Genomic DNA, 57,671 nt, shown 5'->3' on the forward strand with positions numbered 1-57,671 from the left:
GGTTTATGTTTGTAAACTGTTATTTTAATTGAAATGGTTAATGAGACGATTTATTTAATTGTATCAATGAAAACAACATCTTAATAAATGCCGTTCGTTATATAAGTGATTTTTTTGTTAATAGAATTTATCTCAAATTTTAGGCGGTAAATATCTCTGTTAGTGAGATCTTAAACTCATTTAATTGATTTTGTGAATGATCTTATATGAGTTGCATTTTATCTTTTGTTCGCTTTGTAAGCACATAATTAAATAGGATGTAACAGAATGAAAAACGGATATAAGCTTTCCGCACTTGCTGTCGCTATCATGGCTTCAGCATCGGTTTCAGCCAGCGTCAGTGTTGAACCAGTTCCAGCAAACTCACCTTTTATCAAAGATGTAAAAGGCAATATTGTTGAAGATTACTCGCCCAAGCCAGTTAAACCTATCGCGCCATTTTCAATGCGCATGATGAGCAACCCGTCCGCCGAACGTGGAGACTGGTTCAATGCTTCAGCGAATTACTCAAGTCTTCAAGGTGTGGGTGCTGACTATGTTTATGAGTCTCTATTACCCCCTCTAAAACCGCAGCCTGTGATTGTTGCGGTGCTTGATTCTGGTGTTGATATTGACCATGAAGATTTAAAAAACAAACTTTGGACCAATGAAGACGAAATCCCGGGTAATGGTATCGATGATGATGGCAACGGCTACATCGATGATGTTCATGGATGGAATTTCCTTGGTAACTCGCTGGGTGTGAATGTTGATCAAGACACGCTAGAAGTCACTCGTGAGTACAAAAAATACTTAGAGCTTAAAGAAGGGGGTCATTGGATCCCTCGTAAAAAGCGTGAATACTACGAGGCCGTTGAAGCAGATTACTTAGAATCGGTGGAGTATAACCAGAGTTCACTGGATCTAGTCAATTCCGCTACTGAACAAGCCAATCAGTACAAAGATCAAATTACTCAATTGACTGACCACAAAGACTTCACTGTAGATGGCTTACAAGTTTTGTTAACGCACTCTAACCCTGAAGTTGTTGAAGCGGCACAAGGTTTACTCAATGTCTTTGATTCTTGGTACTCATTCGATTACCTAGAGTCACGCAGAAGCCGTTACCAAGAATCCCTCGATTACCACTACAACCTTGATTTCGATACGCGTCGTGACATCGTAATGGATGACATCAATAACCCGTGGGAGAAGGGCTATGGTAATAATGATGTTAAAGGGCCAGTCGGTGCGCACGGTACCCACGTAGCGGGTATTATTGCCGCAGAACGTCGTAATGGTATTGGTATTGATGGTCTTGCCGATCACGCGCAAATCATGGCGGTACGCATGGTACCAAATGGTGATGAAAGGGATAAGGACATCGCGAACGCGGTTCGTTATGCTGTTGATAATGGAGCTAAAATTATCAACATGAGTTTTGGTAAGAGCTACTCACCACGTAAGTTCATTGTTGACCATGCTTTCCGTTATGCTGCGCGTAAAGGTGTGCTAATTGTACACTCAGCAGGTAATAGTCGTAATGATAACGATATTAAACCAAGTTTCCCGAACCGTTTTGCTAAGCATTCATGGTCTAAGCCAATTTCAACTTGGATGGATATCGGTGCTTCAGCGAAATATGCTGATGATTCATTAGTTGCAAGCTTCAGTAACTTTGGTCAGGAAACCGTGGATGTATTCGCGCCAGGTTACCGAGTCCTTTCTTCAACACCAGACAACAATTATGCTGCGTACAGTGGGACAAGTATGGCTGCACCAGTCGTTTCTGGTGTAGCGGCAATGGTATGGTCTCATTACCCAGACCTTTCGGCAGTCGAGCTTAAAGAACTACTGATGAGCAAAGCACGTACTTATCCTGAGTTGCTGGTTAAGAAGCCGTCTTCTCCTGAGGATCTTGTGCCATTCAGCACGTTATCTATTTCTGGTGGTGTCGTTGATGCAGAAGCGATTTTCGAAGAGCTAGAAAGCCGTTAATAGATAAAACTTTATCTAACTGGTTAAGTAGGACGCCCGATGAGTTTCATCGGGCGTTTTTCATTGGCCTTAGTAGGATCGCGACAAGCCGATATGCTGAGCGATAATGCTTTGTGCAGTTTGGTGACGGTTCAATTTAATCCATTTCGTTTGAAGCTATCTGTATAGGCTTTATCTTCCCTCATAATATGATGGCTTAACCAGTTTTTGAGAAAGCTCATCAACTCTTCACCAATGTCTTCCCCACGTTCAACCCGTTTCTGAAACGCTAGCACCTCATTGACAAGTTGGGCGTGCTTATCAATATGCTCCTGCGTTTGTTCATAGCCAATTTGAGAAAAAAGTGTTTCTTCGTACTTGAAGTGATTAGCCGTGTAGTCGATAAGGCCTTGAACGACACGCTTGATTGAAGGCAGCCCATAATTGTGTCTGAGTAAATGGTACAGCTCATTAATCAAATGAAGTAGAGTCTGATGCTGGCGGTTGATCTCATCCAACCCAATATCCAATTGATCATTCCACTCCATCAGTTTGTCGCGCTTGGCTTCTTCTTGTTGGATTTGTTTGTGATCCGTTTCGAATCTATGAAGTAAAGAGTTAATCTCACCAGATAAGTTACGAACAGTAATACTGGCACGTAATGTTTCGCGAGTAGATTGTACGTTATTGTCTGACTCTTGGGTTATTTGCTGAAGACAATGATCAAGATCTTGAGTTTGATTCAGCTGAGCTTCTGAAGAGCTAGCAATCTGCTGGCCATATGAGCGCACTTCATCAATTTGAAGGTTGAGCTCTCTGAATGTCTCCTCTGCTGTAGAAGCTAGAGCGAGAGACTTGTCCATACTAGATTTGTTTTCCTTCATTGTTTCAAGTACATCGTCAGTTTTTGCTTGAAGGTTACTGATCTTCTCATGGATTTCTTCAGTAGCTTCCTGAGTTCGCATCGCCAAAGTGCGGACTTCATCGGCGACCACAGCAAAACCACGTCCTTGCTCGCCTGCTCGTGCACTTTCAATGGCGGCATTGAGTGCCAGTAAGTTGGTTTGATCAGCAATACTGCTTATGGTCTCCATAACTTGGCTGATTTGTGTGGTTTCTTCCATTAAAGACTGAAAATGCTCATTAGAATTCTCGATGTGTTGGTTGGCGCTGTTGAGTGCTTCTTCCAGTGCCACCATGTCGCGTGAACCTTGATCGGCTTTGTATTTAGCTTCATTGGCTAACTTAGCGGTCGACTCACAATGTTCAGAGACTTGTTGGGTAATGTCTGAAAGCTGGCTGGTAATAGATTTCGCGCTGTCGACGTCTTGTTTCTGTCCGATAGCCCCAGCTTGTGATATTTCAGAATCTTCTTGAACGGTATTTGCAACATCGAGCAATCGATCGGTCGATTTTCCAAGTGCGTGAACGGTGCGAGAAATATCTTCACCAATTCGATTGACGGTACGATATAGAGAGTGTGAGTCGGGATCGTCAACTGGGATACGAATCGTGAGATCACCCTCTGAGAGTTGTCTCGCAGCACTTCGTACTTGATTAAGCATCTGACTTAAAGCATAAAACATCGCCAGCATCACGCTATGGTAAAGAATAAGAAGTAGTAGCCCAAGCCAAGCTTGAGCATGAAATAAGTATATCGCGGCGGGTAAGGCAAGAAGAGAGAAGAGCACAACCCATTGGATAGGATTGTACTGACTGAACTTTTCGGCAACACTGTTAAACATGCACCAACTCCTTGGTGGTATATTCACTGTTCTACCTAATAAACTTAGGCGAAATATTGGGATATCCCTACCTAGTAGGTGCGTATTCTTATTATTTTTTGTAAAAGCCGTCTGAATTTCTCAGACTGCCTGATGAATTTTTAGTTTTGAACCACGATCTCAGGAGCAAGATCGTCCCGTTTGTTTAACTGTTTCATCATCAGCACAGCCCCAATCATGGTGACCGCAGCCAGCATGAAGCCATATTGTGTGAGGCCGTAATGGCTTAAGAATGCGATCACCGTATAACTTATGCTTTGTGCCATGGTCGCAAACATTTGTAGACCACCATCGGCTCGACCTCTCTGCTCGACCCTAATTGTGTGGTGCATCCAGTTAGTTCGGGCAATGCGATTGAGTGCGTTAAATGAACCGAAAAACAGTGTGAATATCAATAAGTATGCTGGGTGGGCAGAGAAGCTCATACCAATCAGCATTACGGACGCTATGGCCATTGAGTAAAGCATGGTGGACTGGTGAGATGCCAGCTTGAGCAATTTGGTGACAAACAAACCTGTCATCAATGATCCTAAACCAAAGGCAATGTTGTAGCCCGCATACCAGTCTCCCGAGATCCCGATTTCTGAAAACCAGATCGGCACCAGCTTACCCAAAAAGGTCAGGATAGGATAACTCAATGCTGATAGTAATAAGAATGCGTAAAAGCGAGGCTGAGCGGTGAATATATCCTTACTCTCTTTCATTTGGCCAATAAAGGATGCGGTTTTGCTCTGACGCAATTTCTGACGATATGGCGTCACTAGATAGCTTAACGTTGATAAGCCAGACGCTGCCGCGGCAAACGCCGCGAATTCAAGCATGCCCCAGATTTGCAGTAAAACAACCCCTAATGCGCCAGCTCCCAACGTAGTGCCCTGTAGAATGATTTCCTGTTTGCCTGAAATCGCCGCGTACTCATGTGGGTCATAGTTTTCCTGCGTAAAAGCATTGTTTGTTGTCCAAGCGAGGTTACTGGAAACCCAGAACACAAGCTGTGCAGCGGCAAGTAGCCAGTTAGAATCAAAGCCGAGCCAATAGGCGATAAGAACGAATAAAGCGGTTAATGACTGCACAAGCTGAACGATAACCAAAAGCGACTTTCTTGAATGCCTGTCGATAAGAGTGGAAAACAAAGGGGTCAGGAAAAAAGAAATTGCTGTACACGCTAAGGCGACCATAGCCACAAAAGGGCCCATGCCTGGCGTTTCCAGCATGACCCAAGGTAAAGCCATCATAAATAAACCGGAAGAAATTCCATCAAAGAAACGGCCACTCAAGTAGGGCATGGTTCTATTTTTCATAATTAATTGCATTGTTATTCTCCACTGCAAGCCAACTTGGTGTTACTCTAAAACCTCAGGTTAACTTAAGGTAAAGCGCTTTTTTGTGTTTATTTAACTGAGATAGCCAGAAAGAAAGGAAGGAGAGGTATATGGAAATGACCGTCGGAGAGGTGGCAAAGCGTGCTGGGGTTAAAGTCTCTGCATTGCATTTTTACGAGCAGAAGGGGCTTATTTTCAGTTGGCGGAATCAAGGCAACCAACGTCGCTATCACCGCAGTGTGTTACGTCGAATCGCAGTAATAAAAGCGGCGCAGGAAGTCGGACTGACACTGGAAGAGATTGCCCAGTCTCTGTCTCATTTACCTAAACATCAAGCACCCAATCGTCAGCAATGGGAGCGCATGGCCTCAGGTTGGCATGATTTGCTGGATCACCGAATTCAACAGCTTAAAGCATTACAGGATGACCTTGGAGGCTGCATAGGCTGTGGCTGCTTATCGATGGAATCTTGTGCCATTTATAACCCACAGGACATCCGATCTGAAACATTCAAAGGGAAAACAATGCTCACTAATCCTGAAGAATGGTCAACCGAGGGACAAAGCGAAAGTCAGTAACAATGGTAGTGTCAGGATACTGAAGAAGTTGCCAAATAGTACCATGGATGCCACACGATTCGGCTCGATGTTAAATCGTTCTGCAAACATATAATTCATGACGGCGGGTGGTAGCATAGTAAACAGCACCATCATTTGTAACTGCATGACTGGCAGAGGGATAAAGGTATAAATTACCCAGAAAGCGGCCGCACCCGTTGCCAGAGACTGAAGAGTGCAGAAAATCCCCACTCTAAGCCCGCTCAGTCGCATATGACACATTTGCGCGCCCAGTGAGAGTAGCATTACTGGCACTGCCGCTTGGCCAAGCAACGCCGTCGCTTCATAAAGTGGTTCCCACACACCGCTCCCGCTTAGGTTAAGCACCATGGCGGCAAATGCAGCGAGAAAGACCGGCATACGAATGACTTGCTTAAAAGGGTTTCCTTCACTTAGCAGCGCGAGTCCAAGACTCACGTGGATACAGGCTGAAACAACGAACAATAGCACTGCGGATGCCAAGGCTGTATCACCGAAGGTATAGGTGAAGAGTGGAATCGCCAGATTACCACTGTTACGAAACATGTGAGGGGGAGCCCATGCTTTATAACGCAGGCCTGCAAGTTTACAGATGGGGATCATTAAAACCCCAGGCAAGAGTACCGCGATTAATGAAGCGCTGAGCAACGGGACTTGTTCGGCGTCCAACGGCATTGAGACTAATGACGAAAACACTAATGCTGGCGTAAACGCATCCATATTGATGCGGTTGATTGGGCGAAAGTCAGGCTTGAGCCAGCGTCCAACAGAAAAACCGACTAAAACCAACGCGAAGACCGGGAATAGAATCCCGATAACCTGCTCCAACATATTCGTCCTTGAATCCGATTGAGTACTTTAAGCAAAGTACCTGATAAATGGATAATTTAACGCGATGAGATTAACAAAAGCTTTGTTGCGTTCAGATGCCTTACTTCTGAGTGTGTATGTCGGTTGAGATTCAATGCCTGAACGAAGAGTTGCTCAGGCATTGAGGGATAATTACAGAGAAGGGTTTAGGATTGCTTGAGTGCGCTCAAAGACATCAAGGCCTTGTTGTTTCAGCCAGTATGGAAGATCAATCAAGACCCAGTTTTCAGACAGTTTGTCACCGTCACGGTAGTACACGTCAACCACCTGCATGTCAGCACGGATTTCACCACCTGTCATTCCAAGGAAGCCTCCAATTGGCGTATTGGAAAGATTTGGCCAACCGAAGAAGCAAGAGAAGTTACCTTCTGCGAATCGACAAACGTGACCGTTGAACTTCTTGTCTTTCAAGTTATTGCGGAATGGCAGCTGATGCTGTTGTTGGTAACGCGGAATTGTGTAAGAAGCGCCGATACCACACGGACCATACCAAATCATGTCTTTTGACCAACTTTTTTCGAGAACTTCTGGTGGGCACCCCATAGCGCCGCTATCGTTCAGTGAAGATAGGTCATCGACCATTTTGTTAACCAAGTCGAGAGTTGCTTGGCCTTCTTCCGGTTGGGCATCTTCAAATAGCAGGCCGTCATGATTACGTGGCCCAGGATAAACAAAATGCTGACCAGTTGAAGGAGGAAGTGGGTAACAGCCAGCTTGCTCCATCATGCCAAGCAGATCGAGGAACAAACCTGTTTTTGTGATCTTACCGTTTTCTACGCAGTTAAACTCAGCGTAGCGAACGTTCATGATCTTCCCTGTTGGGCGCATCCCGAGGTACTCTGCATCGAATAGGCCCATAAAGTGCCCCATGCTCATTACCCAAATTTCATCAGGATTGATTTCGTTGTTACCGCCAATAAAAATATCCTGACGGCGCTGCATGCGTGTTATTGATTTCATTAACGGTGTCCAGAAAACCTCAGCGGCAGCTTGAGCTCCTTCTTGCTCGCGAAAAGGGTAGACTCCGCGCCATAAGTAATCTTCTGAGGTATATGCTTTTAGTACTTCTGCAACATTCTCATGAGTCGCGTTTTCCATTGCGTCGAAATAATCACGCACGACGCGTTTTGCTTCTTGATATTTAGCCATAATTTGCTCTCTTGATACGTCGAGCCAGATGTTGGAACAGGACTCGAAAAGTTTTTGGAACCGGCCCAGTGTTCAGGCCGGAAAATCTGATTCAGTTATGCTTGAGCGGTTTGCGCTCGTTTCTTCTTGTCGAATAAGCCACCTTTCAAGGTTTCTGGCAGTGATAGCCAGAGCAAGCCTGCGACAATCCATACAATCGGTGAGCCCCACATAGCAGTTTGTAGGTCGGTACGTTCCTGAATAAAGATCAATACCATTGGCGCCCACATGCCGATGATTCGACCACCATGGAACAGAGCAGCGCCATAGCTGCGAAGGTGTGCAGGGAATAGCTCAGAGAAATAGCCACCCCATACTGCTGACGAAGATAAGCCGAAATTGTAAATTAAACCGAGGATAGCCAGCATGTTCAGGCTTCCGATCATGACATCACTTGGAGCGATGAAGAACACTGACGCCATCACACCTGCAAGGATGAAACCAAACGCGTTCACTTTTCGTCCATATTTGTCGGCGATTGCTCCCCAAACCCAGGCTCCAAATAGAGACCCAAAAGCAGAAATGGAGAAGATGACTCCGATAGTGGCTCCATCAAACTGACGAACTTCTTTCAGGTAAGTGGTTACGAAGCCGCTGAAGAATTGGAAGCCATAGAAGTTAAGGCCTGCCAATAAAAGACAGGTGACGGTCAAGGTGCGATAGGGCTTGCTGAGCATTTCTCCCCAAGAACCTTGTTTAGCTGGAGTGGATGTGCCTGATTCAGAAATCTGCTCCTCTTCACCATAGGCGATGACCTTTTTGTCACTTGGTAGGACAAAAATCATCGCTACTGCGGCGACTAATGGAGGGATACCGCCGACCCACATCAAGCTTTCCCATGGAGCATCAATGCTGGAAATGAACGCTGCATAAGCCCCCATCACCATCAGAGCGACTGAGAACATCGATGAAGCAAATGCCGTTAGCTTACCTCGGACCGTTGGGGTAAATAGGCCAATCATTAAGCTGACTGCCACCGTAAAGTAGCCACCCAACGATAATCCAATAATGAATCGCATCGCTGCCCAGGTTGTGTAGTCGGTAAACATCATATTGATGATGGTGGCACCGCCGTTTAGAGCTGTGATGGTAATCAAAGTTGATTTTTTACCAAACTTGGTCGCAAACCAGGCACAACTCAACGCCCCGATCAGCGCGCCTACTGACTGCCAGGTGTAGAATTGAGCAGTATCAGACAGGCTAATGCCGTCATAGGCTTCAACAATGTATGGGCGTACGTAGTCAATAATTACAAAGTTATAACAATAGAAAAAGTATCCGACTAGTATCGCTAGATAGGCGGTGACCCTTTGAATTATAGGAACTTCGCTCATGTGTTTTTTCGAATTCATGACCGATAAACCTCTATTTTACTCGGTTTTTTAGTTTTGTAAGTCAGAATTAAAACGATCGTTCTCGGATCTGACCACTCTGTATTTCGCTGTGGATCATAGTTTTTTTGCTGTGATTGGATCCGTGATCAAAATCAACTTTAAAATGAGTGCGTACCCATTTTGTTATTTTTGGTGATCAAGATCGACATTTTGAGTGTTATAACAGTTACTGTGCGAAAAGCAATCAAATCAAGTGACAGTAATCACAGTAATGGTGAAGAAATGCCTAGTGTCAGATCCTTTTAAGTATGATGAGTATGTGATTTACGGCATTATGCTATCAGGTGAAATTTTAAAATGGTTACGTACTCAAGCTTTGCAATTATTGCTGTTTATATATTTATAACCATACTGATCAGCTACTTAGTTAATAAACGTGGCCGTGCTGGTGGGGATTTTTCTACTGGAGATAAGCAGTTTGGTTGGTTTACTGCTGGGGTTTCGATTCTCGCGACTTACATTAGCGCAATGACGTTTGTAGGAATGCCAGGTTGGGTGTACAGCTCGGGTATGGAAGCGATGAGTATCCACCTCAACTATCCCATCGTAATTTTCTTTGCGGTTATTTTCTTTGTTCCTGTGTTCTATAAGCTCGGTCTGACCTCAATTTATGAGTATCTAGAGCTGCGCTTCGGTGTTTATGCCAGAACGATCAACTCAATGGTGTTTCTGATTGTTCAGTGTATTTCTGCTGGCGTGATCCTGTATGCCGTCGCCCTGATTCTTGTCCAGGTCCTGCCCGTTTCTATTTCCGAAGCTATTATCTATATCAGTCTTTTTACTGCTTGCTACACCTATGCGGGTGGTATATCAACAGTCATCTGGACAGACATGCTTCAATCTGTGGTGTTAGTAATGGGAAGTATTGCCATACTGGTTATCTTACTGATGGATATCAATACCGCAGAGCACCTTTCGAAGCAGTACCTCAATATTATCAATGCAGACTTTGATCTGGGTATTGATACAACGTTATGGGCAGGGGTGGTTGCTGTGAGCTTTCTACATTTAAGTGTTTATGGCACCAATCAGCTCATTATTCAAAGAACATTGGCAACCAAAAATGAACACACTGCGCAGAAGTCGATGCTGCTGTGTGGGTATGGCGCCTTTTTCATTTATCTCTTTTTTGCCTTGATCGGCGTATTGCTCAGTGTGTTTTATCAAGATCAAAGCTTTGATAATAGTAATGAAGTGATTCTAGATTTCGTTTTTAACCATACAAATCCAGTCGTTGTAGGTTTGATTATTTCGGCATTGGCTGCCGCTGCGATGTCGACGTTGGACTCTACTTACAACTCAATGGCAACAGTGGCTACATTCGATATCTATAAACGTTTTATTCAACGCGACGCAACAGCTCAGCACTACCAGTCAGTTGCGCGTAAGACGAGCCTTCTTTCTGCGGCGATGGTCGTCGTGCCTGCGTTACTGGCAGTATCCAATGAATCTGTTTTGAAAACTATTGCCAGCCTCACGTCCATTTTTGTCGGCATTCGACTAGGCTCATTTGTGCTTGGTTTGTTTTGGTCTAGGTCGAACGAGATAGGGGTGATTGTAGGCAGTATTACCAGTGTATTTGCCGTGTTTGCAGCGAGGTATGCAGAGGTGGCTTGGCCTTGGTTTGCCCCCATTGGCACTATAGTTTTTCTAGCGTTTGGTATTGTTTCGAGCCGCTTTTGGGGCCGAAATTCTTCCGAACAAGTCACCTTTATTCAAAATCAAAAGCATCTTTTTGCAACGCCTAACATCAGCCATTACGGTTTGCTGCTGTTTGCCATCATTACTGTCTCTGCCAGTTTCATTCTTCCAGACTGGTTGTATACAGCTCTTCAATAGTATTCGTTATCGATTAATAGAATTTCTAGAGCATTAGTGAAGTTACTTACTGGGTTACCTACCATCTCGTCGTAGGCACTGGTATGCCGCATGAATTGCTTAGTGACATTTAACTTTGAACATTTCTTTTGCATTTCAACCACTGATAAGGCTTTCAGTATTTGCCCCTGCTCATCCGCTACATAATATTCTTCCTCATCTATCACAACAGATGCCTGATACAACGACAAATCCAGAGAGTGAATAATCAACTTATCAATAAAGAAGAACTTTTCTAGCTTACTCAAACTCATTTTCACTGCGCTCACCATTTGTGTCTAATTAACTGATGGGTTATATCGATTGTTCGTACCAGCTTTGATACGAAGAATACGGTGAAAAAGATTAACCTCATCTCGCTAACGCGACCAATGGTTCACAGTTCAATACAGCCGCAAACACGCGTGTGTAAGGGACCAATGATCTGATGGAATACGTGAGCCGTAGAAAGAGTTCGAATTATGAATTTTGGAGAGTACATTATGCTGAAGCCAACCTTGGTAGTGACTGCGATATTGTTTCTGCTTCTTTCCTATTTAGCGGCTTAACTATGTGCTATTAACTGATGTCGTAGAGGATTCAAATGATAAATAATGAAAGATAAAAATTTTACCAAGTCTCAACTCTCTGCCATGGATGAACGAAAGAGAGCTAGGCTAATAAACAGTTTGTCTGGCTTTAAAAGCGCTAATTTAATTGGAACCCAAGATGAACAGGCCAACAACAACCTTGCGATTGTTAGTTCGGTTGTCCATATTGGTTCTTCGCCTCCCCTTCTTGGTTTTGTCAGTAGGCCAAATACCGTTGACAGGCACACTCTTGAGAACGTCTTGCAATCTGGTTTTTTCTCTATCAACTCGGTGGGATCAGACATTGCAAGAGCAGCACATCAAACATCAGCACGGTACTCAAGGACGCAGTCAGAGTTTGATGAGACAGGGCTAACACCGTACTTTTCTGAGTATTTTCCCGCTCCATATGTGTTGGAGAGCAACTTAAAAATCGGTTTAAAGCTCAGTGAATACATTGATATCACTTCAAACGGTACGTGCTTAATTATTGGAGAAGTTGAGGAAATCCTGATACCGGATCAGTTTATCCAACCAGATGGATACGTCGACATCGAATCGATGGAGTCGGTCACTATATCTGGGCTAGATAGTTACCATGTAACTCAAAGGTTGTATCGACTTAGCTATGCAAAGCCCGGTTTACCATTACACCCACTGACGTTAGAAGGGGATCCTTCTTCTTGGTTAGCTTTGAAATCTGAAACGGATTTATAGAATTCAATGATATTATTAATACATCTCTCAGAATAACGCCTAAGTTTTATTCACCTTGTCAACTAATTAGTTAATAAGTATTAGATTGCTCCCATAAATGACTTTTATATAAGTTGTTAATATGTATAATCACCGCGTTTTATAACTAAATTGTCAGTTGTTGGAGTAACAATGTTTAGAAGCTCTATAGTTAGTGCTTTAGTACTAGTCGCACTAACTGGTTGTCAGAGCACAAACACGTCTGTACAAAAGGATGCGAATAACCTAAATAAACAGTTCGAGATTGATGTCAATAATACTACTTATAATATGGCGTTCGATCAGTCTCAATCTATGGTGACATCTGTTGAGTATATTTCTCGTGAGCAATCAAAAGGGATATACACTAAAAAGGCGAAAAGTGGTCTGTGGTCGCAAGAGAAAGTTGAGCATCAAACTCAGCTATTAAATTCTCTTTATTCGAATGGTGCATTTATTGTACGAGTATACGGTGAAACAATTAACTCGGTTAGCCGCGATTTGTACAAAGTTAAATTAGTGCAAGATGGAAAAGTCGTACAGCGCGGTGTATTTGATGCTGTTGGTGACGTACCGAATATGGATTACCCATCACGCCTGTGGCGTAACGATTCCAAACTTGCGACCAATGGTTTAGATACCAGTGAGCCTTTTGAAATCCAGGTAATTACTGGTGAAAACATCGAAAGGTATCATTATCAGCCGAATGTTAAAGGCTGATAAATAGCTTAAATTCTTGAGCACGGTTGAATGTGCTCAAGAATGTTTCACTTCTTTTTACATTCCATACTGAAATGGCTTTCCTGCCTCCACCATATCCCGATGTATTGGCTTTAGTGCATGCGCATAAGCGGATAATAGCTTCATCGTATACTCACTACGACCATGAAAGTTCACATCATTTACGCTCCCATCTGGATTGAACAGACTTTCCACGTTGCGAAAGATTAAGTGATCCGGAATAAAGCACACGTGATTATTCTTACTGCCGGTTAAACGAAGCTCACTAATAGGATAAACCCCATTAACACTGGCCGAGATACTGACGGCTAAAGCAGGTTTGTGTGCCATCTCTTTAGCAGTCGATAGCATTAAAAAGTTCTTTAGAGCTGGTGTTGCCATGCCGTGCCACTCTGGGGTGATGAAAACAAACGCATCACTGTCTTGTAGCTGGGTGGCAATCTTTCGCCAAGGAGCCCATTCCTCACTACCCGTCCATACACCTTCATTCCATAACGGTAAATTGAGCTGGTGGAGATCGAGAATATCGATATTCGTAAAATCAGCTTCTGCTAGTGTCGATAAATAATGAGCTGCTTTTAGGCTTTGTGAGTCAGCACGTTGGCTGCCTGAGACAATAGTAAGTTTCATGCGAGTTCCTCTCGATTAAATGAAGTATTGGTTTTTTCTGTTGAATGTGATGGTGAAGATGTAGCCAGTAGAATCGAAATTAATACGCTTAACGCTCCGATAAGCTGTAGCCAAGTCAGTGTTTGGTCGAGAAATAGGTAGCCGAGCGTCACAGCTGAAACGCTACTGAGAAAACCAAGGAATGAGACCGAAACTGTACTGAGCTTTTCAATTCCACGGAACCAAAGTGAGTAGGCGAGCATGGCGCCAACAATCGCTAAATAGCTGTAACCGATAACATTTGTAAGTGTAATTTGTTGGGGGAGCCCCTCGGCACTGATGGCGACAGGGAGTAGCATCAGCCCGCCAAACAACAATTGCCATCCAGTGAAGCTCAGTAAGGACATATTTTCAGGTCGTCCCCACTTTTTTGTTAACACTACGCCTAGTGCCATGCTAATGGTACCGAGCAGCCCCATAACAACTCCCGAGGTATTGAGTTGACCAGGGTTATTGACGACGAGCATTGCGATGCCACCTATCCCTAAACCGCTGGCTATCAACTGAATCGCTGTTAGCTTGTTTCTTAGTAGTACCACACTCAGCCCCATGACCAATATAGGTTGTATGGACATGATCAATGCTGCCATTCCACCGGGTAAGTAAGTGGCGGCATAGAATAAGCAGTAGAAGAAGAACCCGATATTGAGCAAGCCAAGTAGAGCCAATTTGGACCACCAACTTCCCCTCGGAACAGTGCGAGAAAATAACACTAATAATATTCCGGCAGGCAAAGCACGTAGCATTGAGGCCAGTAAAGGGCTGTTTTTAGGTAACAGTTCGGTTGTAACGATGTAAGTGCTACCCCAAACAATTGGAGCGAGGGCCGTCATCGCTAATGTAATGAATAATTGAGTACGCCTCATGTGTGCCTCCATCCGAGCATTTGTCTTTATAAAAAGTATCTCTTGTGAAAGATACTTTTTATAAAGTAATGGAGTTTTATCTTTTTATCAAGTATCTTTTTGAAAAGATAAAATTGGAGAGGTAAAAAATGCAAGATCCTGTTGATCGTATATTGAGTCAGTGGAGTGATGTTAAACCTGAATTGGATTGTTCTGACATGGGGATTGTTGGGCGCTTAATGCGTGTTCACGGACTGTGGCATAACCGGTTGGAACAGGTGTTTAAAAACCACCAATTAAGTATGCTGGAGTTTGATATTCTTGCGACATTGATGAGAAATCAGCAACCACTGACACCAACAGAAATGTACAAAACCTTGATGGTCTCATCAGGAGCGATGAGTACTCGGATTGAAAAGTTGGTCCAACGAGGCTTGGTTGAGCGATTAGCAAGCGGCGATGACAGACGCAGTTGTAAAGTAGCGCTTACCGAGCAGGGTGCTCAATTAGTCGATGATGCCTTGGCGTCGCACTTATCAAATATGAACGGAATGTTGAACATGTTTGATGAACAAGAAAAAGAGCAGCTCGCCAGTATGTTGCGAAAAATCTTACTCGCCAATCAATAAACATCACATCAAATGAGAGCGGCTCGTAAGGGAGTCACTTTGTTACTCGTGAGCTATGGTCACATAAACTCGACTTATTCTTGTTGAGCAGGGTGGAGTTTGTGTGAAAGATCCTATTTCTCAACATTGAATCGGCTTGTTGTAATCCTACAGTTACCGTTGATACCGTCACTACAAAGTGTCAGATTTCTCACTGATTGCACTTATTCTCAGTAATTTTTCGATCTTTTTATCGGCTGTAACTGTGAGCCCGATTCTAAATTATTTTCTCCTCCCCTTCTTCTACGCCTACCCAATCAGTTTTATAGGATGAGGAAATTAACTATTTTAAAAATATAACGTTAGCTTGAAGTGATTTAACCAAACAGAAAAGTTTATCGCTCGTGGAACGTGAATATAAATGGATATAAAAATGAACATCAAGCTAACAAAACTGAGCCTAGCTATGGCATCACTTGGGCTTTTGGCAGGTTGTAATGACCCGCTAGAAGTCAACGTGATGGATGGCTACATCGAAAAGGCATCTGTCTGGCTGGACGTCAACGGAAATGGTCGACAAGACCGTTATGAGCCGTCAGCCGTCACTGATAAAGACGGATATGCTGCCATTGATCTTGAAGGTCTGAACATCGAAGATGAAGAGGTTTATCTTGTCGCTAAAACCCAACGAGGCGTATCGATTGACGCTGATATTCCGGGTGTCACTGTGACAAGAGACTATACTTTGATGGCACCGAGTCATTACTCTCTGGTGACGCCATTCTCGACTTACATTGCTGCGCAAATGCAGCAAGGTGTCAGCGAGCGTAAAGCACTGCGCAAACTGCGTCGACAACTCAAACAGCCACATCTTGACGTTGAAAGCGATTATGTTGATCAGCAAGAGGTGGTCGTCGCAAGAAGCGCGAAGGCGTTAACGCAATTACTGCCTGAAACCATTGAAGAGCAGGATATGGAAGCGCTGGCGGATACGTTGGAGCTGGGCAGTAAAGCATTAGGAAAAGAGCTTAAACGTGGCCGTAATGAACTGCTTAACAAGACGTTAATGCTGGATGAGCAAGGTGTGCCGGTTATCGCGCAAGATAGCGATGGTGACGGCGTAGCCGATGCGATTGATCTGTTCCCAACCGATATTAAAGAGTCGGCCGATGCTGATAATGACGGAATTGGCGATCATGTGGATACCGACGATGATAATGATGGTTTCAGCGATGTTGTCGAGTTAGAACTCGCTAGCGACCCTTACTCATCGGCGAGCTTCCCCGCCGATCTTGATGGCGACAAAATTCCAGATGCGCATGATTCGGATATCGACGGTGACGGTTGGAGTAATGAAGAAGAAACTCGTTTAGGAACCGACCCTTACTCAGCATCCAGTCAACCTGCCGATCGTGATGGTGATGGCATTACTGACAGCGAAGACAGTGATATCGACGGTGATGGTGCTGATAATGGCGTGGACGCGTTCCCGGAAGATCGATTTGAAAGTAAAGACACCAATGGCGATGGGCTAGGAGACTTTGCCTCTAGCGACGATGATGGAGATGGGATTCCAGACAGCATCGATCCAAACCCAACCAGCCCAGATAACAGTTCATCCGAGCCTGCGCCTGTTTATTCTGAATCGGTCATTTACTACAAACGAGATGACGGTAATTACGCGGACTGGGGGCTTCATCTGTGGAATAACGCATCTTGTGACGCAGTGTCGCCTGACGTCTTAAACGGCGTAGATTGGGGCAACCCATACACTTGGGGAGAAATTGACCCGCAATATGGTGCTAAGTATGTTGTACCGCTGAAATCCGATCACGGTGCATGTATGAATTTCATCGTGCACAAAGGTGACGAAAAAGCGCTGGGCGGTGATGATCTGAAGGCTGAGTTTGCTAAAGGTAATACACTTTATACGACACACGGTAGCTCAGTCGTTAAATACTCACCAGATGAGCAAATTGTGGTGAAACTTGATGGTGCAGCGGCTCACTGGCTCGATGTTAATTCCATTGCTTGGTTTGATCATAGTGAAGCAGCCAGTTATCAAATCTGGAGTCGTGCTGCGGGTAATGGTGATATCAACCAGCCAGAACAGTTTATCAAATATGACATTTCATTTGCTGGCAACATTGATAACCCTGACTTCCCCCATCTGAAAGATCGTGTCGGATTCTATCTGGATGTCGATTCTGAAACGGCTAAAGCGCTGTTGAAAACACAGCTAATTGCAGTGGCACTTGATGATGAAGGTAAGCCGCTGGTCGCAACTCGTGTCCAGATTCCGGGCGTTGTCGACACGCTTTACACCGCAGGACCAAATGATGCGGATGAAGCAAAACTGGGTAGCTGGATGGAAGGCGATAGTGCGAACTTTGCACTTTGGGCGCCAACAGCTCAAGATGTTGAACTGTATTTGTACGATCAGGATAAAGCGCTAATTACCCAGTCGCCATTCAGTTTGACTCTCGACTCAGCAACTGGCATCTGGCGTTACCAAGGCGATGCTTCACTGAAGAATGTGTTCTATCGTTACCGTGTGAAGGCTTACCATCCGAAAACCGACCACGTTGAGTGGATGATGACCACTGACCCTTATTCTCTCTCTCTGAGCACGTCCAGTCTGTACTCTCAACTGGTTGATCTCACTGATGATGAAACCAAGCCGGCAGGTTGGGACAGTCAATCGATTCCAGAGCTGGAAAATCCGGAAGATCATATCATCTACGAGCTCCATGTACGTGACTTTAGTGTCAGCGACACACAGGGTACGAAAGCGAACAACGGTAAGTATCTGGCCTTCTTAGAAGATGAGCGTGACAGTGTTAAGCAGTTGAAATCGTTAAAAGAAGCGGGCCTGACAACGATCCATCTTCTACCGACTTACGATTTGGCTTCCATCCCTGAAGATCCAGCGAAGACGGTGAACCTGACCGATACCGTAGAAAAACTTTGCGGTATTAATCCTGATGCCAAGCTGTGTAGCGATGGTACTTCACGCGGTGCAACCATTCTGTCTTTGCTAGAACAAACGGACCCTAACAGCGGCGAAGCACAGGCATTGCTCGCAGATGTTCGTCCACTGGATGGATTCAACTGGGGTTATGACCCATTCCACTACAACGCACCAGAAGGCAGCTATGCTGTTGCAACAGATGGCATTTCGCGTATTCGTGAGTATCGTCAGATGGTGCAGAAGCTTCACGATATGGGCTTCAGAGTGGTACAGGATGTTGTCTACAACCACACCTATTCGTCAGGCTTGTATGATAAATCTGTGCTCGATAAAGCGGTGCCAGGTTACTACCATCGCCTGAATCCGATCACGGGTGCTGTCGAGAACTCAACCTGTTGTGATAACACTGCGTCTGAGAACCGCATGTTCGAGAAACTGGTGGCAGACAGTGTAGTGATGTGGGCTCAGGACTATAAGATCGATGGCTTCCGCTTCGATTTGATGGGACACCTGATGAAGTCGAGCATGCTGCACGTGTATGAGAAAACCAAGTTAGTAGATGAAGATACTTGGTTCTATGGCGAAGGTTGGAACTTTGGAGAAGTTGCTGATGGTCAACGTGGTGAAAACGCAACCCAATGGCCGATGGCGGGTACAGGCATAGGGACTTACAACGATCGTCTACGTGATGGTGTACGCGGTGGTGGTCCATTCGATAGTGGTGATGCCTTGCTTGAAAATCCGGGTTTTGCTAATGCGGGTAGCCGATTCAATGATGATCTGAAATCGAAGATGGATCTTATCCGTTACGGTATGACAGGTAATCTGCAAAACTACCCGTTAGAAACGTATAGCGGTGCCACTGTGTACGGTCGTGACTTCCAGTACGGAGGGCAAGGTGCGGCTTATACGCTCGATCCTCAGGAATCCATTAACTACGTTTCAAAGCATGACAACCAAACGTTGTGGGATTTCAACCAGTACAAAGCCGATGCCAGCGCTACGCCAGCAGACCGTGCACGGATGCAGATCGTAGGTCTATCAACTGTAATGCTCGGACAAGGTGTACCATTCTTGCACATGGGGTCTGAATTACTGCGCTCTAAATCCATGGAGCGCGATAGCTACGACAGTGGTGATTGGTACAACAAAGTCGATTTCAGCAAGCAGACGAATAACTGGAACATTGGTCTGCCACGTGCTGACAAAGATCAGGCTAACTGGAGTGCTATCCAATCAATCATTAGCAACCCGAATACCGTGGCAACTCCGGAGCATATTGCTTGGACAGACAAGGTCTTCAAGGAACTGCTGAAGATTCGTTCCGGCACGCCATTGCTTCGTTTAGTGAGTGAAGAGCAAGTCTTGAAGCGTGTACGTTTCCATAATACTGGGCCGTCGACATTACTGGGCATGATTGTGATGTCGGTGAATGATGGGGTGAGTGTAGGCGCAGACCTTGATAGCAACTTCGACTCAATTGTTGTTGTGATTAATGCCAATACTTCAGCACAAACCATTCAGATTGCTGGAGCACAAAGCTTTGAGTTGCATCCTGTGTTGAAAGCCTCGTCTGATTCAGTCGTTAAGCAGGCGAAGTTTGAAGACGGCGCTTTCACTATTCCACCATTAACTGCGGCTGTCTTTGTCCAGACACAAAATGGTGCGCAAGGAGAAGGGCTGAATATTGATAGTAAGCCAGTTGATGTTGCGCCTTACGGTTCTACAAAAGTATACGTTCGTGGCTCAATGAATGGCTGGAGTACCAGTGATGAAATGGCCTATCAGGGTGACGGTGTGTACGCCTTTGAAGGCTACCTCACTCCGGGAGAGTATGAGTTCAAACTGGCTTCTTCTGACTGGAGTACGATCAATCTTGGTTTTGGTGGCTTCTCAACTGGCAACGGTTCCGTAACACTTGAGGATGCAGGTAATGGCAATATCAAGGTGACAGTGACCGAGCAAGGCGTGTACAAATTTACGTTAGACGCTTCAGACCAATCCGCGTTGGTAGTATCTGTCGTAGATACAAATCTTGACTATGCCTGCTATCAGGATGACAGCAAAGCTTGTGATCTGAGGATCTATCAGGTGATGGTGGAGTCATTTGTCGATGGAGACCCAGACCATAACTATGGTGTGGGCTACGGCAATTCGCACCACAATGGAGACCTTCAGGGTGTCATTGACAGTCTTGATTACATTGCAAGCTTAAACGTGAATGCGTTGTGGTTAACACCTGTGTTTGATTCTTGTGCGGGCCAGGCTGGTGATGATCGCCTTGACGCCACAGGCTATTTTGCTTGTGACTACTTCAATGTCGATCCTAAATTTGGCACGAATGAGAAGCTGAAAGAACTGGTTGATGCTGCTCACGCTAAAGGTCTATACGTGCTTTTAGATGGGGTGTTCGGTCATACTAACCTTACTGGTGTGAAACCTTCCCCAACGGGTAAGCTACCAAGCCTGAGAGGGGAAGAGGGTTACCCGGGCATGTATGTGAATTACCCAGATGCAGCGAGTGAAGCCTTCTTCACAGAGGTGGCAACTTATTGGGTGAAAGAGTTTGGTATTGACGGCTGGCGTCTCGACCAATCTTATCAGCTTCCACTTGAGGCATGGCGCAACATTCGAGCTGCAGTAGAGCAAGCCTCACTGGACAATAAGAATGCTGGTAAGCAATGGGGAACACTGGGCTACATGGTCGGTGAAGTCTGGAAAGGTGCAGATGAGATTACGGCAACAACCTATGGCAGTGACTCACAACCGGGCCTTTCGTCGGCGTTCAACTTCCCGTTACGTTACGGCTTAGTTCAAGCTCTGGCGGTTGAAGAATCAGGGGCGAGCAACAATGCCCGTGTTTTGGATGCAGAGTGGAACAGCCGCGCCAAATCGCCTTACCATGCGATGCCAAACTTAATGCTTGGTAACCATGACTTGGTGCGCTTCGGTGACCTGATTCAGCGTGGCAATCTTGGTGAAGCAGTCAAGCGACACAAAGCCGCGTTTAGCTTTCTAGCGGCTTACTCTGGACCAATCACACTTTACTACGGTGAAGAGATTGGTGACGAAGTCGCTAACTTCTCGGACAAGGTCACATCAGATTGTGCTTCTCAGGGGCTGTGTGATGATCATGTCGCTCGCTCAAGCGCGAAAGTTCAAGGCGTGACTGGGGTGACACTGACTGCTGAGCAACAAGATGTGAAAAACTATCTGACTCAAATTATGCAGGTTCGTAGTGAACATCCGGCGCTTTATACGGGTGAACGACGCAACTTATGGTTGGATGACAACCTGTATGCTGACCTGAAAGTGAATGGTGATGAGCAGATCATCTATGTGCTGAACACATCAACATCGGAACAAACACTCAATGTCGATTTAACAAGAGTCAAATCGACAGACGAATTTGAAGACTTGATGAGTGGTGAGCTGATTAATGTTCAGGCAACATCCGGTGCGGTTTCTGTTCCAGCTCTGACAGGGCGACTTCTTTTAATCAAATAATCATTTGTCATAAGAAGTCGACTGAAACGAAAAAGGCTCTCCTATGTGGAGAGCCTTTTGTTTTAGAGTCCAATTATCAATGCAGCTGTTGATAAACATTTAATGGTTGAGCCTTTTGGGCATGACCAAGTCCAACGTTTTATTTCTGGTGAATCACTTGGTTGGTAGGTTTCTTATTCTGAAGTTCGTCCAGTAGTAGCTGTGTGTGAACATAGAGGTAGCTTATCGCCTCTTTTTTCTCGGGCTCTGCGTGAATCAACCGGCACCAGTAGGTTATCTCTTGAAGGCGAGACTCTAGGTCTTCTGTATTCATGATTATTTACCAACAGTAAAAGATACACTTTAGTGTACACATTATGCGTGTGTGTGTATATTTAATTGTTTTTTAATATGATACTGATATCATTTGTTTTTTGGGAGAGGTCGGGCCTCGCTTTATGACCAAAAGGCACATAAATGAAGAACAACAGTGAGCAACTGGACATACTCAGAGACAACATACAGTTTGGCCTAAATAAGAGTAAAGAAACCAAGGCGTCATTAAGTCGCAAAACTGGTGTTACGCGTTCAACTATCTATAAAATACTTGATGGCAAGGTTGAAAGAGTACAGACCTCGACGGTTGAACGCATTGCTAACTTCTTTGGAACAACCTGTCATATCATTCAAAATGAATCCCTAGAAGATCTTCTATCTGAAACACCTGTCGTGTCGGTATGCGGAAACAAGAACCCAATTGCTGTTCCGATTCTGAGTGAAATGGAGTTCGTCCAGAAAAGTGAATATTACATCGGCGACCTGGTTACTGATTATCCCCTGACCTACCACTTTTCTGAAGGGAGTAACATCGTAGCGATTCGAGTGGGTCAGGTTTTGTCTAATTATTTTACCAAGGGCAATCTACTGATTATTGATCGCTCGAATCACAATGAAAAAGAGCTGAGTAAGCTCATTGTTCGCGGTGGTGCATTGCATTCTCTTCCCCCTAACACTTCTCTTTTAGAAGGCGATTTTCTTTTTGGAGTAATACTCGAGGAACGTTTTTGTGTTTAATAAAAAATATAAATTGATTGGCTTTAATGGTGCCCCTGAAATGATGGCTAGCGTGATGATACGGGGAACTGGAAAGGTCGTGAATATGCCCGCTAAAGATCTTATTTCCAGTGAAGTTGCTGATGATCTAAATCGAAATGAATTAGTTGAAGTATGTAAGAAAGTTTATTCAAAATCGAGCTTTGAAGGAGCATACGAGCTAGAGGACAGACATGAAAGTTATTGGATGAGTTACTCTTTTCTCGTACTTTGCCTGTGTTCTCTTTTTACATTGTCAAACATTACCGGAATTAAACCTGTAGAAATATTCAACACAGGCTTAATTGTACCTGCCGCAATATTTCTTTACCCTATTTCATTTATATTTGTTGATATATTAAACGAATACTTTGGTTTAAAGCTCGCCAGAAAAGCCATCATACAATCGACAGTTGTCAATGCCGGGATACTCGTTCTTCTCTATTTATCCACCACTATTCCTAGCATAGGCCCATGGCAAGCGATGGATGAACAGTATACTTCGCTTGTCACAAGCATGACCTCAGTGTTCTTAGCTTCTTTAAGTTCTTACTTTATTTCTGAGAACATCAATGCTTACGTCCTGAACAAAATAAAGATCGCCACACAATCTCGATGGCTTGCCATTCGAGTCATAGCAAGTACCAGTATCGCATCTGTAGTGGATAGCGCACTATTTATTAGTATTGCATTTTTTAATGTACTACCAAATGACGTACTTTTCGTTATGTTTCTCAGCCAGGTTACTATTAAGATCTTATATGCACTGTTCAGTGTCGCGCCCATTTATTTCGCAAGGAAATTGTTTTCCCGCTTAATCAACGTCAAGGAATTAAATAATAATGACAACCTATGATAAGAACCTAGGTAAAAAAAGCGAGTATATCTCTCAGTATCAACCTGAGTTACTCGATCCTATCCCAAGACAAAAAGGCAGAGATGAGATTAAAGACCTTAAGGTCGCTACTCATGCTGGGTATGACTTATGGACGGCTTTTGAAGTGTCATGGTTGAACAATAAAGGTAAGCCGATCGTTGCAATCGCGGAGTTTATTATTCCTCATACGTCCAACAATTTGATTGAATCGAAGTCATTCAAATTGTATTTAAATAGCTTCAATCAAACACGTTTTGAGTCGAAAGATATTGTTATTGAAAAAATGCAGTCCGACTTAACTAATGCTGCTGGTGCTAAAGTGACGGTGTCATTTATGGATGTAGATGAACCGCAACAAACCTCAATAAATAAGCAATTTGATTGCATTGATGGTTTGGATATTACTGTGGACTCGTTTGAGTATGATGCGGATGCGCTATGCGGAAGCACAGTGGATGAGTATGTCTCTGAATCTTTATGTTCTCACCTTTTGAAATCGAACTGTTTAGTGACTAATCAGCCTGATTGGGGAAGCGTATACATCCGTTATACGGGAGCTAAAATCAATCATGAGAGCCTTCTGAAATATCTAATCTCATTTCGTGAACACAATGAGTTTCACGAGCAATGCGTCGAGCGCATCTATTCTGATATCAAACGATGCTGTGCCCCTGAAAAGCTGACAGTTTTTGCGAGATATACGCGACGAGGCGGTCTTGATATCAACCCTTATCGTAGCGACTTTGAAAGTGAAATTTGTTCGGGAAGAAACCCGAGACAGTAAATAACCTAGTTAGTTTTAAAATGAGTCCGTATCGATTTTGAGTCTGTCGAAACGTTTCTCTTAAAGGTCGATAAAACTAACTCGATCTGGACTCGTTGCTTTAATTAAGGCAGGTGTATGTTACTACATCTGCCTTAATACTATCTCTATGCGTTGGCTACTCTCCTCATCATCAATGTGTAACGCCATATTGAGGGAGGTTAATAAAAGCTAATGGGAAGATAGAAATCCAGTTCAAATTGCTCATCCTCATGCAGAAAATGGTTTCTGTGATAATGGACATAGGCAGGTGTTGAACCTAGCTTGAAGCCGGAGTCAGGCAGCCACTGTTCATGAACCTTACTGATTTGAGGAAGCAACTCTCCATACACTCCAGTGAGACGAAACACGGCATGTAATCCACCTGGTATCACTAACTGATTAACCACACCTCGAACCTTGATTGGTTTGTCTATCTCGATACACGCTACGTAGCGACAGTTATCCAGTTCAACCAACGCTGGGTTTGAATGATGCAAACCGTATTGATGTGATGTGTCACGCCCCTCGCTGCTTGCCCACGCATTTAAGACTCGCCAAGCATTTTTTACGGTTCGGCTGTAGCCTACATGGCGAACATAGGCAGCGAGGCGATCGGAGGTTTCACTGATTTTGGGCTGGGGAAGAGTTTTCTTTGCGACGCGATGATAGCCAGCGGCGATTTCAGGATCTTTGAGATAGGGCTTATCGATGTTTTGTTGCTCGTGCTTTCGCCATTCTCCTGGTGAGACACTGAAAGTGGATTTAAATGCGCGGCTGAACGAAGAAACAGAGTTAAAGCCACACTTGTTGGCGATGTCCAATACTGAGGAATGTGGGTCAAACATTAGTTGATTTGCGGCGTACTCCATTCGTGTTCGGCGAATATACTGATGGATGGATTCTCCGACAACCTGCTTAAAAACGCGGTGAAAGTGTTGCTCAGAATACGCTGCGATGTCCGCTAATTCCTTGGCTGGTAAGGATTTACTGATGTCTTTATGAATGTGATAAAGCACGTCATTGATTCGGAATATATGTTGTCGGCTCATAAAGAAAAATAGCATAAATGGACATGTTTAACAGCATAAACGGACATCCTATTTTCATCAATGGGTTATACACTTCATTAACGTCTTTTCGACGATAAAAATTCTAAAATTACACTCAGGAACTGTTATGGAAATCGCTCGCTCCCTGCAACAAATCTCGTCGTCTTATATTCGTGAAATTCTCGCTGCCGCATCGGATAAAAATGTCATCTCGCTTGCGGGTGGCTTACCAGATGAAAGTACATTTCCAATTGAACTAATGAAGCCGACACTAGAAAGCCTTTCATCAATGCCAGAAGTTTTCCAGTACGGAGCAACCGCAGGTTACGCACCACTTCTAGAGTTCCTGACAGAGTATTTTGAGTTGCCAGAGACGCACTCAGTAATGGCGTGTACAGGATCGCAGCAAGGGCTAGACCTGATCGCCCGTGCTTATGTAAACCCAGGTGACAAAGTGGTCATGGAAGCACCTAGCTACCTTGGTGCGATGCAGGTGTTTGGTTTGGTTCAGGCGGATATTGTCACCGTACCTCAGACGGAAGCGGGTCCTGATTTACATGCACTTGAGAAGAGCTTCGCTGAACAGTCACCTAAGATGTTCTACGCTGTACCAGATTTCCATAACCCAACTGGTGTTTGCTGGACCTTAGAAACTCGTCAGAAGGTTGGTGCATTGTGTGAGCAATACAATGTTGTGCTGATTGAAGATGCACCGTACCGTGAACTTAGATTCTCAGGTCAAGCGATTCCATTGGTCTCTGATTTCTGTCCACAACACTCTATTGTGCTGCGCTCTTTCTCAAAGATCGCGTCTCCGGGTCTGCGAGTTGGTGTCGTAAGTGGTAAGAGTGAATATCTTGAGCCACTCATCAAGATCAAGCAAGGTGCTGACTTACACTCAAGTGTCCCTATGCAAGCGCTACTGCTAGGTCTACTGAAACACCAAGGCTTTGAACAGCACATTGGTACGGTTAGAGAACTGTACCAATCCCGCTATGAGAAGCTATTTGCTGAGCTGCAAAAACAGCTGCCAGTTGGCTGCGAAGTGAAGCCTGTTGAAGGTGGCATGTTCATATGGGTGACGCTGCCATCCTGCGATACATTTGCACTGGCAAAAGCGTTACTAGGGAATGGCGTTGCGGTTGTGCCAAGCCCGGTGTTCTATCCAAATGCAGATGAAGCCAAGCCTGCATTAAGACTGAACTACACTAATGCTTCGCCAGAGGAGCTAACGGTAGCAGTAGAGCGTCTTGCAAAAGGATTGAAAGCGTCCATCAGCGAGCCTGAATTGGAAAACGCATAACGAGTAAAGATGTGGCGTTCTAAGCATGCCTTAAACGTCACTTCACCCTGAGAGTTCAATCAAAAGACTAATAAGTGTGTCTAAATCCTGTTTGGTACGCCCTTCAAGTGGGTAACCCATATTGATTCTGACACAGTCAGAGTAGAGATCGAGAGTGGTAAAGAGATGCCCAAGGCGAATATCAATTAGCTGAGTTTCGATTTCACTCTGTAACTGTTTACAGTCCAAACCTGGAGCTTGGATCCAAAGTACCATACCGCCTTGTGGGTTGCTGATCTTTATGTGATTAGGTAATTGAGTGATCAGGTAATCCAGATAGTCTTTTCTTAGCGAAAGTAGCTTTTGCTTTCTGCGTCTGAGTTGCTTAGCGTACTGGCCGGAGTCAATAAAGTCAGCGACAGCAAGCTGAATTGGTGTCGAGATACCATAGCTACTGGCGCCAGACCTGCCTTGATAAATGGACATATAGCGTCCGGGTAAGCACCAACCTAGCCGGTAGCTGGGCGAGAGGCTTTTGGAAACAGATCCACACCAGAGAATATAGCCATTTTGGTCGTAGTATTTGGCTGGCAGAGGAGTATGGCTTGAGTAGGAGAGCTCAAGGTAAACGTCGTCTTCAATCACGGGAACTTGGTACTGATTCGCTAGCAGAGCCAGTGTTTGCTTTTGCTGGGCTGACATACTGATCCCTTGAGGGTTCATATGAGAAGTACAGAAAATCCCTGCTTTAACAGTCCCTTGCCTAAAGTGCCCTTCTAATTGCTCTAAGTCTATTCCGTCGTCTAAAGAAGGAATTTCGACGATTTTTCGCGACATTTGGCCAAGTAATTCGATGATGCCGTTAAAGCAGGGTGAGCTGATCGCGATGGCATCACCTTGCTCGGTACAGGACTCTATTGCCGCTTTTATCGCTGACATACAACCAGCCGTGACGACAATATCACTGGCAGAAAAGTGCACGCCGACTTTAGAAAAGTGAGTCGATAATGCCTGACGCAGCAGAGGCTCTCCCTGAACATCAGGATAGTGGTTGAGTCGGTCGCCCATTCGACGCAAGGCTCGGCGAAAACTGCGTTCGAGCTCTGTTACGGCTTGTTCATCATTAGCGGTACTGGAAACACCTAATGGGCCACGCAGTGCTGAATGTACGGAATTAAAGTGGCGGACTGTTGAAATTGTGCTGACAAACTGCGTGAGTTCAGGTGTCTGGTGGGAGTGCTGGCTAGGTGCGACGAAGTAACCCGCTTGAGGGCGGGACTGGATCCAGCCTTGTGATTCCAGCTCTTGATAGCAACTAACGGCGGTCGACATACTGACAGAGTGCTGCTGTGAGAGTTGTCGTAAAGAGGGCATTTTGTCCCCTTCACACAGCTTAGCGTGTTGAATATCTTCAATGAATTGATTGGCTAACTGCTTATAAATGCTCATCATCATAACAACTGTACTGGTTTTTATTTGAAAAATTGTATCTGTATCCCTTTTTGCTCGCAAGCGATACTCATATTCACAGAATGAATGGAGGGATAACAATGAAGAAAAACGACCTAATACTTGCGATATTCGTCATGGCTATTTGGGGATTCAACTTCTCAATGATCAAAATGGGGATTACCAATGTTCACCCATTGATTGCGACAGCTGCCCGTTTCGCGCTTGCGGTGATCCCGGCGATCTTTTTCATCGCCAGACCAAACGTGGCTTGGCGTTATCTGGTCAGTTATGGGTTAGTGTTTGGCGTCGGGATCTGGGGCATGGCGTCTTGGTCGATTACTGCGGGTTTGTCTTCCGGAATGTCTTCGGTTTTGCTGTCGAGCAACGTATTGATCGGCATGGCGGTCGGGCTTTTTGTCTTTAAAGAAAAGTCGTCACCTCGAAAATTGATGGGGGCTTTGCTTGCTATGGTCGCGCTATTGGTGCTGGTGTCTGCGACCAACGGTAATATTACTGCTTCAGGCCTTATGCTGATTATGATTGGGGCAATCAGTTGGACCTTAATGGGAGTCATCGTTAAAGCTTCCAAAACCAAACAGGCTTTTGCATTTAATGTATGGGGAATGTTGTTTGCCCCTGTACCGCTAGTGCTGTTCGCGACTGCATTGCACGGTGAACAAATCCTTTGGCAAGCTTATGAAAACTGGGATATGAACACGACAATTGCAGTGGTTTTTCAGGCTTACCCAACCACCTTGTTTGGTTACTGGGTCTGGAATCGAACACTGATTAAGTACCCGTTAAGCACCGCAGCACCTTTGACTTTGCTTGTTCCAGTATTCGCTTTAGTTAGTGGCTATTTCATGTATGACGAAGTGCTCTCTGTGCCTCAAGTCATCGCGAGTGCGTTATTTCTGATAGGCATCGGTTTGATTGTAAAACCTGCCACGGAAAAACACGGAGCGGCAAGCGCTAAGTTAGCAGGTCAAAGTCGATGAATGGATTTATTCATTGAGCGAAGATTAAGATGGGTGAGCAGAAATTTGCTCGCCCATTATTTTTGTGAGCGAGAATATTGGTAAGGAACGTTACGTCGTTTGACGGGCGTTGATTTCACAATGGAGGTATTGGTTTCAGCCAGTGAGGATACTTTGTCCAGGATTTCATCCAATTGCTCCATAGTACCGAATCGCATCCGAGCATAAAAACAATCTTCACCAGTGACTTTGTCGCACTCAATAAACTCTGGCGTTTCGATGATCATGGCTTCCAGCTGTTTTATCTTTCCTGGTAGTTGACGCATACGTACGATGGCTTCAAGTGGGAATCCTAAATTTTCTGGTGCGAGTTGAACCCGATATCCTGAAATAACGCCGAACTCTTCCATACGCTTGAGTCGTTCGTTAACGCTCGGAGACGACATTTTCACTTCTCGGGCTAGCTCTGCGACTGGCATTCGCGCGTTATCGTTAAGTAAGTCGAGTAGTTGGCTATCGATGGCGTCCAGCGTCCAATCTTCGTTTTTAAGGTTCTTACGCATATTTGTCTTCCTTTTTTAAGTCTCACTGAAAAATGAGCTTCATTTCGCTATGCCTGTGTGGGGGATTACTTCTTAATCTATGTGTATTACTTAGTAGATTCAAGGGGGATGAATTATGTATAGGAATGATACAGAAGCAGGCACCATCAAAATGATTACCGCTATGGTGTTATCGGGAACCATAGGATTGTTTGTTATTGAGTCAGGTCAGTCGTTTTGGAATGTCGTATTTTTCCGTTGTTTGATCGCAGGCCTGTTTCTGGTTGGTTACGTTAAATGGCAGTATGGTTCGTTTACTGCAGGCCTGAATAGAAAAGTACTTGGGTTGATTCTGGCGGGTGGTATTACTTTGGTAGGTAACTGGGTTTTGCTCTTTGCCTCTTTTGATTATATCCCTTTCTCTATTGCGACGATTGCTTACCACATGCAACCAATTATGTTAGTTGTTGCTGGTTCATTGATGGCAAGGCAATTGCCATCAATGAACCTCATTGTGTGGCTATCAGTAGCAGTGATTGGGTTGGTGTTAGTGACTGATCTGGATCTAACGCAGCTAAGTATTTTGCTGCAAGGTGAAGATGTTGGCAGCCAGCAAATATTGTTTGGGCTGTTATTGGCGCTGGGCGCTGCACTGTTGTACACAGTGACGACATTATTGACCAAAGAAGTCAGCCAAGTATCGCCAAGCGTGATTGCACTTGTTCAGGTCAGTGTGGGTGTTGTCTTACTGTTACCTATGGTGGATTGGTCGGCGCTGCCGAAGGTTCCAGTTCAGTGGGGAGCGTTACTCACACTTGGTTTGGTAAATACCGGATTTATGTACGTCATTATGTATGATGGCTTTCAAAAACTCACCACTCATCTCATCGCCATTTTATCTTTCGTGTACCCCGTGACCGCTTTAGTGGTGGATTACTTTGCCTTTGGTAATGTGGTGAATCTATCGCAAGGTTTGGGAGTCATTGGGATATTGTTGGCTGTATGTGCCGTAAAATTTGACTGGCGGATTGGAGCATTGATGCCAACCGTAAAAAGTCAGCAAAAAACCTAAGTAACTCTTTTCCATTTAATTTGTGTGGTTATTGGTTGCTTTAACCACATTGCAATTGCATATTGCAATGTGGTTGCAATATGCGTTTTGTTTTTTGATTTAATGGCTTTTATTACCCGCTTTTCTCTCAAATCGATCATTAAAGTACGATTTTGTCTCTGGCACATAATTTGTAAACATTCTGTTAAACCCTGTTGCATATCAGCTATCAGAGCCATGTTCAAGAAAGTGTTTGACAGGGTTATTGCATAGAGAATGTGCTCAGCAGCCAATTTTGAGCCCTCTATGCGCTAGCAAAAGAGCAAGATGGCTTCAGAGCCAAGTGATTAAAAAAACAGTATGGTTTTTTAAGTAAGAGAGTTAGGAACCATAAGTGGAAATGTTGGAATTTGTGCCTGTCAGTGGAACGATTCAACGGCTTAAGCAAAAGCAATTAGAACGGACTCTGTCAAAGCATATAGGGCAATGTAGATAATAGATCATCATTCTCGCGAGCTATAAACACCTGCCAACCCAACATTCGCCATATTAGCTCTCACGACATACATTCGCTTGTTACAACGCGGAAGTCAGTGATGTGAATTAAAGTGTTTCGTTAGAAAGGATTGAGGGGATAGGTATGCTATCTAAATTAACCATTGCCCAAAAGGTGTATTTACTTGGGTTTTCCCAATTGCTTGCCATGATGATTATGGGCTGTTTTGCCCTTTATCAAATGAACAAGATTGGTAACGAGCTGGTTGATATCGCTGAAGAAGATATCCCGTTAACTAAAATGTTGACGGTGGTGACAGAGCATCAGTTGGAACAAGCGATTCTGTTCGAAAGAGCACTCATTAAAGCGATCCGCGTTGAGCAAGGAATGGCCCAGATGAGCGTATTCGAAGAAGCCAAGAAAAAGGTTCATGACCTGACGGTCAAAACCGAAAAAGAACTCTATGAAGTTGAAGAGTTCATCGAGAAATCCATACCACTGTTGCACTCAGTTGAGGCGCAAGAAAAATTCGAGAAGCTTCTTGGCAAGCTGAAAGTTGTCGAGAAGTCTTACAGCACGCTTGTTGGTGAAATTGACAAAACAATGGACTACGGCAGCAATGGTCAAATCGAAGAGATGCTTGAGTTCTCTAAGAAAGTGGAAGCACATGAAGATGAAATTGATAAATCGTTGATTTCGATTCTCGATGAGGTGCAAAACTTTACTCTCGCCAGTGCACTGCAAGCTGAAGAGGATGAGAAGTATGCGATCAAGTGGATGACGATCATTGCTTCAGTGTCGATAGTTTTAGGTGTTCTTATGCCTTTCTTGGTCACACGTGCTATTCGTACGCCAATCTTAAATTTAATTGATAGATTAAAGCAGGTTGCTGAAGGCGATGGCGATTTGACTATTCGACTCGACGATTCTTCTCGAGATGAAACCGGAACAGTAGCGAATGCGTTCAATCATTTTTTAGGTGTGTTGATAGGAACAATTTCGCAAATCAATGGACAGGCGCGAGAGCTTGGTGGATCTTCACAAGTTGCCGTTACCGCTATGCAGCGTACGTTGCAAAACGTTGAAAAGCAGCGTTGCGATATCGAGCAGGTGGCGACAGCGATTAACCAAATGAACGCGACGACACAGGAAGTGGCGAACAGTACGGCCAACGCGTCTTCGGTGACTGATGAAGTTCGAAAACGCGTCATGGATGGTCAGAAAGAAGCGCTAGCAACTCAGGAGGTTATCCAAGAGCTGGCAAATGAGGTCACCACATCATCTGGTGTGATTGAAAACCTTGTTTCCGAGACCAACAATATCGGGCAAGTACTGGAATCTATTCAAGGTATCGCTGAACAAACTAACTTGCTTGCTTTGAATGCTGCCATCGAAGCGGCTCGCGCAGGTGAAACAGGGCGTGGCTTTGCGGTGGTTGCGGACGAGGTTCGCTCACTTGCTCAGCGCACTCAAGAAGCAACGGTGGATATTCAGCAGCTAGTCGATACGTTGCAGTCTGAAGCAAGAAATGCTGTTTCGAGTATGAAAAAGGGGACAGATACCGCAAAACTTTGTTTAGAGAAGAGTTCAGAATCTGCCAATACTTTTTCAATTGCTGCAGAATCAGTCAATCAGATCGCAGGGCTTAACTTACAAATTGCTGCTGCGGCTGAGGAGCAATCAACGGTTACTCAAGATTTGGATAATAACTTGACCAGCATTAAAACTCTTGCAGAAGAAACCGCGGAAGAAACGAAGAGTACAGCCATGGCAAATGAAGCAATCGCCAAACATGTCAATGACTTACACTCTAATCTCAGCAAGTTTAAAGTTTAGGAGCCTCCTCCTAAATAGCATCAAGGCTAGTGTATTACTCTAGCCTTGGTTGTATTGATTCTTATACTTGTGCAGTAAGTCTATCGAAATGTGGCAATAATCGTCTGGGTAGAGGGTCAGGCGATCCTGATGCTCGTCATCGCTTTTGACATAGTTGGTCAGCGGAAGTATCTCTACAACAATACGTTCGCGATCTGAACGAGACTCCATAAAGTCCTGAGCCTGAGTTAAATGCTTATGGTTTATGCTATATACGCCAGTCCGGTATTTTTTACCGATATCTTCGCCTTGCTTGTTGAAGCTGTATGGATCGATAATTTCAAAGAAGAAATCCATCAATTCCAGAACTGATACTTTTTCAGGGTCAAACTGAGTGCGGACGCATTCTGCATAGCCATCATATTCCCCTTTGGTATCCTGACTAGTGCCATTGGCTCTCCCGGCTTCAGTTAGTAATACTCCTGGCAGGTGCTTCATAAACTCCTGTACACCCCATAAGCAGCCACCAGCAAAATAGATTTCTTCCATTACGTTATCTCTTGAGATTCACTGCCGTGTATTAGAGCAAAACTGCTCCAAATGCTCTACGCCTTTTTACTTTTTAAAACGGTCATCTGAACAGTGGTTTAAAGCTTTAAACTTTTTTCTTGATACGCGCCTTCGAATTTCAAAGTAGAAGGCTCTTAAATCGCCATTTTGATGTCTTAAATTGGCGATTTTAGGGTGTTTTAAGTGCTTGATGTTTAAGGTTTTATTTTTATGGAAAAACAACGGCTTAGAGTGCTAGTCTTGCGCCAACTAAGGAGAACACATGTCTATAAAAGATCAGACGTATCATCAACAAGACTTCTCTCATCAGGACTTACAGCAGCAGGTGTATGAGGGTTGTCAGTTCATTAAATGCAACTTTGACCGAGCGGATTTACGTGATGCAAAGTTTATCAACTGTAAATTCATTGAAGCGCAAGCGCTGGAAGGGTGCAGCTTCCAATATGCCAACCTCAAGGATGCCAGTTTTGAAAACTGTATGTTAGCCATGAGCCAGTTTGTTGGTGCAGATTGTTTTGGTATCGAATTGAGAAAGTGCGATTTAAAAGGTGCGAACTTTCAGCGTGCGAATTTTGTGAACCGTATTAGCCATTCAGCTTACTTTTGTTCGGCGTACATAACAGGGTGTAACCTGAGTTACACCGACTTCGAGCGCGCATTACTAGAAAAGTGCGAGTTGTTTGAAAATCGTTGGAGTGGTGCCAACCTGTTCGGAGCCAGTATGCTGGGTGCGGATTTGTCGCGTGGTGAATTCAGCAAAGAGCAGTGGGGCACATTTAACTTGGAAAGCGCAGACTTAACTCATATTGACTTGGAAGGTTTAGACATGCGTAGGGTCTCACTTAGTGGTGTGAAGATCTGTGATTGGCAGCAAGAGCAGTTACTGTCGAAGTTTGGTTTGATTGTCATTGCTTAAACCTATGCCTCACCAAGGCAGTTCTTCACCGCTATAAGAAAGAAAGCTGCCGCTGATATCTGATGTTGCTTCAGAAATGATCTTGACGAGATCTGCGGCCACTCTATCAGGTTCAAACAGTTTTCCCTCTGGTACATTGGCTTGAAAAGGTTTTGATAATTCGGTGTCCGTTGTGCCTGGATGCAGTGAAAGAACACATGCTTTGGGCATAGTTCTTCCCCATTCAATACTGAGGGTTTTAAGTAGCATATTGAGTGCCGCTTTAGATGAGCGATAGCTATACCAGCCTCCCAATTGATTATCTTTAATGCTGCCGACTTTGGCTGAGATAGTTGCGAGCTTTGGCTGGCTGCTATGCTTCAAGGCGCTTTGAAAGTGTTTGGCGATCAACATAGTCGGCATCGCATTATTCATGATGTTTTTCAGGTAAAAATCGGGATCAAATGATTTGAGGTTCTTTTCGGGTCCGTGGTGCTTATCATGCAACAATCCAACCGCGTTAATAATCCAATCTAATGACTTTATTTCATTAGCTAGCAATTGTATTTTCGCTTCGTTTGTTACGTCCAGTTGATGCCAAATGATTGCTTCATGTGAGCCCGGTGGTCGAGTATTTCTATAGGTTGCGTGCACTTCTATCGAAGGGATTGTTTGCGCTAAATGCTGACAAATTGCGTGGCCTATGCCACCGTTTCCACCAAAAATTAGTATTTTCATTGGATACCCTAAAATTAAGCAGTGTGGTAGAGGGATATATGTATAGCTATGAGTCTGATTTGTTCTTACGTATTCTAGGTGAGGGGAGTTTATTGCTTACTTTGTTAAATACGGATTATTTCTGAGAGTTATGACTTTTTTAGTGATTTGTTGTGATTTCCTTCACGTAAACGGTAAAGAATTACACTGAACCCTATAAAAAATGGTGCCTTCTTTCAACGTCATAAATCTATAAGCTAACTTTATATGAGCTAGGTTTCTTAATTTAGAGCGGGTTTGTTATGCCACTTGTTAAATGGAATTTATTGGCTTTAGGTCTTGGCTCTGTATTGATAGGTGTAGCGGCTTTTGGGGTCGTTAAATATGAATGGCAGGAAGAGTCTAGTAACCACAAAATAAGGGTTGGTGTCTCTCTGACCCCACTCTCTTCGCCTTTTCTAATTGCTGAGCATCTCGGCTTTTTTGAAGACTATGATCTTGATGTTACTCTTTACCCCTGTGTCGGAGGCCTTGCTTGCACTCAACTGATGCTAAATCGTGATGTAGAGTATGCGACGGCTTCCGAATCCGTAGTCATGTTCCAGAGTTTCGAACGCAATGATTTGGCCCTGCTGGTCAGCTTTGTTGAATCCGACAATGATTTGAAACTGCTGACGCTGAATCCTTCTGGAATCAACGATTTAAGCGCTTTACAGGGTAAAAGGGTGGGCGTGATAAAAGGTAGCTCCAGTGAGTTTTATTTTGATTCTATTTTAATCGCCAATAATCTCAAAAGTATCGATGTCGAAAAGGTCTACCTTCAGCCTCATGAGCTGGTTCCCGCTTTATTGTCTTACCGTGTAGAGGCCATTTCAGCATGGGAGCCTATGGGGTATAAAGCGGATATTCTATCTGCAGCTGAAGTGGTGAATTTAGGGACTCCAGGGGTTTATCAACTCTCTTTCAACTTACTATCGACAACACCTTATCTCGAGTTTGCTGGCAAAGAACCCACGTATTTATTACAAGCCATTGATGACGCCGTAGAGTGGATTAATGCCAATCCTAGTAAGGCTCTAAGCATCATTACCAAGCGCCTAAATATTCCAGAAAATCAGGTTAAATGGTCTTGGGAGGACTATGTTTTCCGCCTGTCTTTGGGAAATTCTTTACTTTCCAACCTGCAATATCAAGCAAGATGGGCAGTAGAGAGTGAGTTGGTCGCGAATGAACAACCCGATTTTAGAAACCTTTTTTTTACTCAACCCTATCAGCAGACCATTGCTTTGCGAGAGTAAGCCATGTTGGACTCACTGTTTAAGAAGTTGTTTGTTTTATCGACCACTACACTGATGCTGACTTTGTTCATCATTATCTCTTTTGCAAAAGTATCGGAAGAGCAACGTAAGACAAAAGCCGAGCTGGATCAGATCATTGATTTGCAGTTGTGTGTCGATTTGCTCAGAAGTCAGCTGTGGGTTTTTCTTCAATTTGGTGATGAGCCTAGCCTTAATCAAGTCGAGTTAGCTCAGGCGGAATTAGCAACGAAATTAACTGCCTATAAACAAAATAATAGTCTGCTGGGTAATATCCAACGTATGAACCGCAGCTTGAACGCGCTGCTGAATAAAGAGAAACAAGTCTACTTCTTATCAATTAATGGCTTGGATGATCAGAACTCTGGGAATATTAATGCTCGTGGGTTGCTTCACTCTCGCTACAATATGATTGTTCAGAATATGACGGAAGAGCTCGCTTATGTTCATCAGTCGGTACTTAATCGTAATGCAGATAGCCTTCACCAAGTGATGACCTATGTCGCAGCTTGGTTGGTCATCTGCTCCATCTTAGTCAGTGCAACGGCTTGGTTAATTGCTTTTCGCTTCAAATCAGGTGCAAAAGCCATGAAAAACGCGATGGTTGATTTGGCTGAAGGGAAATTAGACTCGAAAGTAGAGGCAGTGAAAATGGACACCGAGTTTCGAATCATGGCGCAGTTTTTTAACCAGATGACGTTGTCATTGTGTGAAACTACGGTGACTAAGCAAGAGTTGGAAGAGGAGGTGATGCGCCAAACGCAGCAACTTAAGCATAAGCAGGAACAACTGATCTTTTTATCTGAACATGACCCACTGACTAACTTAGTTAATCGCCGAGCTTTTGATAAAGCACTAGAAAATGCCATCGTGAAAGCGAACCGAACTCAATGCAAGCTGGCTATTTTCTTCATTGATTTGGATGACTTTAAATCTGTGAATGACACCTTTGGGCATGAAGCTGGAGATGCCATTCTTATTGAAGTTGCCTGTCGTATTACTGCCGCCATTCGAGAGTCTGATTTTGCAGGACGCTTTGGTGGCGATGAATTTGTTATCTGTCTTGATCTGTTGCATGATTTTGAAATTGTTGCGAAAAAGGCAGAGCAATTACTGGATGCGATCAACGCACCAATTGAGTTTAATGGCCGAACACTTAACGTTGGGGCGAGTATAGGTGTCAGTTACTTCCCTGATCAAACCAAGAACAAAGAGGTGTTGTTAAGTATGGCGGATGAAGCCATGTACAGAGCAAAGCGGATGGCAGGTTCGGTTTGTTTTGATGGTAAAACAACCGTTTGTAAAAAAGGTTCTCAATCAGTCAGGTTAACATCAATCAATGATTAATCTGGTTATCAACCTCGTTTGAAATTGCTAAATAGTGTTAGGGCCTATCTTAAGGAATTGTAAACCTTCTTAAACACTCAGCTATTAACAGATTTAACGCATTATCTCGACATTATTGTCAATTATCGACATCTTATCCGCGTTTGGCTCATGCATAATTTGTGAGCCGTATTAGGATAGGAAGCCAAAATGGATAAAGAACATAGTTTGCGTGAGAACTTACTCGCGCTGATTTTAGGGAGTGCTCTGGTTTCACTTGGAGTAATTTTCTTCAATAAAGTCGGTTTGCTAACTGGTGGTACCGCAGGGCTATCGATATTTCTGACTAAGGTAAGCGATTTCAGCTTTGGTCAGGTGTTTTTTGTACTTAACTTACCGTTCTATGCCTTGTCGATTACCCGTATGAGCTGGCGGTTTACCGTGAATACTTTTGTCGCTGTCAGCATTGTTTCCCTTGCTGTCGATCATCTCCATCATGTCATAGAGATTGCTCGTATCGAGCCTGTATACGCTGCTCTGCTAGGAGGAGGCTTAATAGGTATGGGGATGTTGGTTATCTTCCGTCATAAGATGAGTCTAGGAGGGTTTAACATTCTCGCGTTATTTCTTCAGGAGCGTTTTGGTATTCGAGCGGGTAAAGTCCAAATGGCGCTCGATTGCACAATCGTTGTTTTATCTCTGTTTATTGTCGATCTTTCTCTTATTCTGCTTTCAGTAGTTGGCGCCATTGCCACAAATCTAATCTTGGCAATGAATCATAAACCGGGTCGTTATCAACCCCAGCAACCCTCAGCATCATAGATAAAGCAGTTAAACGGCTTAATGCTACGTTAAGCCGTTTTTATTTGTCTTCGAGTAGCGCTTCTAGACTTTGAATACTGCGAACGCCTTTTGGAACAGGAAGATTTGTTGGGTTGTACCAAATGGTCTGCAATCCTGCTTTGTCTGCGGGGTAGATATCTTTCTCAAGAATGTCGCCGACCATCACCGCTTCAGAGGGGTGATGGCAAAGTGATTTGGCAATTTCGAGATAAAACTCAGCACTATTCTTCTCTAGGCCTAAGTTAGCCTTGCAGAAATAGCCGTTAATGTAGGGATCTAATCCGACTCTTTGAAAGGCTTGTTGGATTTCACGTTCGGTTGAGTCTTGAGCGCTGGTTGCTACGTAGACTGGGAAATGGCGGCTGAGCGACTTAAGCGTCTGTTCTGCTTTATCCACGGCCTCTACGTTCGGCCATAGATACATTTTCCCCTGCTGATCTGGGAAGTCGACCATGAGCGTGTTTCCCCAATCAAAAAGATAAACCTTATTCATTACTCTCTCCGTTTAACATGGCTGATTTCATTATTTTAAATCGGCTGTCATAAATCCAGAGGTAAATTTCGCCAACATATAAACATATTCACCTAATCTATTTGTTTCGATGTTTGGCTTGTTTTATTTAACCGCCTGTATTTTATAAACTTTGTTGTTGGCACTCTCTTTGCTGACGCCTTTAGTGCAAGCAATTCGTCATCGGTGAAATGAGATCACCAATTAAAAGCATTAATTTTATGGATATTTCATATCTTTATGATGTCGAAGCTATAGCTTACTCGTATAAAACAAAGCCTGCCTCGTAAGAGCAGAAAAATAATAGGCTGTCATTCTAATAAGGACTTTTTATGAAAACTAAGCCGTTACGTTGGTTGCTTCCCGTTGTCATTCTCGGAGGAGCCTACGGTGGCTATGCTGCAATTGCCTCAAGCGCAGCAGAAAGCACAGAAACTAAACCAGAGAAAAAGCCGTTAACTGTGACTGTAGCGTCAGTGAAATCAAGCGACCATAAAGTACTGATCACCAGTCACGGTGAACTGCTGCCCGTTGAGGTGACGCAAGTTTCTGCTCAGGTATCTGGTGAGGTAACGAGCTGGCACCCCAATTTTGTTGCAGGTGGGGTCGTTAAACGTGGAGAGACGCTGTTTTCAATTGAGAGCGATAACTATCAGGCCGCGGTATTACAGGCAGAAGCAAATCTAGCCAGCGCTCAGGCATCTTTAATTGAAGAAAAAGCAAAAGCGGAGGTGGCGAAGCGCCAGGCGAAAAACCTGCCAGCTAAGCAGGTAACAGATCTTTATTTACGCAAGCCCCAGGTGCTGAGTGCCATGGCACAGGTTAAATCAGCGCAGGCTGGTCTGAAGCGGGCAAAGCGCGATCTTGAAAACTGCAAAATCGTTGCACCCTATGATGCGCTGGTGGTATCGCGCGATATTGGTGTCGGGCAATATATTTCAGCTGGCGCGCATGTCGCGACACTTAACAATATTGAAGCAGGCGAAGTCCATATACCCATCGCAGACTTCGACAGCGCTTTCTTACCGGAAAACTACGCCGGAATCTCAGCCAAAGTGGTGCAACGAGGTATTATTGATGCGAAGCGAGAGGGAGTAATCGAGCGTGATCTTGGCGTGGTTGATAGTGCTACTCGAATGATCAATATGGTGGTCCGTGTTGATGACCCGTACGCCATTGAATCCGACGCTTCACCGCTCAAGTTTGGCTCTTATGTGGAAGTGCAGTTTATCGGTAAAGAGCTCAAACACATTTACCGTTTACCTCAGGAGTTGGTCAACAACCGACAGGTTTGGGTTGTCAACGAAGATAACGAATTGGAACCTCGTATCGTCAACGTGTTACGCGCCGAGCAAGAGTTTATGCTGATCAGCGAAGGTTTATCTGATGAAGACCAGATTGTTCTGACGGTACCTGAATATCCGCAAAAAGGTATGCGGGTAGAAGTTGCCGTCACTGAAAGTGAACAGTAGGGGTTATAGCATGGACGATTCTAAACAAAAGGGCTTGATTGCCTACTTTGCTCACAATCCAGTCGCCGCTAACCTGCTGATGGTGTTTGTCCTAATTGTTGGTACGGTGAGTTTCTTCTTCATTCAGAGACAAATGTTCCCCAATATTGAGGTTAACTACATCAATGTTAGTGCGCAGTATCCTGGCGCTTCGCCTCAAGAAATCGAAGAGAGTATTCTCATTAAGTTGGAAGAATCTCTAAAAGATGTTACGGGGATAAAAAAGGCGGTCACCACAGCTTCTCGTGGTAGTGGCGCTATTGAGATTGAAGTCGATGTCGATCAAGACGTCGAAGACGTGCTGGATAAAGTCAAACAAAAGGTCGATTCTGTATCTAACTTCCCAGCGGGAATGGAGCCGATTCAGGTTTACCAGTTTGAGTTTAGACAGGATGTGATTGAAATGGCGCTGGTCGGTAACCGTTCGCTATTGGAACTCAAACCGATAGCTAAGCAGATCGAAGATGAGCTGCTGCAGTTGCAAAATGTTGCTCTGGTAGAGCTGAGTGCGCCAGAGTATGAGATTGCGATTGAAGTAGAGCCACAGGTGCTACGCAAATATAGTCTCACTCTCAATGATGTGAGTCAGGCGATTCAACGTTATTCCGCTAACTACTCGGCGGGCGAGGTCAGGACCAACGCAGGGATGATTTCGGTTCGCATTGAGAATCAGTATTACAGCGGTGAAGAGTTTCGTGATATTCCGGTCAAGATCGGTGCTAATGGCGGTCGGGTCTTGCTGCAAGATATTGCGACCATCAAAGATGGTTTTACCGAAGATGATCGCTACTTTAAGTATTCTGGCGAGAATGCTATTTACCTGTCTGTAAAAGCGACCAAAGACCAAAATATGGTCACGGTAGCGGAGTCAGTAAAGGCTTATATAGAGCAAAAGAATACAAGCTTACCCGCAGACCTGAAGATCAAAACGCTGGTCGACATGACCTATTACCTCAACGCACGCCTCGATATGATGCTTAAAAACCTGCTGCAAGGTGCTGTTCTGGTTGCATTGATGCTCAGCCTTTTCTTGCGTGTCAAATTGGCGATGTGGGTAATGATAGGTTTACCTGTCTGCTTCCTTGGGGCGGTGATGTTAATGCCTGCGATTGGCGTCAGCATCAATATTGTCTCTTTGTTCGCTTTCATTATGGTGTTAGGGATAGTCGTCGATGATGCCATTGTCATCGGTGAGAGTGCTTATTCTGAGATAGAGAAAAGCGGCGGTGGGGTTGATAACGTGGTACGCGGCGTTAAGCGCGTGGCAACTCCTGCAACTTTTGGTGTTCTAACCACAATTGCCGTATTTGCGCCGTTTTTAATGTCTAAGGGAATTGAACGTGCCTTTTTCTTTGGTATCGCAGCGATAGTGATTCTGTGTCTCATCTTCAGCTTGATTGAGTCAAAGCTGATCTTACCGTCACATTTGGCACATTCGAACTTTAAGCCGATTAAAAAGGGAAGCTGGCGAGATAGATTCAACCAGCGTTTCTTTAGTTTTGTCCATGGCCCGTATAAGCGCTTTGTTACCGCTTGTACTTACTGGCGCTGGAGCGTATTTGCTGGATTCGCAGCGTTGCTTGTGATCAGCATTGCTTTGGTTATGGCGAACTATGTGAGAATTATACCGTCACCGAAAGTGCCGCATGACTTCCCAAGCATTAAGCTGGTGATGAACGACAATGTGTCGAGTGAACAGACCATTGAAGCGCTCAAACAGATCGAAAGTACTGTGTTACGTATCGATAGGGAAACGGAGCAACAAACCGGCCAGAAGATGATCCGGGATATTCTGACTTTCAGCCAGGGTCGCAAAGAAGGTCGATTGGTGATCCCGTTAGTTGACGAAGAACTGCGTCCTTTCAATACCTTTGAGCTGGCACGTCGTTGGCGCGAAGAGATGCCGAATATACCGGGGCTGAAGATGCTCAATGTCTCTGACAACGTCAATGACGATGAGAAAGGGGACGAGTTTGGTTTCCTTCTTTACGGCTCAGACATTGACACTTTGAATGAAGCGGGACGTGCGCTGATTGTGAAACTGAAGCAAGAAGAAGGCTTATTTGATATTTCGTCTTCTATTGATGCGGGTAGTCAGGAAGTTTTACTGTCTCTGGCACCTGTCGCTTACGACCTCGGGCTTAATTTGTCTGATATTGCCGTGCAAGTCGGCGGTAGTTTTTACGGTGGTGAAGCACAACGCGTGCTTAGGGATGGCGAAGAGATCAAAGTCATGGTTCGTTACCCTAAATTGACGCGAGAAGCCTTCGCCTCTCTACGCTATGCGGTGATCACTACACCTGAAGGCAAAAAGGTAATGCTGGGAGATGTAGTAGAAATCAACCAGAAACCGGGTGTGAGCAGTATTCGTCGAGAAGGTGGCTTCCGTAGTGTGTATGTTTACGGCTCGATTGATGAAGAGCTGGTGGAGCCAAGTGAAATTGTAGAGCGGGTCCATGAGCAAATCATACCGGATATTCTATCTGGTTATCCTGGCGTGAAAAGCCAGTTAGGCGGAACCATTGAAGAACAGCAAGCTCAGCAAGATGAGCAAAAAATCTTCTTTGTCGCAGGGATGATCATCGTCTATATCTTATTAGCCGTACCGTTGAAGAGTTACACTCAGCCGCTGATCATCATGTCAGTCATCCCGTTTAGTCTCACTGGTGCAATCTGGGGACACTATTGGTTTGGTTTAGATCTCAGTATGATGTCGACCTTTGGTTTGATAGCTGCCGCTGGGGTAGTAGTGAATGACTCCTTGGTTATGACCGATTACGTCAATCATGTGCGTGCTCGTGGGGTGGCAATTAAAGAAGCTGTGATAGAAGCAGGTTGTGCAAGGTTCCGTGCTATTACACTGACTTCAATCACTACGTTCGTTGGCGTCTTGCCGATTATGTTCGAAACGAGTTTGCAGGCAAGATTCGTGATTCCAATGGCGGTTGCTTTAGGTTTCGCTGTGCTATTTGCAACCCTGTTAACTTTAGTGCTCGTTCCTTGCTTGTACCTGATGTTGGATGACATTAAGGGCATCTTCCGCTGGATAAAACAGAAACTGACCCGCCGCTCGCCAAGCGAGGTTGTTGAACAGTAATCCAGACACAAGGGGGCAACTAGGCCCCCTTTTTTAATCCACCTAAAGCCAGTTTTCTCTATTGACCTGTCTAAAGCTTCATAGTTTATAGTGTTGATATCAACATGAGGATGAAGCATGTATCGAATTTCTCAACTCGCAGAACAAGTCGGCTTAAGCCGTTCCACTCTTTTGTATTACGAAAAACTGGGTTTGATTCAAGGGACCAGACAAGCCAATGGATACCGGATGTACACAGACAAAGATGTGCAAAGGGTGCGTCTGTTGCAGCAGCTACAGGCAGGTGGTTTGACATTGGAAGAGTGTCTTGAATGTCTGGAGTCGAAAATCGACAGAAACAAGTTACTGCAAAGACTTAACGCACTGGATGAGGAGCTTCAACGTAAGCAGAAAGCCAAGGAATTGCTGTCAGCCATGTTGGGAATGAATTCAATGCGCGATTGGCATCAGGAGATGGAGGAGCACGCCCCATCGGCACACATGGAGTGGTTGATAAAACAGGGCTTCAGCGAAAAGCAGGCATTGAGATTGAAATGGTTATCAAAAGATATGAATGAACACGAACAATATATGGCAGATTTCGAACAGATTTTTGCGGGATTGAAAAGACTTGGCCCAGGCTCTGAGCAGGATACATTGCGAGCATTGAGTGCACTATCTCAAAATAAAGGGGCTTTACTGGAAGTCGGCTGCGGTAAAGGCATCGCCACCGAGGTATTAGCGTCTCATTCTGAATTTCGTATTACCGCATTGGACAATGACGAAGCAAGCCTCAGGAGCTTACAAGAAGGAATACCCGTTGAAAAACAAGTGAATGCGATTTGTGCCAGCATGACGGACATGCCATTTGAAGCCGCTCAGTTTGATGCGATTTGGTCTGAGGGCAGTGCTTACATCATGGGTGTGGAGAATGCACTCAGAAGTTGGAAAGCTTTCCTAAAACCAAGCGGTTACCTTGTCGTGAGCGATCTTGTGTGGTTAACAGATAACCCTGACTCCGACGTCTCCAATTTCTATCAAAAAGAGTATCCGGATATGGTGACCGTAGATAAGCGCATCGCGCAAATGCGTCAGGCAGGCTATGAAGTAGTAGAGACGTTTACCCTAAGCCAACAGTCATGGAATAACTTTGTCGATCCTCTCGTGTCTAGAGTTGATGAACTGGAAAGCTCTTTACAAGCTTCTCAGGCACTAATCGATATGAAGTCAGAATTACATATGCACCAGAACTACTTACATCAATACGGCTACCAGATGTTTGTTCTAAGAAAAGTGTAAGTGGAAAGGGCTGTGAACTTCACAGCCCTTGCTTGCTAATAGAGGTTGCTAAATCTCCTCATGCTTACGCACTACGCCGAAATCGGCGAGGATGGCATAAGCGGCAGGGATCATAAACAGCACCAGAAGTGTGGATGCAAAGATGCCGAATACGATGGAGATGACCAGTGGCTGGATCACTTGTGCCTGTAAGCTGGTCTCCGTCAGAAGAGGTAATAAACCTGCAGCTGTGGTCATAGAAGTCAGGAATACGGCTCTGAAACGTTCACGGCTGGCTTTGACAACCGAGTCATGAACACTGTCACCTTCATCGACATGATGCCGGATGTACTGCACCAAGAGAATCGAATCATTGACCACAATACCTGCTAGAGAGACAAAGCCCATCATGCTTGGCATGCTCAGCGAGTGGCCGAGAAGAATATGCCCCCAAACCACACCAATAAAGGCCAGCGGAATAGCCAGCATGACGACAAAGGGTTCTAGGTAACTGCGGAACTGGTAACTCAAAATAGCAAAAACACCGAACAGACCGAGTAAAAAGCCTTTACCCATTGAGGTGGCGGTTTCTGCGGTGTCTTTTGCCTCCCCTTCAAAATCGAATCGAAGCCCCGGGTATTTCTTGATTAACTTAGGTGCTTCTTCTTTTTGGAACTGAGCGATGATGGCGGTTGAGTTTGCTTTAGTGTTATCAATGTCACCAAATACGCTGATGGTACGCAATCCATCAATACGTTGTATTCTCACGTAATTGCGTTGGAAATTCAAAGTGGCAATGGTTGCGAGAGGAATCTGGCTACCATCCGACAGAATGATCGGGAAGTTTGCTAATTGTTGCAAGTCTCCCGCTTGGTCTTTATCGAGACGGACTTCGATGGAAATGTTTTCCACGCCGACCTGAATCTCATCGGCGGTTTGACCAAAGAAAGCAGCACGCAGCTGATTTGCGATAAGCTGGCCATTAATACCATAGGTTTCGGCACCAGGACGGAGTTTGACGAGCACCTCTTCTTTACCCATCCGCATATCGTCAAGCACTCCATGCACGCCATCAAACTCGTTGAGATATTGCTGAATGTCGATTGAAGCCGCTTTCAGAGCGTCGAGATCATTGTGTTTCGCCCGTATCTCGATGGCACGTCCACCCGGCCCCATAGTCGGTTGCTTAAAAACCAGTGAAATTGGGTCAGCGAGCTCGCCGACGTCTTCACGCCAAGCGGCAATAAATTCCTCAATTAATGTGTTTCGGCTTTCAGCCCCCAGCAAATCCAAACGGACTGTGGCAATATGTGGGCCTGATTCACTCGCATCAGCGTTGGCATTGAACTGACTGGTGATATGCTGGACGAGTGGTGTGCCGTTTTCCTGATTGTCACTCCACTCTTCATCAAGCCTTCGTGCCGAAGCGATGATTTTATCGACAACGTCTTCCGTCTGCGAGAGTGAAGAGCCAGGCGGAAGAATAATACGTGCTTCTGCAATGTCGCCGTCTAGTTCAGGAAATGGCTGGAATTTGAGTAGCCCACCGGCTAAGGTTGCCGCAGAAATCAATAATAGGGCAAATACCCCACCGATAAAGGCGTAGCGATATTGGACTACTTTCTCAACGGCGCTAACTAACTTGGTATTACGGAAATATTCGAATTCACTTAGCAGTTTTTGTTTGAATTTTGCTGGCGGCTTATCTTGCTTTTCTTTATGCAAAGAATGAGAAAGGTGGTTAGGTAAGATAAGAAAAGCTTCAACCAAACTTAAGGTTAAAACTAAAATCAACACCTGTGGGACAGCTTTGAGTACGGCGCCCATTTCTCCTTGAAGAAACAATAGGCTTCCGAAGATACAGACAGTCGTCAGGAAAGAAGAAATAACACCGGGTAGCACTTTCTTTACGCCATTAGTTACGGCTTCGTCCACCTTCTGACCTCGGTCGAGGTGGGCCGCGATCGATTCGGCAATCACAATGGCGTCATCCATCATGATACCAATCGCCATGAGTAGCCCGACTAAAGACATGATGTTAATCGAAAGGCCCAATTGAGCCATCAGAAACAAACCACCTAGGAATGCAACAGGGAGACCTGCGGCAACCCAGAATGAGTAACGAAGGCTAAAAAAGAGCCACATAGTAGCAAAGACTAATATGATACCCTGCCAACCATTTTTGACCATCATGGTCAAACGGTCCCACAGCACTGACGACAAATCATTAGTCAGCTCTAACGTGACGCCATCGGGGGCGATAGCTTGTTGGTCTTCAACAAACTGAGCGACACGCTCTTTGATACGCAGTGCATCATCCTCTTTGTTTTTGCTGACTTTCAAAAGCGCGGAAGGATGCCCGTCAAACAGAACTTTTTGCTCATCCAACTCGAAGCGATCAGTGATGGTTGCGATATCATGTAAGCGGATGAGAGAACCATTGGGACCAGAGCCGACAACGATAGATGCTAGTTCTTCAGGGGTTATTCGCCTTTCGTCAAATCGTATCAGGAAGTTCTTATCTGGTGTTTCCACATTGCCACTGGGTAGCTTTACGTTCTGACGGCCAATTTGTTCAGCAATATCACCAACGCTCAGGCCAAGCTGACGCATCGCTTGGCTGTCCAGTTCGACTTGAAATTGGTGGTCAGAAAACCCGGCGACCTCTACTAATGAAACGTCATAATCGAGTTTTAATGTCCGTTTAAGCTGTTCTGCGTAAGCTTTGAGCTCTGGCCAAGTGGTATCAGCAGTAATCGCAACATCCACTACCGGTTCATTCCAGTCCAGCTCTTGCACCACAGGGGATTCTATTTCTTGGGGGAAGTCGTTAATCGCATTGATTTGAGTCTGTACATCGACCAGCATACGGCCAATGTCTGCTTTCTCATCTAACTTTAAGATAAGGCGAGCTGACCCTTCAATCGCTTCGCATTGAGTCTCTTCGATGTTGGCCAATCCATCGACAGCATCTTCCATACGGACACAAATGCTTTCTTCTACTTCCTGCGGTGAGGCTCCGGGGTAAGTCACTCCCGCCATGATATAGGGAGGATCAAATTCTGGAAATGTCTCTCGTTTGATAGTCGATAAAGAAGTCATACCCAATATCAGCAGCGTCAGCATTAGCAGGTTTGCTGCTGTTGGGTGCTTAGCGAAGAATCGGATCATGATTCAGACTCCTCACTGTTGTCGGCTTGCTCTTTGAGGAGCATTCCCTCAATCGCAGGGAGAAGATCGTTCACAATCAGCTTTTCACCCTGTTCAAAGCGACCGTCGATCACAACATGGTTGTCTCGTCGGTAAAGCACATTGACGGTACGTATTTGTAGCCTGTTGTCGTGACCTTTGATGTAGACCTTATCACCATGCAATGCTCGTTCTGGAATTACCCAACTTGGGTTACCTTGACCTTCGATTTTAGCCCTGACGAACATGCCATTTACTAAAGGGGGAACTGACGTTGGTTTTAGGTTGCGATAATCTTGCTGAACTTCAAGAATCACACCTACGGTTGCTTGATTGGGGTCTACTGTCTCGCTGATTCGCGCTACTTTGGCAGGCCAGTTGGCATTGAGGTTGCCGCTATTGAGTTCAATCATGGCAGTGACCGAAATCATATCGGGTTGTGGGATACCTGCTGCGTCGCGCCCAAACTCCCCTAAGCTGGAAGCGAGCGTGTGCATGTCATGAATGGATAGCTGGGCTTCCACCTCCATGATATTGATACCATGTGCCGTCACCATGGTTTGCTGTAGGTTGACGACTTGATTTTGCTCAACTTCGATATCAGCGATACGTAGGTCATAAGGGAGCGTGATGACGGTTTTTTCCAGAGCACGCTGGGCCTCCTCGACTTTGGACGTATTCACTTTAACCAGAGCCTCAGCGAGTCGTTTTTCGTCGGGCATTAGTCCGATTTGATTATCGATATCAACCACTAGCTTACGTTGAGATAGGGTACTCTGTTCCTGTTGATCGACGTCGGATTGGGAAGTGAGTCCTTTCTTGCGTAAGTTTTGTTTGCGTTCAAGCTCTTTGTTGGCGATAGCGAGGCGGTTTTTCTCAATTCTTAACGTCTGCTTAAGGTTGTCTTCTTCCAGCGCCAGCTTAGCTAAAGAGATTTGTGAAGATTTAAGATCCGCCTGAGCTTGTATCAGTTTTAATTCATAATCGAGAGGGTCGATTCTAAGGATTTCTGTACCAGCTTGAAGTACTTGTCCTTTTTCTAGTTTAGGGTGTCGATAAACGACTTTACCCGTCACTTCTGCAATTGCTTTCCACTCCAGTTTAGGTGCAACTTTACCAAAGCCGATAGCCATCGGTGCGATAGATTGCAGTTCGAGGGGGATGGTTTCTACAAGCCTTGCTCGATCTCCTGCTGGTTTTACGGGGAGCTCCGGCTTCATCTTGATGGCCAAAACCAACGTGATGATACCCACGGCGAGTGCGGGGAAGAAAAGCAGCTTTCTGTTGATATTCATAGGGTCATTCCGTTGATTGGGAAGGCTGAAGGAAGCCTTGTGTCATAAGTTGTATGTTGTGTTCAAAAAGGCGATTGAGAAATTCTTCGTTGAGCTCAATGCCATGAATGGCTAGTAAAGCTTGAGGAGCAATAAAGGGGAAAACCATCAGACTGATGTAAGAAACACGGCATAGTTTTGGGTCGGCGTCAGGCCTTAACACTCCACTGTCTATGAGCTTGTCAAAGATCACATCCTGCATTGGTTGGCCGATATCATCGAAGACTTTCTCAATTAATTTACGTTGAGTTTCTGATGGTGGCATGTTCATCACTTGAACGATGAGCCTAGGAAACTGTGGAATCTTGATCATTTCACGATAGTACGTACGCATGAGGTCGAAAAAGTTTTTTTGGTTACTGTCGGCGATCAGTGTCCGTATTTGATACTTCATTGGTTGGAGCGTTTCGCGGATCATGGTTTCGAACAGGCCTTCTTTGCTTCCGAAGTAATAACGGATCATTGCGACATTGACGCCTGCACGCTTAGCTACGAGCCGAGTTGATACCTTGTCGTACGCCATCATAGTGAAGAGCTCTCGAGAGTGGTGAATAAGCTTGGCGCGAACATCGATTTTGGTACTTGGACGGCCAGCTTTCCTCAATGATTCAGCCACGAAATTATGCCTCAGATATTAAACAACTGATTAATTATAGAGTGCTGTTTTTGTCTGCGATATGTGAAAAATTCAACAGTATTTAATCAAGTGATTAATTAATCGAATACTGTGAAGTGAGTTAAGTTTGGTGAGTCGATTCGCAATAAAATACCCGCACAGTGGGCAGACTGTGCGGGCAAACAAGGGCAACAATTTAAATTTTTTAGTTTGGAGATTGTTGGTCTAATTTCCATATCCAAACTGTTATAAAGTATTCGTGGTCTTTAGAATGACTTTGTATCAGTGTAACCAACATTGTTTAAAGTAACATTAATGTTATTTTTGTTTAAATGTTAAATTCGGAAATATACATTCCATTTATGAAAACTCCGTGCGACAAATTGTCAGTAGCTTAGCGCGTTGTTAGCCCACCATATAGGGCTGAAACCAAAGAACCAACTGCTGATAGTTAGTCTTCTTTTATATTCGAAAGAGCGACTTTGGCTGTTCTATGTTTATGGATGGTGCGCCTGCCAGTGGATCTGACGCCCACTGCTCAGTTGTGCCAGTATGGAGTGGGGGGCAATTTTAACCCCTGAATTTTCAATGGATTTGGAGCCAAAGTTAGCAGTAATAGTGCTACCGTCACTGAAAGAGGTTTGCTGAACCTGTCCTGATTTATCCAGCCACTTGAAGCTAATGAGTGGTTTGTCCCACAATTGCTCATGGATGGGAGTATATGCCTGCTGGTAGTGCGCTAGTGCTTTGAGTCTAGGGCTGTCAGGTGAGTTTGCTTCATCTCGTGTCAGATGCACCATTGGCGGTGTATTGTAGAGCATGGAAATCAAGTCACGTTCGGCTTGGATGTTAGTGAATTTAAGGCTATCACTGTGCCAGTGATGGCTGTTTATCACTTCGTCATGAAAGACGGCTTGGTAAAGAGGCACTCTAAATTGAGGTGAAAATAGCAGTGTTTTATAAGGCTCTTTGACCTGCGCACTCTTAAAAAAGAACTCTGGTTTTTGGTCTGTATACCAGCGCCCTAAAAAATAAGGCGAGTGTTGGTCGTGCTTCATCTCTTTATCTGTCCAGCCGAAGCCTACAGTCTCAAGCCCATGAGCAAATGCGATGCCGGTTGTGGTGAGGCTATTGCCATCTTCTGAGCCCAGTACCAGATTACCTTGCTTGGCAATCCAGTTCATTCGCTGGTTAAACGCATTCAGCATATCGCTTTCACTACTGTTATCACGATAGTCTTCTCTTGCCATTGCTGTTGCGTCTACGTCGAGAAACAAGCTATTGAATCGGCCGTATTGGATGATGTCCTCAACGCGCTGCTTCACGTAATCCAGTTCGCAATTCGGGTTAAGGTAGTAGCCATTGCCACGAAACCCTGTTTTCTTTTCACCGTTTGCTTGCTCAATCGCACATTGCTCTCTCATCTGGTCAGGGAGTTGAGCTGTTAACCACCCGTCGTTAAGGCCTTTTGGTATCGCCGTGTTGTAAGAATCATAGGTGGCGACCAGATAACCCAATTGTTTGGCGGCATCAATAACTTGAGGCTGATAAAAGGCAGGCATCCAGTTGTCGAAGCCCAGCCAAAGTTTGGTTAGACCTGCTTTTTTCATATTGTCGAGCATATCGAGTGATAACGCTTGCCCCCATCGTTCAGGTGAGATTAGGTATTGTGAAGCATTTTGCAATAGCCAGTGTTTTTGGCCTTGTGCAGCTTGGTACTGCGCTGCGATAGCATTGTTGTTTTGTGATGGTGCAGGGGCGAGGAACTTTAGTTGCAAGGACGCATTGAGTGAGTCAACAAGTAATTGTTTATGATAGTGACTCAGCCAGTCTCGGCCTTTAGCGAGTGGCTTGATCTCTTGGATTGCCTCCTGAGGTTGTGTGAGATCGTCTTGTGAAAAATACCAGTTTTTGAGTCCCCACCAATCTGTGACATCGTCAGTACTGATCAGCGTTTTGCCAAACAGATAGACCTGACTGGCACCAATTAACCTCGCCAATTGAGGCGTTTGCTTTGCTTTTTCAGCCAGCGTTGTGGATTGATGATGATCAATGCGCCATTGCTTATAAGCTTTGGCGCCATCCATCCAGTTGTCACCTAAGGTTATTCGAACTTTGAAGGCTTGGTTTTTATTGAGAGTAGTAAAGCGGTGGTCTGCTAACATATCAACTTTGGGCATTGTGTTAGAGAAGGTGAGGCTGTTGTTAGTCGCATTGACAAGCTGGTAGCTGATCGTTTTTTTGCCTTGTTGAACAGTCCAAAAGGGCATTTTCAGGTCTTGAGTGGTATTTGCTCCTGAGTGGTTTTCTGTAAGATAGTTCGCCCACATCTTGTTGTCTACTGGGATGCGCATTCCCTCACTAAAGGGGAGGTAAAGTGTGTCGGTGCATTTTTGCGGCAAATCAAACCAACGTAAAACGATAGGTTGGTTGCGTTTTATCTTAGTTTTTTTTGGAACCGCGAAGCTCAGTTCAAGAGCCTGCTCTTTTAATACTGCGTTGACGCGGAGCTTACTTGGTTGGAGAACCCAATGTGCTTTGGTCGGTGAGTCCACTGTGAGCCCTGAGATCGTTTGAGCTTGTTCATTGACACTCAAAGATGGACTATTAATGACAAGATCATTCCAGCGAATGCTTAGATCTTGGGGGGAGATAGCGATCTGATTTGAGTGGTCACTCAGAGTCAGTGTTTGGGCGCTTGCGCTAAAAGGCAGAATCGCGAAAAAAGACAGCGAAGTCAAAGCGGCCATGGGTTTGAATTTAAAAGGCATGACGAAATCCTATTAGTGGTTTAAGTCACTATTAGAGCGCACGCTATGGTGCTTAATGTCACCCATTTGTCTCTATTATTTTGTGTATTGGCTTACTGGCTGGCCGAAAAGGGCAGAGCCAGCCTCTGTATATATTCAACCTTAAGCCCCTGTTGATACTCGAAGATTGAGACCGATGCACTGAGATGTGCTGCTCCTTTTGGTTGTTGACTCGATTTCGGAAATGGAGCATTAAGTGTTTGGATTGGGATTCGTTTATCGATCAATGTGTAGTGGCGATCAAACCATTGCCAGTGTGCCATGGCTTTCGCACAACTGTCGGTCACTGTAGGTGGAGTCACAGTGAGCTGTTGTGTGATGTTATCTAGCGTCAGCCAATTTTGATTTTTTGGCATTGCGATGATCAGCGCGTAGGTATTCTCGTTGAGCTTTAGTTGGTAGACGCCAGATTCGGGCTCAACCAGCATTTCTTCGCTTTCCATCTCCTGATAGCCTAGCTGAGAGGTAAATAATCCATGCAGAATCCTTTTCTTGGTGGGAGAAGTGAGCTCAACGTCTAATGTGGAATGTACATCTTCAGCGGATAGTTTGATTTGAAAACCCTGTGAAGCCAAGCCAGAGCGCCGAACAAAACTGAGGCTGATATTGGCCGGTAAAAACTCTGAGTGAGTTATGAGCTTTTGACCACATTGAGTTTGGTTTAAGATTTCTAATTTCACAGGCTGCCAGTAGTCACGGCTGATATTTTGCTGGCTGAGCGCAAGATGTAACTCCTGCCAGGCGAGCAGAGGCTGTCCGTTAAGTAGGGCTTCGTAGGTGCGCGAGAGTGGCGTATCGCTAAACCAATTTGCATAAGCGGTTATTGAAAACAACAGTGCGCACAGCAGGCAGAATGAACGGTGCATCATAACGCAGCCTCATTGAGCCGATAGCCCACACCACGATGCGTCTCGATATTCAATACAGGCAGTTTCTGCCGAAGACGTAACACATGGTTGTCTATGGTTCGAGTGCTGGGAAAAGCTTGATATCCCCAGATTTTATTCAGTAATTCATCTCGATGAAAGACGCGCCCTTGGTTTTGTACTAGTAGTACTAGCAGTTGAAACTCCTTCGGCTTTAGGGTGATTGGCTGGTTGTCGAAGGTGGCTTCACGTTTCGCAAGATGGATTTCAATCTTGCCGTAATGAAGAGTGCTGTCTCCTAATGGACGGAGCTGGCTGACAACGCGTGCCAACAGCTCTTGATGGGAAAAAGGTTTGGTGACATAGTCCTTTGCTCCTGCCATCAGACCTTCTATTTTTTGCTCAGTGTCGATTCTAGCGGTGAGGAAAATAACGGGCAGAGCCTTGAGGAGCAGCCAATGGGGTAAATGAGCCACACTGTCTCCATCGCTTAGCTGTCTGTCGAGTATAACTAGATCCGCTTTAAACCAGTGTTTCTCCACTTTGCTGGATTCTTGCTCCCAAATACATTGGTAGCCGTTCGACTCAAACCAAGAGACAAGCCCTTGCCCGAGTAATAGGTCGTCTTCAATCAATAGCAGGGTCTTCATAGCGGTATCTCCAGTGTGCAGCGTGTAGGTTGGCGCTGTATGGTTAACTTCCCGCCAATTAATTGAGTTAAGTGTTCAACAATATCCAAACCTATTCCCATATTTTCATTGTTTGTTGGTCGCCGCAGATGAGTTAAAAATCGCTTTATTGGGCTAGGGAAAGCTCCTTGGTCAGTCACTTCAATAACTAAAGTCCTGTCCAAGGTTACGTTAATGCCAATTTCGCCTTTGCCGTGTTGTTTGGCATTTTTAATTAAGTTTTCCAGGCAAATAGAAAGCCAATAGAAAGGCAAGGTTAACGCTTTATTTTGGTTGAGCTGGTAATCGAGTTGATGCTTTTCACAAATATGATCAAGCCAATCACTGAGGTAAGCCGTTTGTTCAAGTAACTGTTCGGAGCGTTGTGTGCTCAGATAAATCTTACTGTTTTCTGTTAATTGTGACAGTCTTTGGTGATCAGACATTAAGCGCCAGACCGCTTCCTGAGCTTTCTCTGGTAAGTGATCAAATTGATCGCGAAACATTTCTACAGTTAGACCTAGGCTAGTTAGTGGTGTGCGTAACTCATGAGTGAGCAACTGCAGTACGAAGCGTCTTTCACGACTTTGTTTGCGTTTGGCGTATAGACCTTTGGCGGTGGTAAAGAGTATCAATAAGGATAAACCTGCGACAAACCAGCGTAATGCGAGGACATTTTCTGCCATCTCACTGATACAAAGATTGCTGTAGCGAAACGTGCAGTTCGGACCTGTAATTGTGATATCAAGCTGACGTGCAAGGGGGCGCCATGTATCTGCTGATATCGACTTCCAACCCTGTTCACCACTTAGCCACAAAGTGTCATCTTCCATCCATGCTCTGTAGCCTTTGAGTAGGGCTTCTCGGCCAGTTGCTGAGAGGGCTGAAAACTGGCTATGTAAGGGGTGCCTAGGGTTATTAACCGTTAGGTAACGAAACAGATTGTCACTCTGTATATCTGGATATTGAGCTAGATAACGATCAGCAAAGCTGCCACCTGCGGGGTGTAATAAGTGGTGAGTAGCGAACCACTCTTCGTTAAGCTTTTGGCGTTTACACAGCGCTAACTCGAACTCGGCAGCATCACTGAGGTGTTGAGGCAATGGATCATTGAGAGAGCAATCCCGAGATACCTCGTGAATATATTTAATATCTGACCAAGTGTAGTATTCAAAATCAGGATAACGGGTGCGCTCTTGGAGTAACTCGGCTGGAAAGCGGCTGAGCTGTTGTTGACTCACCAATACATCCTCTGATTGCCAGCTTTTTTGGTAAAGCGATTGCCATCTCTCTTGTAGGCTCTGTGCTTGTGCGTAACAAGGAAATACCATAATAAAACACATAGCCAGACGATATAGGCGCATGGGTTAGCTCAGGTTAGATGGAGTTTTAGAGATTTTAGCGGCTTTTTAGCTGTGTTTGTAACTTATATGTCAACATTGTTCTCTTAAACGCTGGCTGCTCAGATTAACAAAGGTTAATGAATATTGATGATATGAATATTAACTTTGCTCCTAGTAAAGTAAGGAGAAGCATAATGTTAGAGTGGCGAATCAAAACGTTTTCAGAACTTTCGGTACATGAATTGTATGAGTTTTTGCGCTTGAGAGTTGATGTGTTCATCGTAGAGTCACAAGATCCATACAGTGATCTCGATGGGAAAGACACACACCCAGAGACCCGTCATGTGATGGGGTTTGATGGCGATAGGCTGGTGGCTTACAGCCGACTCATGCCTCAAAGACTAGGGTATCCAGCTGAGGTTCTTGAGTTTATTAAACCCGAAGATCGGGATGTGACGATCGGTCGTGTGATCATAGCTAAAAGTCATCGGGGAAGAAGCTTAGGGCATGCTCTGATGAAAATGAGTGTTAACACGATCCGAGAGATCTACCCTAAAGATGCCATTTTTATTTCCTCTCAGGAACACCTTAAAGATTACTATGGTTCTTATGGCTTTAAGGTGTTTACGGACCGTTACTACGAGGATGGCTGTGTTATGTTAGGGCTGAGGTTTGTGCCCTGAGTTGGCTTCGCTTCAAAAGAACGTTTAACCCCAGTTGAGTACAACCCAATTAGGACGCTCTGATATTGCTCTCAGCTTGGGGCATGGGTTGATCAAATAAACGAAATCAGCACGCTCGCACAAAGGCAGATCATTGATTGAGTCGGTGAAGAAGTGAATTTCGGAGTAGGGCTCTGCTTGCACTGACAGCCACTGCTCTAGCCTAGTCACTTTTCCTTCTCGATAACTCGGTAACCCCGAGATTTCTGCGGTATAGCGGTTATCAGTAGTGACCAAATCAATTCCCATGGAGTGCTCCACACCTAAGCGTTGTGCAACGGCTTCTACGAGAAAACTCACTGTGGCTGATATAATGAGCGTTTGTTTCCCTTGTTGATGAAGTTCTGCTAACAAAGGAATAGATTGACGAAATTGTTTAGGAACAATCCATTTATTGACACATTCTTCAACGAGCATCTGAACGTCTTCGATTGGTAAGTGAGCAATGGGCGCCATGGCAAAGTTAAGGTAATCGTCCATGTTCAACTGCCCTTGAGCGTACAATTGCATCAGACGTTGGTCTTCCACAAGGAAATTGGCATCATTGACGATGCCTTTCTCAACGAGAAACTCGTTCCATAGCATGGCACTGTCTGCGTTGATGAGGGTTTCGTCAAGGTCGAAAACGTAAAGAGGCTTAGACATGTCGAGGCTCTCACTGATATAGGATTAGATTGGCATGGCAGGTTAGCGAAGGATTGTGACAGTTTGTTTTCACTCACTGGAAATGGCATCGTCAGAAGCATCGGAGTGGAAAACTTGGTTTTCGAAACTAATGATTTTTTGGTATTCACCGGATTGTATTAATTGCCGTATCCCCATGTAGAGTACGTCATTCAGCTTTTTGTTACGTTTGTGGTTGTGTTTAGCGAACATGACATACATTTCTTTCTCAATAATCGGTTTAGAGTGAACTCTGAGTTTGTTGATTTGTACTGCCGGTAAGACAGTACCCATCATGTAGTAGCCACGATCTATGGCTGCGGGGTACGCGTCAATGCGATGCTTGCCGAGTTTAATGAAATTGCTT

46 protein-coding genes (1 of these 46 only partly in view) are annotated in these 57,671 nt (G+C 44.7%); 22 read left to right on the forward strand and 24 right to left on the reverse strand.

The window, feature by feature from the left end; translation table 11 throughout:
* The first annotated feature begins 267 nt into the window (after nt 1-267).
* Complete coding sequence (locus L1D31_RS05180) at nt 268-1,977, forward strand: S8 family peptidase (protein WP_239835993.1); 1,710 nt, start codon at nt 268-270, stop codon at nt 1,975-1,977.
* A gap of 131 nt (nt 1,978-2,108) precedes the next feature.
* On the opposite strand, the gene L1D31_RS05185 is transcribed toward L1D31_RS05180, so the two are convergent.
* Together L1D31_RS05185 and L1D31_RS05190 are read right to left on the reverse strand one after the other, a co-directional pair.
* Nucleotides 2,109-3,701, reverse strand: coding sequence for a bacteriohemerythrin (locus L1D31_RS05185; protein ID WP_239835994.1), 1,593 nt, complete (start codon nt 3,699-3,701; stop codon nt 2,109-2,111).
* Between the two features lie 140 nt (nt 3,702-3,841).
* The gene (locus L1D31_RS05190; protein ID WP_239835995.1) at nt 3,842-5,053 is read right to left on the reverse strand and encodes an MFS transporter; all 1,212 of its coding nucleotides are present in this window, start codon (nt 5,051-5,053) and stop codon (nt 3,842-3,844) included.
* Between the two features lie 119 nt (nt 5,054-5,172).
* On the opposite strand from L1D31_RS05190, the gene soxR reads away from it, so the two are divergent.
* On the forward strand, nt 5,173-5,640 hold the full coding sequence (soxR, locus tag L1D31_RS05195) for a redox-sensitive transcriptional activator SoxR (protein WP_239835996.1): 468 nt from the start codon (nt 5,173-5,175) through the stop codon (nt 5,638-5,640).
* Here the strand turns inward: soxR and L1D31_RS05200 are convergent.
* The 3 genes from L1D31_RS05200 to L1D31_RS05210 all read right to left on the reverse strand — a co-directional run bounded on the left by L1D31_RS05200 (nt 5,611) and on the right by L1D31_RS05210 (nt 9,068).
* Complete coding sequence (locus tag L1D31_RS05200; protein ID WP_239835997.1) at nt 5,611-6,489, reverse strand: AEC family transporter; 879 nt, start codon at nt 6,487-6,489, stop codon at nt 5,611-5,613. The genes soxR and L1D31_RS05200 overlap by 30 nt on opposite strands.
* 171 nt (nt 6,490-6,660) lie before the next feature.
* Complete coding sequence (locus L1D31_RS05205) at nt 6,661-7,677, reverse strand: ester cyclase (protein WP_239835998.1); 1,017 nt, start codon at nt 7,675-7,677, stop codon at nt 6,661-6,663.
* Between the two features lie 95 nt (nt 7,678-7,772).
* Nucleotides 7,773-9,068, reverse strand: a complete 1,296-nt coding sequence (locus L1D31_RS05210; RefSeq protein WP_239835999.1) for an MFS transporter — start codon at nt 9,066-9,068, stop codon at nt 7,773-7,775.
* A gap of 339 nt (nt 9,069-9,407) precedes the next feature.
* On the opposite strand from L1D31_RS05210, the gene L1D31_RS05215 reads away from it, so the two are divergent.
* Nucleotides 9,408-10,949: a sodium/solute symporter gene (locus L1D31_RS05215; protein ID WP_239836000.1), complete on the forward strand. Its 1,542-nt coding sequence runs from the start codon at nt 9,408-9,410 to the stop codon at nt 10,947-10,949.
* Here L1D31_RS05215 and L1D31_RS05220 read toward each other — a convergent pair.
* Nucleotides 10,943-11,248: a DUF6482 family protein gene (locus tag L1D31_RS05220; protein ID WP_239836001.1), complete on the reverse strand. Its 306-nt coding sequence runs from the start codon at nt 11,246-11,248 to the stop codon at nt 10,943-10,945. The two genes, L1D31_RS05215 and L1D31_RS05220, sit on opposite strands and share 7 nt — an antisense overlap.
* Nucleotides 11,249-11,581: 333 nt before the next feature.
* Between L1D31_RS05220 and L1D31_RS05225 the strand changes: the two genes are divergently transcribed.
* Complete coding sequence (locus L1D31_RS05225; protein ID WP_239836002.1) at nt 11,582-12,274, forward strand: flavin reductase; 693 nt, start codon at nt 11,582-11,584, stop codon at nt 12,272-12,274.
* A gap of 171 nt (nt 12,275-12,445) precedes the next feature.
* On the forward strand, nt 12,446-13,012 hold the full coding sequence (locus tag L1D31_RS05230) for a hypothetical protein (RefSeq protein ID WP_045985990.1): 567 nt from the start codon (nt 12,446-12,448) through the stop codon (nt 13,010-13,012).
* Between the two features lie 57 nt (nt 13,013-13,069).
* On the opposite strand, the gene L1D31_RS05235 is transcribed toward L1D31_RS05230, so the two are convergent.
* Nucleotides 13,070-13,663 carry an NAD(P)H-dependent oxidoreductase gene (locus L1D31_RS05235; protein ID WP_239836003.1) on the reverse strand — a complete coding sequence of 198 codons (594 nt, stop codon included), beginning with the start codon at nt 13,661-13,663 and terminating at the stop codon, nt 13,070-13,072.
* Nucleotides 13,660-14,568: an EamA family transporter gene (locus L1D31_RS05240; RefSeq protein WP_239836004.1), complete on the reverse strand. Its 909-nt coding sequence runs from the start codon at nt 14,566-14,568 to the stop codon at nt 13,660-13,662. The genes L1D31_RS05235 and L1D31_RS05240 overlap by 4 nt, the downstream gene beginning before the upstream one ends.
* Nucleotides 14,569-14,696: 128 nt before the next feature.
* Between L1D31_RS05240 and L1D31_RS05245 the strand changes: the two genes are divergently transcribed.
* Nucleotides 14,697-15,176 (forward strand): MarR family transcriptional regulator, encoded by a 480-nt coding sequence (locus L1D31_RS05245; protein WP_239836005.1) that lies wholly within the window; start codon nt 14,697-14,699, stop codon nt 15,174-15,176.
* A gap of 412 nt (nt 15,177-15,588) precedes the next feature.
* The gene (gene pulA, locus L1D31_RS05250) at nt 15,589-21,633 is read left to right on the forward strand and encodes a pullulanase-type alpha-1,6-glucosidase (protein ID WP_239836006.1); all 6,045 of its coding nucleotides are present in this window, start codon (nt 15,589-15,591) and stop codon (nt 21,631-21,633) included.
* 139 nt (nt 21,634-21,772) lie between these two features.
* Here the strand turns inward: pulA and L1D31_RS05255 are convergent, their stop codons facing one another.
* Nucleotides 21,773-21,946 carry a hypothetical protein gene (locus L1D31_RS05255; protein WP_006961415.1) on the reverse strand — a complete coding sequence of 58 codons (174 nt, stop codon included), beginning with the start codon at nt 21,944-21,946 and terminating at the stop codon, nt 21,773-21,775.
* 143 nt (nt 21,947-22,089) lie between these two features.
* Here L1D31_RS05255 and L1D31_RS05260 point away from each other — a divergent pair, with 143 nt between their 5' ends.
* Genes L1D31_RS05260 through queF form a run of 3 tightly spaced genes read left to right on the forward strand, consistent with a single transcriptional unit; the run spans nt 22,090 to nt 24,365 of the window.
* A complete protein-coding gene (locus L1D31_RS05260; RefSeq protein ID WP_038159868.1) occupies nt 22,090-22,686 on the forward strand; it encodes a helix-turn-helix domain-containing protein in 597 nt (198 codons plus the stop codon).
* The gene (locus L1D31_RS05265; protein WP_006961413.1) at nt 22,679-23,560 is read left to right on the forward strand and encodes a queuosine precursor transporter; all 882 of its coding nucleotides are present in this window, start codon (nt 22,679-22,681) and stop codon (nt 23,558-23,560) included. The genes L1D31_RS05260 and L1D31_RS05265 overlap by 8 nt, the downstream gene beginning before the upstream one ends.
* Entirely contained in the window at nt 23,547-24,365 is an 819-nt protein-coding gene (gene queF / locus L1D31_RS05270; protein ID WP_239836007.1) for an NADPH-dependent 7-cyano-7-deazaguanine reductase QueF, read from the forward strand. Before L1D31_RS05265 ends, queF begins: the two co-directional genes overlap by 14 nt.
* A gap of 200 nt (nt 24,366-24,565) precedes the next feature.
* Here queF and L1D31_RS05275 read toward each other — a convergent pair whose 3' ends face one another.
* The gene (locus L1D31_RS05275) at nt 24,566-25,435 is read right to left on the reverse strand and encodes a GyrI-like domain-containing protein (RefSeq protein ID WP_239836008.1); all 870 of its coding nucleotides are present in this window, start codon (nt 25,433-25,435) and stop codon (nt 24,566-24,568) included.
* Between the two features lie 127 nt (nt 25,436-25,562).
* On the opposite strand from L1D31_RS05275, the gene L1D31_RS05280 reads away from it, so the two are divergent.
* The gene (locus tag L1D31_RS05280; RefSeq protein ID WP_239836009.1) at nt 25,563-26,738 is read left to right on the forward strand and encodes a PLP-dependent aminotransferase family protein; all 1,176 of its coding nucleotides are present in this window, start codon (nt 25,563-25,565) and stop codon (nt 26,736-26,738) included.
* A gap of 42 nt (nt 26,739-26,780) precedes the next feature.
* Here L1D31_RS05280 and L1D31_RS05285 read toward each other — a convergent pair whose 3' ends face one another.
* Nucleotides 26,781-28,166 (reverse strand): PLP-dependent aminotransferase family protein, encoded by a 1,386-nt coding sequence (locus tag L1D31_RS05285; protein WP_239836389.1) that lies wholly within the window; start codon nt 28,164-28,166, stop codon nt 26,781-26,783.
* Between the two features lie 101 nt (nt 28,167-28,267).
* On the opposite strand from L1D31_RS05285, the gene L1D31_RS05290 reads away from it, so the two are divergent.
* Entirely contained in the window at nt 28,268-29,167 is a 900-nt protein-coding gene (locus tag L1D31_RS05290; RefSeq protein ID WP_239836010.1) for an EamA family transporter, read from the forward strand.
* A 56-nt stretch (nt 29,168-29,223) separates the two neighbouring features.
* Here the strand turns inward: L1D31_RS05290 and L1D31_RS05295 are convergent, their stop codons facing one another.
* The gene (locus L1D31_RS05295) at nt 29,224-29,709 is read right to left on the reverse strand and encodes an Lrp/AsnC family transcriptional regulator (protein ID WP_038159838.1); all 486 of its coding nucleotides are present in this window, start codon (nt 29,707-29,709) and stop codon (nt 29,224-29,226) included.
* A 115-nt stretch (nt 29,710-29,824) separates the two neighbouring features.
* On the opposite strand from L1D31_RS05295, the gene L1D31_RS05300 reads away from it, so the two are divergent.
* Both L1D31_RS05300 and L1D31_RS05305 read left to right on the forward strand, forming a co-directional pair.
* Nucleotides 29,825-30,760: an EamA family transporter gene (locus tag L1D31_RS05300; RefSeq protein ID WP_239836011.1), complete on the forward strand. Its 936-nt coding sequence runs from the start codon at nt 29,825-29,827 to the stop codon at nt 30,758-30,760.
* Between the two features lie 619 nt (nt 30,761-31,379).
* Nucleotides 31,380-33,071: a methyl-accepting chemotaxis protein gene (locus L1D31_RS05305; RefSeq protein ID WP_239836012.1), complete on the forward strand. Its 1,692-nt coding sequence runs from the start codon at nt 31,380-31,382 to the stop codon at nt 33,069-33,071.
* A 39-nt stretch (nt 33,072-33,110) separates the two neighbouring features.
* Here the strand turns inward: L1D31_RS05305 and L1D31_RS05310 are convergent, their stop codons facing one another.
* Nucleotides 33,111-33,599 (reverse strand): peptide-methionine (S)-S-oxide reductase, encoded by a 489-nt coding sequence (locus L1D31_RS05310; RefSeq protein WP_239836013.1) that lies wholly within the window; start codon nt 33,597-33,599, stop codon nt 33,111-33,113.
* A gap of 283 nt (nt 33,600-33,882) precedes the next feature.
* Between L1D31_RS05310 and L1D31_RS05315 the strand changes: the two genes are divergently transcribed.
* On the forward strand, nt 33,883-34,536 hold the full coding sequence (locus L1D31_RS05315) for a Qnr family pentapeptide repeat protein (RefSeq protein ID WP_239836014.1): 654 nt from the start codon (nt 33,883-33,885) through the stop codon (nt 34,534-34,536).
* Nucleotides 34,537-34,545: 9 nt separating this feature from the next.
* On the opposite strand, the gene L1D31_RS05320 is transcribed toward L1D31_RS05315, so the two are convergent.
* A complete protein-coding gene (locus L1D31_RS05320) occupies nt 34,546-35,253 on the reverse strand; it encodes an SDR family oxidoreductase (RefSeq protein ID WP_239836015.1) in 708 nt (235 codons plus the stop codon).
* A 281-nt stretch (nt 35,254-35,534) separates the two neighbouring features.
* Between L1D31_RS05320 and L1D31_RS05325 the strand changes: the two genes are divergently transcribed.
* The 3 genes from L1D31_RS05325 (at nt 35,535) to L1D31_RS05335 (ending at nt 38,696) form a co-directional block, all read left to right on the forward strand.
* Nucleotides 35,535-36,530: an ABC transporter substrate-binding protein gene (locus L1D31_RS05325; RefSeq protein ID WP_239836016.1), complete on the forward strand. Its 996-nt coding sequence runs from the start codon at nt 35,535-35,537 to the stop codon at nt 36,528-36,530.
* 3 nt (nt 36,531-36,533) lie between these two features.
* A complete protein-coding gene (locus tag L1D31_RS05330) occupies nt 36,534-37,895 on the forward strand; it encodes a diguanylate cyclase (protein WP_239836017.1) in 1,362 nt (453 codons plus the stop codon).
* 189 nt (nt 37,896-38,084) lie between these two features.
* Nucleotides 38,085-38,696, forward strand: coding sequence for a YitT family protein (locus L1D31_RS05335; protein ID WP_239836018.1), 612 nt, complete (start codon nt 38,085-38,087; stop codon nt 38,694-38,696).
* A 40-nt stretch (nt 38,697-38,736) separates the two neighbouring features.
* Here L1D31_RS05335 and L1D31_RS05340 read toward each other — a convergent pair whose 3' ends face one another.
* On the reverse strand, nt 38,737-39,210 hold the full coding sequence (locus tag L1D31_RS05340) for an HAD family hydrolase (protein ID WP_239836019.1): 474 nt from the start codon (nt 39,208-39,210) through the stop codon (nt 38,737-38,739).
* Nucleotides 39,211-39,560: 350 nt separating this feature from the next.
* Between L1D31_RS05340 and L1D31_RS05345 the strand changes: the two genes are divergently transcribed.
* The 3 genes from L1D31_RS05345 to L1D31_RS05355 all read left to right on the forward strand — a co-directional run bounded on the left by L1D31_RS05345 (nt 39,561) and on the right by L1D31_RS05355 (nt 45,114).
* Complete coding sequence (locus L1D31_RS05345) at nt 39,561-40,700, forward strand: efflux RND transporter periplasmic adaptor subunit (RefSeq protein WP_239836020.1); 1,140 nt, start codon at nt 39,561-39,563, stop codon at nt 40,698-40,700.
* A 10-nt stretch (nt 40,701-40,710) separates the two neighbouring features.
* Complete coding sequence (locus L1D31_RS05350; protein ID WP_239836021.1) at nt 40,711-43,836, forward strand: efflux RND transporter permease subunit; 3,126 nt, start codon at nt 40,711-40,713, stop codon at nt 43,834-43,836.
* Nucleotides 43,837-43,953: 117 nt separating this feature from the next.
* Nucleotides 43,954-45,114, forward strand: a complete 1,161-nt coding sequence (locus L1D31_RS05355) for a MerR family transcriptional regulator (RefSeq protein WP_239836022.1) — start codon at nt 43,954-43,956, stop codon at nt 45,112-45,114.
* 48 nt (nt 45,115-45,162) lie between these two features.
* Here the strand turns inward: L1D31_RS05355 and L1D31_RS05360 are convergent, their stop codons facing one another.
* The 7 genes from L1D31_RS05360 to L1D31_RS05390 form a co-directional block, all read right to left on the reverse strand.
* Nucleotides 45,163-48,264 (reverse strand): efflux RND transporter permease subunit, encoded by a 3,102-nt coding sequence (locus L1D31_RS05360; RefSeq protein WP_239836023.1) that lies wholly within the window; start codon nt 48,262-48,264, stop codon nt 45,163-45,165.
* Nucleotides 48,261-49,577, reverse strand: coding sequence for an HlyD family secretion protein (locus L1D31_RS05365; protein ID WP_239836024.1), 1,317 nt, complete (start codon nt 49,575-49,577; stop codon nt 48,261-48,263). Before L1D31_RS05365 ends, L1D31_RS05360 begins: the two co-directional genes overlap by 4 nt.
* A 4-nt stretch (nt 49,578-49,581) precedes the next feature.
* Nucleotides 49,582-50,232 (reverse strand): TetR/AcrR family transcriptional regulator, encoded by a 651-nt coding sequence (locus L1D31_RS05370; protein ID WP_239836025.1) that lies wholly within the window; start codon nt 50,230-50,232, stop codon nt 49,582-49,584.
* 497 nt (nt 50,233-50,729) lie between these two features.
* Nucleotides 50,730-52,982: a glycoside hydrolase gene (locus L1D31_RS05375; RefSeq protein WP_239836390.1), complete on the reverse strand. Its 2,253-nt coding sequence runs from the start codon at nt 52,980-52,982 to the stop codon at nt 50,730-50,732.
* A 113-nt stretch (nt 52,983-53,095) separates the two neighbouring features.
* The gene (locus L1D31_RS05380; RefSeq protein WP_239836026.1) at nt 53,096-53,911 is read right to left on the reverse strand and encodes a DUF2861 family protein; all 816 of its coding nucleotides are present in this window, start codon (nt 53,909-53,911) and stop codon (nt 53,096-53,098) included.
* Nucleotides 53,908-54,558: a response regulator transcription factor gene (locus L1D31_RS05385; protein ID WP_239836027.1), complete on the reverse strand. Its 651-nt coding sequence runs from the start codon at nt 54,556-54,558 to the stop codon at nt 53,908-53,910. Before L1D31_RS05385 ends, L1D31_RS05380 begins: the two co-directional genes overlap by 4 nt.
* A complete protein-coding gene (locus L1D31_RS05390) occupies nt 54,555-55,940 on the reverse strand; it encodes a DUF3404 domain-containing protein (RefSeq protein WP_239836028.1) in 1,386 nt (461 codons plus the stop codon). Before L1D31_RS05390 ends, L1D31_RS05385 begins: the two co-directional genes overlap by 4 nt.
* A 173-nt stretch (nt 55,941-56,113) precedes the next feature.
* Here L1D31_RS05390 and L1D31_RS05395 point away from each other — a divergent pair, with 173 nt between their 5' ends.
* Nucleotides 56,114-56,602 carry a GNAT family N-acetyltransferase gene (locus L1D31_RS05395; protein ID WP_239836029.1) on the forward strand — a complete coding sequence of 163 codons (489 nt, stop codon included), beginning with the start codon at nt 56,114-56,116 and terminating at the stop codon, nt 56,600-56,602.
* A 24-nt stretch (nt 56,603-56,626) separates the two neighbouring features.
* Here the strand turns inward: L1D31_RS05395 and L1D31_RS05400 are convergent, their stop codons facing one another.
* Nucleotides 56,627-57,286, reverse strand: a complete 660-nt coding sequence (locus L1D31_RS05400; RefSeq protein ID WP_239836030.1) for an HAD-IB family hydrolase — start codon at nt 57,284-57,286, stop codon at nt 56,627-56,629.
* A 69-nt stretch (nt 57,287-57,355) separates the two neighbouring features.
* On the reverse strand, nt 57,356-57,671 hold the end of the coding sequence (locus tag L1D31_RS05405) for a transporter substrate-binding domain-containing protein (protein WP_239836031.1). It continues 473 nt past the right edge of the window; only the last 316 of its 789 coding nucleotides appear in the window; the start codon falls outside the window, past its right edge — the gene reads right to left on this strand; the stop codon is at nt 57,356-57,358.

The sequence above is a fragment of the Vibrio sp. Isolate23 genome (assembly GCF_022398095.1).
Classification (GTDB): domain Bacteria; phylum Pseudomonadota; class Gammaproteobacteria; order Enterobacterales; family Vibrionaceae; genus Vibrio; species Vibrio coralliilyticus_A.

Excerpts from the sequence above, each read along its gene's own strand:
- L1D31_RS05245 (WP_239836005.1), top strand. The coding sequence starts at position 14,697 with ATGCAAGATCCTGTTGATCGTATATTGAGTCAGTGGAGTGATGTTAAA.
- L1D31_RS05255 (WP_006961415.1), bottom strand. The coding sequence starts at position 21,946 with ATGAATACAGAAGACCTAGAGTCTCGCCTTCAAGAGATAACCTACTGG.
- L1D31_RS05325 (WP_239836016.1), top strand. The coding sequence starts at position 35,535 with ATGCCACTTGTTAAATGGAATTTATTGGCTTTAGGTCTTGGCTCTGTA.
- L1D31_RS05235 (WP_239836003.1), bottom strand. The coding sequence starts at position 13,663 with ATGAAACTTACTATTGTCTCAGGCAGCCAACGTGCTGACTCACAAAGC.
- L1D31_RS05330 (WP_239836017.1), top strand. The coding sequence starts at position 36,534 with ATGTTGGACTCACTGTTTAAGAAGTTGTTTGTTTTATCGACCACTACA.
- L1D31_RS05180 (WP_239835993.1), top strand. The coding sequence starts at position 268 with ATGAAAAACGGATATAAGCTTTCCGCACTTGCTGTCGCTATCATGGCT.
- L1D31_RS05360 (WP_239836023.1), bottom strand. The coding sequence starts at position 48,264 with ATGATCCGATTCTTCGCTAAGCACCCAACAGCAGCAAACCTGCTAATG.
- L1D31_RS05275 (WP_239836008.1), bottom strand. The coding sequence starts at position 25,435 with ATGAGCCGACAACATATATTCCGAATCAATGACGTGCTTTATCACATT.
- L1D31_RS05320 (WP_239836015.1), bottom strand. The coding sequence starts at position 35,253 with ATGAAAATACTAATTTTTGGTGGAAACGGTGGCATAGGCCACGCAATT.
- L1D31_RS05205 (WP_239835998.1), bottom strand. The coding sequence starts at position 7,677 with ATGGCTAAATATCAAGAAGCAAAACGCGTCGTGCGTGATTATTTCGAC.
- L1D31_RS05285 (WP_239836389.1), bottom strand. The coding sequence starts at position 28,166 with ATGAGCATTTATAAGCAGTTAGCCAATCAATTCATTGAAGATATTCAA.
- L1D31_RS05280 (WP_239836009.1), top strand. The coding sequence starts at position 25,563 with ATGGAAATCGCTCGCTCCCTGCAACAAATCTCGTCGTCTTATATTCGT.
- L1D31_RS05300 (WP_239836011.1), top strand. The coding sequence starts at position 29,825 with ATGTATAGGAATGATACAGAAGCAGGCACCATCAAAATGATTACCGCT.
- L1D31_RS05230 (WP_045985990.1), top strand. The coding sequence starts at position 12,446 with ATGTTTAGAAGCTCTATAGTTAGTGCTTTAGTACTAGTCGCACTAACT.
- L1D31_RS05295 (WP_038159838.1), bottom strand. The coding sequence starts at position 29,709 with ATGCGTAAGAACCTTAAAAACGAAGATTGGACGCTGGACGCCATCGAT.
- L1D31_RS05210 (WP_239835999.1), bottom strand. The coding sequence starts at position 9,068 with ATGAATTCGAAAAAACACATGAGCGAAGTTCCTATAATTCAAAGGGTC.
- soxR (WP_239835996.1), top strand. The coding sequence starts at position 5,173 with ATGGAAATGACCGTCGGAGAGGTGGCAAAGCGTGCTGGGGTTAAAGTC.
- L1D31_RS05225 (WP_239836002.1), top strand. The coding sequence starts at position 11,582 with ATGAAAGATAAAAATTTTACCAAGTCTCAACTCTCTGCCATGGATGAA.
- pulA (WP_239836006.1), top strand. The coding sequence starts at position 15,589 with ATGAACATCAAGCTAACAAAACTGAGCCTAGCTATGGCATCACTTGGG.
- L1D31_RS05375 (WP_239836390.1), bottom strand. The coding sequence starts at position 52,982 with ATGGCCGCTTTGACTTCGCTGTCTTTTTTCGCGATTCTGCCTTTTAGC.
- L1D31_RS05185 (WP_239835994.1), bottom strand. The coding sequence starts at position 3,701 with ATGTTTAACAGTGTTGCCGAAAAGTTCAGTCAGTACAATCCTATCCAA.
- L1D31_RS05390 (WP_239836028.1), bottom strand. The coding sequence starts at position 55,940 with ATGCGCCTATATCGTCTGGCTATGTGTTTTATTATGGTATTTCCTTGT.
- L1D31_RS05290 (WP_239836010.1), top strand. The coding sequence starts at position 28,268 with ATGAAGAAAAACGACCTAATACTTGCGATATTCGTCATGGCTATTTGG.
- L1D31_RS05355 (WP_239836022.1), top strand. The coding sequence starts at position 43,954 with ATGTATCGAATTTCTCAACTCGCAGAACAAGTCGGCTTAAGCCGTTCC.
- L1D31_RS05190 (WP_239835995.1), bottom strand. The coding sequence starts at position 5,053 with ATGCAATTAATTATGAAAAATAGAACCATGCCCTACTTGAGTGGCCGT.
- L1D31_RS05240 (WP_239836004.1), bottom strand. The coding sequence starts at position 14,568 with ATGAGGCGTACTCAATTATTCATTACATTAGCGATGACGGCCCTCGCT.
- L1D31_RS05345 (WP_239836020.1), top strand. The coding sequence starts at position 39,561 with ATGAAAACTAAGCCGTTACGTTGGTTGCTTCCCGTTGTCATTCTCGGA.
- queF (WP_239836007.1), top strand. The coding sequence starts at position 23,547 with ATGACAACCTATGATAAGAACCTAGGTAAAAAAAGCGAGTATATCTCT.
- L1D31_RS05310 (WP_239836013.1), bottom strand. The coding sequence starts at position 33,599 with ATGGAAGAAATCTATTTTGCTGGTGGCTGCTTATGGGGTGTACAGGAG.
- L1D31_RS05395 (WP_239836029.1), top strand. The coding sequence starts at position 56,114 with ATGTTAGAGTGGCGAATCAAAACGTTTTCAGAACTTTCGGTACATGAA.
- L1D31_RS05305 (WP_239836012.1), top strand. The coding sequence starts at position 31,380 with ATGCTATCTAAATTAACCATTGCCCAAAAGGTGTATTTACTTGGGTTT.
- L1D31_RS05315 (WP_239836014.1), top strand. The coding sequence starts at position 33,883 with ATGTCTATAAAAGATCAGACGTATCATCAACAAGACTTCTCTCATCAG.
- L1D31_RS05385 (WP_239836027.1), bottom strand. The coding sequence starts at position 54,558 with ATGAAGACCCTGCTATTGATTGAAGACGACCTATTACTCGGGCAAGGG.
- L1D31_RS05335 (WP_239836018.1), top strand. The coding sequence starts at position 38,085 with ATGGATAAAGAACATAGTTTGCGTGAGAACTTACTCGCGCTGATTTTA.
- L1D31_RS05350 (WP_239836021.1), top strand. The coding sequence starts at position 40,711 with ATGGACGATTCTAAACAAAAGGGCTTGATTGCCTACTTTGCTCACAAT.
- L1D31_RS05215 (WP_239836000.1), top strand. The coding sequence starts at position 9,408 with ATGGTTACGTACTCAAGCTTTGCAATTATTGCTGTTTATATATTTATA.
- L1D31_RS05260 (WP_038159868.1), top strand. The coding sequence starts at position 22,090 with ATGAAGAACAACAGTGAGCAACTGGACATACTCAGAGACAACATACAG.
- L1D31_RS05380 (WP_239836026.1), bottom strand. The coding sequence starts at position 53,911 with ATGATGCACCGTTCATTCTGCCTGCTGTGCGCACTGTTGTTTTCAATA.
- L1D31_RS05365 (WP_239836024.1), bottom strand. The coding sequence starts at position 49,577 with ATGAATATCAACAGAAAGCTGCTTTTCTTCCCCGCACTCGCCGTGGGT.
- L1D31_RS05340 (WP_239836019.1), bottom strand. The coding sequence starts at position 39,210 with ATGAATAAGGTTTATCTTTTTGATTGGGGAAACACGCTCATGGTCGAC.
- L1D31_RS05400 (WP_239836030.1), bottom strand. The coding sequence starts at position 57,286 with ATGTCTAAGCCTCTTTACGTTTTCGACCTTGACGAAACCCTCATCAAC.
- L1D31_RS05200 (WP_239835997.1), bottom strand. The coding sequence starts at position 6,489 with ATGTTGGAGCAGGTTATCGGGATTCTATTCCCGGTCTTCGCGTTGGTT.